This window comes from Lysobacter sp. 22409 (assembly GCF_052045105.1).
Classification (GTDB): domain Bacteria; phylum Pseudomonadota; class Gammaproteobacteria; order Xanthomonadales; family Xanthomonadaceae; genus Lysobacter; species Lysobacter antibioticus_B.
Window position 1 is genome coordinate 44897 of the sequence record NZ_JBQEOE010000016.1, and the last position, 56460, is coordinate 101356.

Here is a 56460-nt window from a genome sequence, read left to right on the forward strand (position 1 = left end):
AGGCGAAAGATCTGTCGTAGTTTCGATTTCGCGGTCGCGGCTCGCGCCGCTCCTACCCCTTAGAGCCGGGCTTCCTGTAGGAGCGACGTGAGTCGCGACCCACGTTGCGCGGGCATGGTTCGTCGCAGTGGCATGGTCGTGGTCGCGGCTTACGCCGATCCTGCAAAGGCCGACGATCCAAAGGGTAGGAGCGACGCGAGTCGCGACCGCGCAGGCGAAAGATCCGTCGTAGTTTCGGTTTCGCGGTCGCGGCTCGCGCCGCTCCTCCCCTTGGGGTCGTCACGCGTGGGAGAACGCGAGCGAAGGGCGCGTGGCCCTTCGCTCGCTGAGGCTCAACGCATCGTGACCAGTCGTGCGATCGCTGCGCGCAGGTCCGGCAGCGGGCCGATCTGGCCGCCGCTGCCGGTCTGCGGGGTGCCGGTGGTCATCAGCAGGTCGCGCATCTGCCGCGGGGTGAGGGTGATGCCGCGTTGCTTGGCGATGCCCGACAACGCGACCACCGCCGCGGCGACGATCGGCGAAGCACTGGAGGTGCCGGAGAAGGTCTTGGTGTAGCGCGCGTTGACGCCGCCGTTGTACAGGCCGCCATAACCGGTGCTGGTGACGCAGCGGCCCCAAGCCTGCACGTTGACGCGGCGGCCGTAGGTCGAGAACGGTTGCTTGGCGCGTTCGGCGACGGTGTCGCTGCACCAGGTGGTCGAGCGCGGGCCGCCGGCACCGACGATGATCGATCCGGAATCGGGGCGGCTGCGTGGGAACGGCGAGCCGAAGCAACCGGTATTGTCGAGATTCATGTTGCCGTTGCCGCCGGCCTGCACCACGTGCACGCCTTTGTTGGTGGCAACGACGATGGCGTCGTACACCGAGGGCGTCCACTCCACCGGCACGTAGTTGCTGCAACCGCTCGGTCCGGCTGCCTGTTGTTCGAGCAGCATGACGTCGCCGGCGCGCAAGGCGTTGGCCGCGGTCAGGATGGCATTGGCCAGGTCGTAGCCGCGTTGGGTGTTCATCGCATTGGTGTAGTGCGCGCTGGCGCCGCTGACCAGGCCGGTGACGCCGATGCCGTTGTTGTCGGCGACCAGTTCGCCCATCACTGCGGTGCCGTGGTTGTTGTCGTTGAACGGGTCGCTCGGGGTGCCGTTGGCGACCAGCGCACCGGCGAGGCGCAGCTTGGACAGGTCTTCGTGGTTGGTGTTCCAGCTGTACTCGATGTCGAGCACGCGCACGCCGGTGCCGTCGCCGCCGGCCACGGTGCGGGCGTACTGGCTGTCGATGCCGTTCTGCGCCGCGGGCAGTTTGTAGTACTGGTAGTCGTGATACGCGGGCGAGGCCGGCAGCGGCATCGGCAGCGCCGCCGGGTAGGCGATCTCGACGATGCTCATCGCGTTGAGTTCGTCGATCACCCGCTGGATGTCCTGGCCCGGCCGCACTTTCAGGCGGAACCATTGGCTGAGGTCGGGCTGTTCGTTCTGCGCCTGCGGTTGTGCGCTCTTCGACAAGGCCGCGAGCGTGGCTTCGTCGGCGCGGAACAAGGGCTCCATGTCCGCGACCGGGCCGGCGCCGCTGGCCAGGCTTTCCAGTGCCGCCAGGCGCCCGTATTTCGCCGAGGTCGGGCGTCCGCCCTGCAGGCGCACCTGGCTGTCGCGGACGAATTTGACTTCGATGTACTCGCGCGAATCGTAGCGGCCGAGTTGGGTCTTGGCCGGCTTGGGCATGACCGACAGGGATGCGGGCGCGTTCGACGGCGGTGCGGCGAGCGGAGCGACCGCGGGCATCGCCGCGATCGCCAGGCACGGCAGCAGCAAACGCAGCAAGGGAGCGGATTTCGTGCGTGCAGGTGAGGACTTGGAGCGCATGAGAAAGAATCCTGAGTGGATGGGAGGAGTCGTCATGCGAAGCGACACGCTGTCCGGGCTTCGCGGCCGGTGCGGAGCGGACCGTCGGGCGATCCGGCGGCGAGGATAGTCAGGCGCTATGTGCCTCGACTTGAGACGGATCACGCTTTCAATGACGCGACGCAGTCGGTTTTTTCCTGTGCGTAAACCGGGATCGAGCACACGGCTTGAGGACGTCGCAATGCGGCCTATGCCCGTCGCGCAGGCCGCGGACGTGTCAGGGTGATGGGTTGGGTTGGGCCCGAGGCGATGTGCGTGGGCGAAACCTTGTGCAGTGCATCGAGACGGCATCGGATGGAGGCGTTCTTGTCTCAGGCGCTGCATCGCGGCCTGGCCGATCGACGCAATGCGAGCGGAGTCCGGTGCGAACAGGACTTCTGGGACGGGTCCGGGCGAGGGCGCTCGCTATAGTGGCGGCACCATTCAGCAGGGATCGTGCCGTGTCCAAGTCCAGCCTCCCGCTCGTCGCTTTGTTGGCCATGTCCACCGCGTCCGCCGGCGCCTTGCACGGCATCCAACCCGACGATATCAACCGTCAGGGCAATGCCTGCACCGATTTCTACGACTACGCCAACGGCGCTTGGCGCAAGCAGAACCCGATCCCGGATTACATGGACCGCTGGAGCCGGCGCTGGCAATCGGGCGAGCTCAACAAGGAGCGCGTGCGCGACATCCTGACCGAGTTGTCGGCGCGCAAGGATTGGCCGAAGGGCAGCGCGGGCCAGTTGGCCGGCGATTTCTATGCGGCCTGCATGGACGAGTCGCGGGTCGATGCGCTCGGCAGCAAGCCGGTGCAGCCGTGGCTCAGAGAGATCGGCGCCATCGACGATGGTGCCGGCGTGCAACGCATGATCGGCAAGCTGCACGACGCCGGCGTGGGCGTGCCGTTCGTGCTGTTCGCCGGCGAGGACCTGCGCGAGCCGTCGCAGACCATCGCCCATGTCTACGCCGGCGGCCTCGGTTTGCCGGATCGCGACTACTACTTCAAGCCCGAGCCGCGTTTCGTCGAGGCGCGCGCCAAGTACCTGGTGCATGTGGCCAAGATGTTCGAGCTGGCCGGCACCCCGGCCGAGCAGGCGCAACGCGACGCACAGACGGTGTTCGACTTCGAGAAGCGCCTGGCCGAGGCCTCGCTGGACAACGTGCAGTTGCGCAACCCGAAGCTGCAGGACAACCCGACTGCGTTCGCGGACCTGTCCAAGCTCGCGCCGAGTTTCGATTGGGGCCGTTACTTCGATGCGGCCGGCGTGCCGCGCAACGCGGTCAACGTGACCCAGCCGAAGTTCCTGCAGCAGGTCGAAAAGGAATTGGCGACGACGCCCTTGCCGCAGTGGAAGACCTATCTGCAGTGGCATCTGCTCAACACCGCCGCCGACTCGCTGTCGCAGCCCTTCGTCGAGGAGAACTTCGCCTTCAACGGCAAGTTCCTGACCGGCGCCACCCAGATGAAGCCGCGCTGGAAGCGTTGCGCCGAGCTCACCGACACCCAGCTCGGCGAAGCGCTGGGGCAGAAGTACGTGGAGAAGTATTTCCCGCCGGAAGCCAAGGCGCGCATGCAGGATATGGTCAAGAACATCCTGGCGGCGATGGACGACACCATCGGCGAGTTGGCCTGGATGGACGACGCGACCAAGAAGAAGGCGCTGGAAAAGCGCTCGACCTTCGTCGCCAAGTTGGGCTATCCGGACAAATTCAAGGACTACCAGGGCGTCGCGGTGAGCCGCGACTCGGCCTGGGACAACCTCGTCGCCGCTTCGCGCTGGAACGTGACCGATAACCGCAGCCAGATCGGCAAGCCGACCGACCGCAGCCGCTGGGGCATGACCCCGCCGACCTCCAACGCCTACTACAACCCCTTGCAGAACGAGATCGTGTTCCCGGCCGGCATCCTGCAGTCGCCCGCGTTCGACGTGAACGCGACCGACGCGGTCAACTACGGCGCCATCGGCGTGGTGATCGGCCACGAGATCAGCCACGGTTTCGACGACCAGGGCGCGCAGTTCGACGCCAAGGGCCGCTTGTCCAATTGGTGGACGCCCGCCGACGGCAAGCAGTTCGCAGCCAAAGGCCAGTGCGTGGTCGACCAGTTCGAGGGCTATTTCATCGAGCCCGGCCAGCATCACAACGGCAAACTGGTGCTGGGCGAATCGATCGGCGACCTGGCCGGCGCCAAGATCGCCTACCGCGCCTATCTGAAGTCGCGCGAAGGCAAGGGCCCGGAGCCGACCCTGGACGGCTTCAGCCCCGAGAAACAGTTCTTCATCGCCTGGGGCCAGTTCCGCGGCGACGAAACCCGCCTGGAAACCCAGCGCACCATGATCCAGGGCGACCCGCACCCGGTCGCCAAGTACCGCGTCAACGGCCCGCTGTCGAACCTGCCGGCGTTCCAGCAGGTGTTCGAGTGCAAGGCGGGCGATGCGATGGTGCGGGCGGAGGCTAAGCGCTGCGAGGTGTGGTGAGGGGGGCGGCTTCATAGTTCGTAGGCCCCTTGTAGGCGCGGCGTGAGCCGCGACCGCGGGACGCGCAGTGGCGGTGACGCCGGCGCTGCGCCTCGAAGCGGCGTACCGTCGCGGGGTAGGAGCGGCGCAAGCCGCGACCGTGCTGTGACGGTCTCGCGACGCTTCGCTCAAGCAAAACCAGGATCAAACGCCAAAAGCTTCCGCCACTAAAGCGGCGGGTTACTTTCTTTTGTCATAAGCAACAAAAGAAAGGTAACCAAAGAAAAATGCTTTTCTTTGAATCAAGGGCCCGCACGAGCGATGCGTGCGCAGGGCTCTACATACGGGACATCCCTGTCCCGATGAAAAACGGCGCGCATCCCTGCGCGCCGCCCTACGGGTCTTCGATTGCCTTCGCTAGTGCCAGGCGACGCACAGCTACGGCAACGCCGCTTCGGGGTAGGAGCGGCGCAAGCCGCGACCGCGGTCGTTCAGCGACCATCGTCCATCGGAATAGGCGTCAATGTCTCAATCGCGGCGCTATTGCTATTGCTATTGCCGTGAAAGCTTGGCGCAGTTCCGAACTTGCGATGCAACCGTAGACCCGGAGGGCGGCGCACAGGACGTGCGCCGTTTTTCGATAGGACAAGGATGTCCTATCGAAAAATCCCGGCGACAGCATCGCACTCGTGGCCTGTGCCCTTGCAAGGAGAGCCCTTTTCTTTGGTTACCTTTCTTTTGGGCTTAGCAAAAGAAAGTAACCCGGCCGCGTTAGCGGACGGAAGCTTTAGTTCTTGCCCCACTGCTCTGCGGTAAGAAACGCAGCAACCACCAGTTACGCGGTCGCGGCTTGCGTCGCTCCTACCCCCGCGAAAGCACGTCGATTCGATGCATAGCACCGGCGTTGCTATCTCTGCGCATCCCGCGGTCGCGACTTGTGACCGAAGGAAACCCAGTAGGACGCCGCTCCTACCCCGCGATAGCTCGCGGCTTCGATCGATCACGTCAGCGATGCGCCCTCTGCGCGTCCCTTGGTCGCGGCTCACGCCGCTCCTACAGGGGCTTCGACCGAGCGCCGCGAAGGCGGGGATCCAGAGGGCTCCAGGGCCATGTTGCTCCGCGTCTGCTTCACTCCTGCATCGGCTGCGTCGGATCAAAAGCGAGCAAATCGCCGGGTTGGCAGTCGAGTACGCTGCAGATCGCTTCCAGGGTGGAGAAGCGGATCGCCTTGGCCTTGCCGGTCTTGAGGATCGACAGGTTGGCCAGGGTGATGTCGACGCGCTCGGACAGTTCGGTCAGGGTCATGCGGCGTTCGTGCAGTTTTTCGTCGAGGCGGATCACGATGGCCATGGCTTACACCGTGCCTTCGAGGTCGCTGCGCATGCGCGCGCCCTGTTCGAATACGTGGGCGAGTACGAACAGCAGCAGCACCGCCAGCCACGGGGCGAACGAGAAGCCGACGTCGATGTCCATCTTCAACGACGGTGCGGCTTTCGAGGCGCCGTAGACGATGGCGCCGATCAGCAAACGCAGGCCTTCGCCGGCCAGCACCCACCAGGCGATGGCCTGCAGGCGGCGGCTGTTGTCGGCGATGAAGGGATCGCCGTCGCGCACGCTGTCCACGATCGCCAGCAACGCGCGCAGCACGCGATGGGTGAGGTAGGCGGCGAGGATGCCGATCAGCACGACGGCGCGCAGGGCGTTGTACAGATGCTCGTAGGCCAGGCCGAGGGCCTCGAATAACAGCTTCGGGTTGACCCAGGTCGCGATCAGCAGCGCGGCGATGGCGAAGGCGTAGAGGGCGTTGAGGACGATCAGGCCGCGGATCAACGGGCGGGCCAGGGTGAGGGCGTTCGGAGGGCGGGTCATGGGACGGCTGCCTCTGTCATATCGGTAAGCGATATATATAATATCGAAAAACGATATGCAAGTGCCCCGGAGCAGGCCTGTCGGGCCTCCCTTCGGTCTGGGGGTACGGCATGGCCGGCTCGCCGGGCCAGGGCCAGGGCCAGGGTCAGGGTCAGGGGCAGGGGCAGGGCCAAGTACTGCGGATAGCTTGTGCAGTCCGGCGCCGGCCTTGCCCCCGCGGCGCCGCCGTTCCGGTTTCAGCCGCTCAATCGTCGTCGGCGTCCTCGCCCCTGGCCAGAACCTTGCGCTGCATCGCGTCGAGATAGGCATCGGCTTCGGCGACGCTGCTGAAGATTTCGTTCATCGGTACCGCCTTGACCAGGTCGAATACTTTCTGGATCTGCGGTTGCGGGTTGACCACCACCACCTTGCCGCCGCGGGCCGACAGGGCTTTGCGCGCACGGAAGATCGAGCGGATGCCGGCGGAGCTGATGTATTCCAGGTCGGCGAGATCGAGTACGAGCGAGGGCACGCTGGCGGCGAGCACCGGCCCCAGTTGGCGGTCGAGTTCGGCATAGCTGGAGGTGTCCAGGCGGCCGGCGAGGTAGACGCGCTGGCTGTGGGCGGTGGCTGGGTCGATCCGGATGGTCAGGTCCATGCGTGGCTCCAGGTTCGAGATGTCGGCATCAGTCGCCGGCAGTGGGTCGTAGCAGCACGATGTGCAGCACGTTGTAGCGGTCCTCGCGTACGTAGGTGGCCTGGTCGGCGAGGGTGCGGATCAGATGCAGGCCGAGGCCGCCGAGCGGGCGCTCGTCGATGTCGGCATCGAGGTCGGGTTCGGCTTGCGACAGCGGGTCGAACGGCGTGCCGTCGTCGCGGAAGCGCAGCTCGATGCGGCCGGGCTCGATCGCGAGTTCGAGGCTGACGTCGTGCTCGACGCCGGGCTCGGTGCCGTAGTCGATGGCATTGCACATGACCTCCTCGGTGATGAGCCGCACGTCGCCGATCAGCGCGCTGTCGACGCGGGCCTGGACCAAGGCTTCGTCCACGGCCGCGAATAATTCCGCAAGCCGGGCGCGATCCTGCGGTACGCGGAACCGCTGTGTCTCGCGCTGGTCCGGCGGGGCGTGGTCATTGCCGGTCCAGTGCAGGGACAGCACGGTGATGTCGTCCGACTGCGGCGCATCGGCGGCGAAACGATGCACCTCGGCGACCAGGGCGCTGCACAAGGTGCTCGCGTCGGTGCCGCCGCGCAGGGCCGCCAACAGGCGCTCGCCGCCGAAGGCGTGTTGATGGGTGTCGAAGGCTTCGGTGATGCCGTCGGTATAGGCCACCAGGGCTTCGCCGTTGCGCAGGCGGCCGCGCCAGATCGGATAGTGTTCGCCGGCCACTACTCCCAACGGCGGTCCCGAGGGTAAGTCGACGAATTCCGCGCTGCCGTCGGCGCGCAACAACACCGGCGGTTCGTGGCCTGCGCTGGCCAAGGCGAGCTCGCCGCTGCGCGCGTCGATCAGGCCGCACAGCACGGTGGCGAACATGCAGGTGTCGTTGCCTTCGAGCAGGCGTTGCGCGGCTTCCTGCAGGGCGATTTCGGGCGAACCGCCGCGGCCGGCGGCGATCTCCAGCACGGTCATGGTGCGGGCCATGAATAAGGCCGCCGGCACGCCCTTGTCGGAGACGTCGCCGATCGCGAACCAGAGCGTGTGGGTGTCGCGCTCGAAGAAACTGTAGAAGTCGCCGCCGACCGCCTTGGCCGGTTCCAGCCGCGCATTCGCCTGCAGGCGCCACTCGTCGGCGCCGAGCACGCGCGCGCCGGGCAGCATCGCCAGTTGGATCTCGCGGGCGATGTCGAGCTCGCTTTCGAGCTTCTGCCGCGCCGTGCTCATGTCCTGGATTTCGACGATCTGGCGCTTGATCGAGCCGCGTGCGTTGTCGAAGGCGCGCGCCATCACCCCGACTTCGTCGCGGCGTTCGGTCTGGTGCAAGGGGTAGTCGAATTCGCCGGCGGCGAAATGGCTGGCCGAACCGGTCAGGTCGCTCAGCGGCGTGGTGATCCGCGCGGCCATCCGGCGCACCAGCAGGGTAATCATCAACGAAACCAGCGTTACGATGACGGCAAGCTGGGCGATGGTGCGCTTGAGCGCGGCCAGCAGCGGTTTGTGCGACATCGACACTTGCAGGCCCCAACCGGTGTCGCCGATGGGTTCCAGCACCGAGAACCGCGTTTCGCGGGTGGTCGGCAGCACATGGGTGAACTCGAACCGGCGTCCCCGCGCTTGCGCCGCGGCCATCTCGGTCAGGTCGGTGCGCTCGGCCGCGGCCATGTAGCGTTCGAGCGTGGTCTTCAGGGCGATGTTCGGGTCGGCATGCAGGGTGATCGTGCCCTTGGGCGCGAACAGCGCCGGACGTTGGCCGTGGATGTGATGCAGCGGTTCGACCAGTTCGGCCCAGCGCGCGATCGGCACGTCCAGGCTGACCATGCCCAGGCGCCGGCCGTCCGGCCCGCGCAGCGGCAGGTTCAAAGTGCTCATCCAGTGGCCGCCGGCGGTTTCGTTGAAGTAGGGCTCGGACCACCAGGGCGCGTCGGCGGCGAGCGTGCGCCGATACCAGGGCTGTCGGTGCGCGTCGTAGCCGATGGCGATGAGGTCGCGATTGGCCACGCCGCGGCGGTCGACGCCGACGTAGTAGGCCATCGGCAAGCCGTCGGGCAGCACACCGGATTCGAGCGCGATCAAGCCGCCGACGGCACTGGCATCGGCGTCCAGCAGGGCTTCCATCGCCTTGATCGTCGCCTCGCGGTCCAGCGCAAGGCTGTTGAACAGACCGATTATGGCCGCACCGGTGATGCGCACCGATTCCATCGAAGCGAGCAGGCGGTCGGCAGTCTGGGCGGCTTCGTAACGGGTCCGCTCCTGCGCACCGGCGATGATCTGCTGGCGCGCGATCAGGAAGGCGACGACGAAGCCGATCAGCAGCAGCACCCCGACCAACACGCCGAACCACAGCATCAGCTTGGTGCGCAGACTGTCGCGCCACGACACCGGCGGATGAGCGTCGCGCGCGATCACGCGCGGTGGGGTCGGAGCGGTAATCGACTCAGTCCGGTCCATCGGCGACTCCCAGAGGACAGGGCGAGCATAGCCCCAGCCGCAGCCGAAAAAGGGGGCGGCGCGCACTGTCCCCGGCGGCCCGCAACGGCCGGCCGGGGCTAGTGCGAGCGGCCGGCAGCGGCAGGTTCGGACCGGTCTCGTCGCCTGTATCGGTCTGGTTTATATCTGTCTCGTTTACCTCGGCGCCGTCTACATCCTCGACGCCGTCAGTCGCACGTCGGCGTTGCGCCAGGCCTGGGCGAACTCGCGCTGGGTGTCGGTGGCCTCGGCGTTCTTGTTCTGCGCGCGCAGGCTTTCGGCCAAGCCGTACAGGGACCAGCCGTTGCCGGGGTTGCGCTGCAGCTCTTCGCGATAGACGCGTTCGGCCTCGGCCGGGCGCCGGGCGTCGAGCAGCACCGCGCCGAGCGTCTGCCGCACCGGCGCGTGCCAGCCCGGGGGCTCATCGTAGGGAATGCGGTCCTCGATCGCCATCGCCTCGCGCAACGCCGCCACGGCCGCGTCGTGCTTGCCGCGCGCCGCGGCAATCTCCGCGGTGACCACGCGTTCGGCGATGCGCGCCGCGTGCGACAGCGGGTAGCGATTCCACACGGTCAGCTTTTCCATCGCCGGATCGGCGGCGAGCGGGCGCAGCGCTTCCAGATGGCGCTGCGCATCGGCCAGGCGGCGTTGCCGCACCGCGGCCATGGCCTGGGTGTAGTGCCAGATCGCGGTGACGTAGGGCAGGTCCGGCGCAGGGTTGGGCGCCTTGGCGATTTCCTCCCAGCGGCCGAAGCGCACGCGTTCGAACCAGGGCGTCATCCAATAGTGCTGCAGCACCGCGAAGCCGTCCTTGCGCATCAGGTCCTGCAGGTTGGTGCGCTCGGCGGTGGTTTTCGCCGCCGCGTGCGCGACCGCGCTGCTGCCTTCCATGCTGGCGGCGAACCACAGGAAGTGGTGGTTGTGCGGCACGTAGCCGAGCGGATACACGCCCTGGGTGTTGCCGCGGCACAGCTCGAGATAGGCGTCGTCGGCTTCGATCGCGCGTTGGTTGGCGATCACCGCGTCGTGCCAGCGCCCGACCCGCGAATAGATGTGCGCGGGCATGTGCACCAGATGGCCGGAGCCGGGGATTAGTTCGCGCAGGCGGTCGGCCGCGGCCGCGCCGCGCTCGGGCGCGGACGAGGCCTCGACGGCATGCACGTACAGATGCAGGGCGCCGGCGTGATCGGGGTTGCGCGCCATCACCGATTCCAGGGTCGACACGACTTCGGCGGTGCCGCCCTTGGGCCGCTGCTTCTCGTCGTAGTAGTCCCAGGGTTGCAGGTCCATCAGCGCTTCGGCGTGGAAGGTCGCGGCGTCGAGGTCGTCGGGGCGTTGTTGCACGAGCTTGCGGGTGGCTTCGGCATAGGCCAGGTCGAGCGGTTTGCGATCGGCCGGCGGGTTTTGCGCATAGCGCGCCGCCAATGCCTGGATGAAGCCGCGTTCGCGTTCGCTGGCCTTCGGTGCCAGCGCCTGTGCGCGCTGCAGCCGGGTCCAGGCGTCGCCGTTTTCCTTCGGGTCCATCGCTGCGTTGACGTGCGGGCCGAGCACCAACGCCGCGCCCCACCAGCACATGGCGCAATCGGGGTCGAGTTCGGTGGCCTTGAGGAAGGAGCGTTCGGCGGCGTCGTGGTTGAAGCCGTAGGTCAGCATCAGGCCCTGGTCGAACCAGCGCTGCACCTCGGGGTGCCGGCTGGTGACCGGGAAGCGGTAGTCGCCCAGGCCGTCGAGCAAATGCGCGCCGACCATGGCCAATTGCGGCGGCGACACCGCCGGCTCCGAGGCCGGCGGGTTGTCGGCGGTCGGCCCGGTGTTACGGCAGGAGGAGACCGTCAGTAAAGCGAGCGCCAGCAAGGCGACGGCGCAGGACAGGACGAGGGGGCGGAACGCGGGCAGCGGCAGGTACATGGGGCCTCCCGGAATACGCGCAGGAGCGCGACAGCCGTGGTGGACTTCGGCCAGGGCGGGCACGGCGGCCAGCGTCGCGGCCCCGGGTGGGGACGGCAATGGCCCCTCGCTGCTTTCCGATCCCCAGACGCAGCGACAGGCCAGTTGGAACCCGGGGATTAAAGCAGGACGCGCATTAAGACCGGGTCAGGGAGAAGGACAATGGAGCGGGCAGGCGACGAACGGCGACGTCGGCCGTCATGCCGCTGCGCCCTGCGCCAGTTCCGCCAAGTGTTGTTCCAGCAACAAGCGGACCTTCGGTGTCGGAACTTGCGGCAGCTGCGCCAAGGGCAGGTCGCGGCCGATCCTGCGCGCAAGGATCAGGCCAACCAGGTAGCCGCCACGTGCGGGCTCCGGGCCCTTATGGCCGGCACTGAAGTAGCGGTTGGAATCGTCAGGGGCGACAGAGTCCAGCACCTTCAACAATCCGGCGGCGAGATCGCGCACGGTCGCGGCGTCGGCCTGGGCGAGCTTGCGGTCGTCGAGCAGCACCTGCAGCAAGCTCGCGTCCGGGTTGAGGCGTTCGCTGACGTAGGTCGCGATGCCTTCGCTCCACAGCGAACCGTACACCGGCGGGTCGTCGTCGACGATCAGGTCGGGCAACACCTGCGCGTGATAGAGGTGGAAGGACTCATGGTCGAGGAACACCGACAGGTTCGCGTCGGCGCCGTGGTAACGGACGATGCCGTCGATGCCGATGAACAAGGGCAGTTTGCCCTGCCATGGCCGCAGATGGCCGTCGAAGCCGAACAGCGACGGCATCAGATAGATCGGCGCGCGCTCGCGGCGGAAGTCGGGGAACTCGACCTGGAAGTGGCGGACGTGGCGTCGGTAGTGACGGCCGAAGCCGGCGCTGAGCTTGCGCACTTGGCCGGCCATGGCGTCGAAATCCGGCAGCCACTTGCCCAGTCGTTCGGGTGTCGGCTTCAGGCCGGCTCCGGCGTAGACCTCGGCGTGTTCGCTGAAAAACGTCGCGGCGAGGGCTTGAGCGCGGTCGCTCGCGTCTCGCGTGTCGTCATAGGCCTGCCAGAACTTCGGCATCAGGTCGATCGGGCCTGGGGCCTCGGCGGCGATGGCTCCGCCAGCAGCGGCGAGCAGGGGCGATAGGGCGGCGAGGCGGAGCAAGTCGCGACGATGCATCTCGGGGTCCTTTGGAGCGTGGCGTGATGAGGCGAATGCCGGCACGGCTGCGTTGCATCGATGGATGGGCAGTCGGAATCGGCGAGTCAAAGAGAACGAAATCGTGCCGGGAACGGACAGTGCGCAAGGTCATGGCGGATGGAGCGTCGCCGCAAGTTCGCTCGCAGGCTTACAAATAAAAACCGGGCGGGGACGGACCGTCTCGCGATCGATGAATTCGCGGGCCCTCGCTCCGGCCCTCTCCCGCGCATGCGGGAGAGAGACTAGCTGCAGCAAAGACTGGATGCGGGCTGTTTGCCGACCTTCCTTTCCTGGCCGTTGAATGTGCTTTCGCAAGGTTCAGGGCTGGGTGAAGCAGAGCCTTCGAGCACCGCTTGAACACTGACCGCCACGTTGAAGCATTCGATGGCCGTTGTATTCGCGTTGCTGCGTTGTGGAGAAAGGGCGGACTACGCGCGCGGCTGATGCGCAGGCGCAGACTCGGTAGGAAAGGGGAATCTCGCTATGCCTTGGTCGGCGCTCGCGCTGTGCCTGGTTCTGACGGTCTGTGCGGCAAACGCCAATGCGCAGCGCGGCCGCTCCTCTTCGCGCGTCGAACCCGGCAAGGCCCACATCGAGACCCTCGAAGCGCAGCGACAACGGCAAGCGTCCGAGCGTGCCCAAGTGGAGCACAGGTTCCAGCAAGATGCAGCGGCGACCGACAAGGAACTCGCCACCGGCACGCTCAGGGGGGCCAGGGAATGGATCAACGGCCTCTCTCCCAACGAGTTGCAGGCGCATCTCAGCGGGCTGCACGGCGCCGGCCTGTCGCTGCGGACCGCATCGCCAGGAGCTGTGGGTCCGATGGAAGCCGCGGCGGCACGCAGGCAGTATCTGGCCGAGGTAGAACGGCGCATCGACGCCCACAACGCCGAATGGGTGTCGAAGCTGCGCCCCACCGACGCGAAGCAGTTGCTGGCCTTCGCCAGGAAGCGGCAGGCGGACGCGAGCTTGGACAAGATGCCTTCTCGCATCGTGGATGCGTGGCGGGATTCCATGCAGGCCGAACGGACGTTGCTGCGAGAGCAGTTCCCTCTGCTCGATGGCGACGCGGCCAGATCCGAGCCCCTGTCGCGTTTATCGGACGTCGAGTTCGCTACTGCTGGCAAACTGAGCGAGCACGAACTCGGCTACCGCCAACAGGCCTTGAGCGACTACATCCGTAACAGCCCGATCCTGTCGAATCTTGCGCTGGACCAGTGGCAGTTCCGTTCGCCGCAGATCGAATCGACCTGGCGGGCGCTCAAAGCATTGGAACAACCGTTGCCCGGCGGCGTGCCCGAGGTCGTCTATTTTCTCGACAGAGTGGTCGCCCACGACGCCATCGCCGCGTTGGATGCCGGCTGGGGCGGGTCGAGGCGCGGTTCGCGCTTGCTCGAACATGCCGACGTCGACCGGTTGCTGTCCGAATTCAAGGGCAAGACCCTGGTCCTGGTCGGCCATATGGAGAACCGACATTTCGTCATGGATCGCGGGCCGGGGCGCGAGCCGCTGGCGCTGGATCTGCCGGGCCTGTTGCAACGCGCCGCCGGGCAAGGCGTGCTGCTGGTGCCCATCGGCTGCAGCTCGGCCAACGAAGGCGCGTACTTCGGCTTCACCCATCCGATCAGCGCCAGCCAGGTGTCCAAGCTGCTGCACGCAATTCCGGATCGGCCGATGGCCGTCGGCGAGCTGTTCGCAGCGTTCGACGGTATCGGAAAACTCGCGCTGGATGCCGGGCATTCGGCCGAGTATCTGGAAGTCACGGTCGCAGCAGTCACCGAGTTGCAGGGGCTGGGCGAGGCCATCAGCGTGATCCGTATTCCTGGTGGTGCCACGCAAACCGATGAAGACTTCGCCGGCTACTTCCAGCAATGGGAGCAGGAAAGCCGGCCGGTTCTGGACAAGGGCGTGGCCGGTGGGTTACGCACCGCAGTGCGTGAAGCGCCCTGGAAGTTCCTGCTATGCGGTTTCGCGCTGTTCGCGGCGCTCAATGGCTGGGAATGGCTGCGGGCGAATCTCGTGCCGCGCAAAGGACTGATCTCGCGGGTCGAATATGTCGGCCGACAGGCCGTCGTGTGGACAGGTGGCGTCGCGATGCTGGTGGGGCTGATCTGCTACGCGGTACTGCTATGGCCGGTTGTGCTGATGTTCGTGCTGCTGCTGGTGGGGGCCTTCGTGTTCTTCGGCCTGCAAGCCTTATTCCAACACTACTTCGGGTTCGATCATGAGAAGTAACTCTGTCGTTTCTTACCTGAAGCGTGTCAGCCCCGAGCGGGTCGATGCGCTCAAGAAGGCCTTCCCCGATGCCCACGCCTTGTTCTCCACCGATCTGGTCCTGGGTGAAGACGATGTCGCACCGACCTCGCGCGCAGCCCGGCTCGCATTGATAGGCGAGGCCGCAGCGCGGCTCCAACCCGATATCGAAGGCCTGATTCAAGCCTTGCGCCATCGCAGCCGTGGCATCGCACGCTTGCGGCTCGCAGGCGGCCTGGTTGCGGCGATCGCCGGCGCGGCCGGTGCGGTGGTGGCGCTTCTGGCCGGACAACTGGGATGGTCGAAAGAGGGCGTCGCCGTCGCAGGCTCCACAATCGCGATGCTCGGCGGCCTGTTGACCGTGTTCGCCGATCATTTCGAGCGCAGCGAGAACGGCGAGAAATATTCGGCAGTGGAGGTGCTGCCCAGGCTGGTCGAAGCGCGCGCGAGCCTGGCCCGCGCCTTGCTCAGCGTGCAGCGCGATTCGGTGTTCCCGCTCGGCGATGCCGAGATCGACGGCACTCTCAAGGCGCTCGATGAATCCGCCATCGAGGTCATGCGGTTGAAGTACCTGGCGCAGGCTTAGCGGTTGGCGCTCCGTGCTTTACGTTCCGCTTACTCGATCTTCACGGTCGCCTGCTCAAGGCTCGGGTCGAATGCGTGCGTCCTAGTCCGTATCGGGAGCATGAGCATGAAGCGATCCTGCATCTTCGTCGCATCGGCATTGTGCTTGTCCGTTTCCGGCGTGGCGGTCGCCGGCATCGTCACTGTCAGCGGGCACGGCCAGAGCTACGACCCCGGCATCGCGCTGGAATACGCCCGCGCCGATGCCGTCGCCAAGTGCACGGCCCAGGCCGGCACGCCGCTGGAAGAGATCTACAACCACATCACCCGGGCCAACCTGTGGCTCGCGGATTCGATCTGGCGCTGCGAGGTGCCGTGATCGATCGAGAGCGAGGGCAGGTTCACTCGCCGAGGCCATTCGCCGGAAGATGTGCGCGCAGGCCTCGGCGATGTGAACCCGACCGTTTGTGACCGGAGTCTTCAGCCGGGGGCCTTCGCGCAGGCAACAGCCTGCGACGACGCATGAAACTCGATCAGCAGCCCCAGGTCGCTTTGGGTCGACGCCAGGAAGGCCTCGCCGAGTAGCCCACGGTAGCTTGCGAGTTCGGTTTCGTATCCGCGCTCGACTCGCCTTTTCGCCAGCCCGATATCGGCCACGGCGATGCTGAGGCCGAGTATCTGGCGACCGCCGCTGTGCAGCGCCTGCGCAGCCACGCCGGGGCCGTCGGGTTGCAGGGCGAGCACTCGCTTCTCGCCCATCGGCACGCAGTAGCCTTGCGCCGCTATCTGCGGAATGCGCACTGGCGTAGCGCCGGCGAGGCCCATCCGCTCGAACTGTCTGCGATCCGCGTCGGCGTCCGAGGAGAGCAGCCATAACCCAGTCACTGCCTGGGCACCGTTCGGGTGCTGCGGTGCGATGCGCTCGTCGGAGACGCGCCCTGGGGTGGCATCCAGCGCGGCGTAATCGATGAAGAACAGGTGGCTGGACAGCGGTTGCGGTTCAAATGCGAACAAGCGCCAGCGCGGCGGCCTGGCCGGGCCGTCGCCATCGGGATCGGTGAGCGAGGCGGTGAAGATCGGCGTCGGCACGAACGCCTGTTGCTGCAGGAATTTATGTGTCTGGTCGAGGATCGACGAGCGCAGGCCGAAGGTCCGCGAGCCCGCGCCACCGCGCAGCGAGGCCTGGTCGGCCTGCATGCCCGGGTCCAACTCGGCATCCGCCCGTAGGATCCCGAACAACTCCAGATAGCTGCGATCGGCCATCCGCACATAGCGATTGGCCACGCCTGCGGCACTGCGCCCCGGCCTGACCTGGAATCCGAGCTTGACCGCCATGACCGCGCTGATCTGATCGATGTCGCGTCCCCACAACAGGGCGTGGTCGATCTCGGTGGTGTTTCCGACCGATTCGGCTGCGGTCGCCACCGATGACGCGATACCCAGGACCAGGGCCGAGCACAGGACGAACGTGCGTGTCGTGCTCTTGCTTTGCTTCAACCTCATTCCCAACCTCCGTACCAACAGTGCGATGGCGGGCAGGATGCGAGCACGGCCGGCGTTGAGGCGAGCACGGGCGGCCGCTGCAGAGCATGGGCGGATGAATGTTTGCTGCGCGCGATCGCTGCCGCTGGCGGCGGAGCAGGGCGCATGCTGCGAGTTCCTTCGCAAATCGTCGTTGCGAACTTGTCCTGAATGCGTCGCTTCTTGCGTCAATCATCCGTGTGGACGCAATGCGGCCTGCCGATATCCGTGGCAGACCCCATTGCGTCCTCAGGATTACCCGATCAACGGTTTAGACCGTGACCGACACCGTCTGCGTCCAAACCGCGCCGACCGGTGCGCTGGCGTTGTTGTAGGTGTACGGCGTGGTGCCGACGGTGACGGCGAACTTCGCCGGGCCGCCCCAGTTGATGCCGACCATGGTCAGGTCGTACTTGCCGGGCGGCAGGATCGAGTTCAGGTTGACGGCGTAGCTCACCGGGTCGTTGTAGCCGGAGGTGATATGGAGGATCTCGGAGGTGCCGGCTCCGGTCGATGCGACGATGTAGAGTTCGTTGTCGCAGGCGCTTACTTTGATCGCGGTTGCCATGTGGATATTCCCTTTCCGGTGTGAGTGATGTTGCGGAGTGAATGAAACGGTGTTCGCTTGTCTGCGGCGGTTGGTCGTCAGGTATTGCGTTCCCCCTGTGCGATTCGGAGGGAGGTGCCATGCATCGTCACCTCCGCGCGAACAAACGCTGCAACCGCAGTATTCGTGAAGGCACTCGTCGAAATGGTTTCAATAACGGCTCACGCAGGTATCAGTTCCATCGCGTTCCTGCGGAAGCAGGGCGCCTTACTGGCCGTCGCTTCCTGCGAGTGCGATCGGCGCGGCGCGAACGATCCGCATGACCGGCACGTCGAAGCAGCGGGCCAGCTCGTGAGCGATGCGGAAACGCACGGCGCGGCCGGATTCGGCCCGTTTTATCGTGGCGATGGACACGCGGATGTTGCGCCGCCAACAGTCGTCGGCGAGGTCCTGTTGGCTCAACAGGCGGCTTTGCCGTAGCCGACGCAGCAGTTCGTTGTCGAGAACGACCTGTCCCCGGTCCAGCAGCGGCTTCGCGTGGTCCGCAGCGGCGGCATCGTCGTTCCCGGACAAGGCAAGCGCGAGGGCCGATGGCGAGTCGAACTCGTTGTCTGCGATGGGGTCGGGCAGGATGAAGTAGTCCATTGAACAATCCTCGCGGGTATGGGGTGTGACCGCGTCCGAGCGGCCTCGCATCGCCGCTCCTTCTCCTCGACACCCGTCCGAACAACGGCGGATCGAGAGGCGGAATGGATTGCGATGCGTCGGCGATCACCTTGACGGCGAGAGCTGCGGCCCGCCTTTCGGAAACCTGCCGGTTCGTATCCTGCTGTTTTGCTGCGCGTTTCTTGTGAGACGGCTGTTGGTCCGCGAATCGGGATTCGCGAGTTGCCGAGGTTCGGCAGGAAACGGGAAGGTCCGCAGGCCGGGAAATCGCGATGAAATTCGCTCGCTCAGCCGATTGACGGGCGATGAGCCGGGTCGATGACCACGCAGCGAGTTGATCGGCCGTTAGCCAAGGTTAGTCAGCGTTAGCGAAGTAGAAAGGATCGGCCGACGCACATGGCGTCGCTGCGCGTCGAGTCGGCGCGGTCGATGAACGATGCAATTGGATGCCATTGCGGCAGCGGTCTGTCCGCCGCGCTAGGTGCGGACGGCGGTCGCGACTGAGGTCCGATCGGTTCGGTCGCGGTGTTCGGTTCAGCGTCGAATGCCCAGTACACCGTCCAGCGCCAGTTCGGCCTTGAACCCGGCCTTGTCGAGCCGCTTGGCCACTTCGCGCGGTACATCGCGGCCGCTGGTGAGTTTGTTCGGGCTGCCGGTGTAATGGAACAGGCGTCCACCGCGGCGCAGCACCCGCGCCAGATGATCGTAGAACGTTTGCGAGTACAGCTCGCCGGCGATGCCGAATCGCGGCGGGTCGTGGAGCAGGGCGTCGACCGAGGCATCGGCGATCCGCGCGATGGCCTGCGAGACGTCGGCATGGGTCACTCGCAGGCGGCCGCCGCTGGCGGCTGCGTCCGGGTCGGGCGACCACGGGTTGAGGGTGCGCAGCCACAGTACGTCTTCGTTCTTCTCGAACGAATGGATCTGGGCAGCGCCGGCTTCGAGGCAGCAGGCGGCGAAATAGCCCAGGCCGCCGCAGGTGTCCAGCACGACCTTGCCGCGCGGTTCGACCAAGGCGACCTTGCGCTGCGCATCGTCGATCGGCGATGCCTTCGAGGTGGGCAGCATCTTGATGCCGTCGATCTCGAAGGTCGGCGCACCCCATTCGGTCGGCACCAGCTTGATCAGCGAGCCGGAGAAGCGCGACACCGGCGCGAAGTCGTCGCCGTCCCAATGGTAGATCGTGCGGTCCTTGAGCTTGGACGGATACCGATAGCGCTGATCGCGCCAGATCCAGGCTTCCGCTTCCAGTCGCGCCTCGCCGGTCGAACGCCCCAGATCCAACGAGCCGGTCCAGGCGCCGATGCCGGCGGCGCGCGCGGCCAGCAGTGTTTCGGCGTCGGGGCGGGTAAGCAGGGGACCGGAGTAGTGCGGCACGGCAGGTGTTTCCTTGGGGCAGTGATCGGCAGGCGCGCAGGCGACGAAGCGGGGATGCGCCCAAGCGTGGGACGGAACGATAGCGCGGCAGGCCGATCGCGGCCAAAAGAACCGCCAGGCCTCGGGTTCGGTCGCGGGGACCGGACCAGGCCGCGATCAGGCCGGATAGGCTGGAAACCCGTGACGCCAGGACTTATGCCGGCGGCCATCACGGCCATCTGTGCCAATCCTGGCTGATGACTGCGCCCCCCAAACCATCGGCCTACGACAGGCCGGCCGGGCTGCGCTAGGCTGCGGCCTTTCCAGCGGGGACCGCATATGAAGCCTTCACGTTTGAGCCTGGGCCTGGCGCTTGCCGCCGCGCTGGCTATTCCTTCCGTCCACGCCGCCGGTTCCACGGCAAGTTCCGCGGCCGGCGCCGCAGGCAAGGGGCAGCCCCGACTCGGCAGCTTCGGCGTCGACATGTCGGCGCGCGACACCAAGGTCAAGCCCGGCGACGATTTCAATCGCTATGTCAGCGGCCACTGGCTCGATACCTATCAGCTGAAGGACTACGAGACCTCGTACGGCTCGTTCAACATGCTGCGCGACCAGTCCGAGGCGCAGGTGCACGCGATCATCGAATCGCTGCAGCAGCGCAAGGATCTGGCGCCGGGCAGCGACGCATCGAAGCTGCGCGACTACTACGCCAGCTACATGGACCGGGCCGCCCGCGACGCCGCCGGCATCCGCCCGCTGCAGCCGGTGCTCGACCGCATCGCCGCGATCGACTCGAAGGACGCGCTGGTCGCCGCCTTCGGCAGCACCGACCTCGACGGCACCACCGCGCCGCTGCGTTTCGGCGTCGACCTGGACCGCAAGGACCCGGACCAGTACCTGGTCGGCCTGCGCGTCGGCGGCCTCGGCCTGCCGGACCGCGACTACTACCTCAACCAGGACGCGCGCTTCGTCGGCATCCGGACGGCGTATCTGGCCCACATCGAGCGCATGCTCGGTTTTGCCGGGGTGAGCGATGCGAAGGCGCGCGCACAGGCGGTGCTGGCGCTGGAGACCGAACTGGCCAAGCCGCAGTGGGAGCGCGCCAAGCTGCGCGACCGCGACAAGACCTATAACGTCGCCACTTTCGCCGAACTGGCCAAGCAATACCCGGGTTACGACTGGGCCGCACAGGTCAAGGCGCAGGGCATGCCGACGCTGGACCGGGTCAACGTGATCACTCCGAGCGCGGTGCAGCCGGTGCTCGACGCGATCGCCGCCACGCCCTTGCCGGTGTGGCGCGATTACCTGAGCTTCCACGCCGTGCGCAACAATGCGCCACTGCTGAGCCGCGAGATCGACGATGCCTCGTTCGCCTTCACCGGCACGGTGTTGAGCGGCCAGAAGGCCCAGCGCGACGATTGGAAACGCGCGGTGGCGACGGTCGCCGGCAGCGACGGCCTCGGCGATGCCATGGGCAAGCTGTATGTCGAGCGCCATTTCTCGCCGCAGGCCAAGGCCGCGATGCAGACCTTGGTGGAGAACCTGCGCAAGGCCCTGCGCAGCAATATCGAGAAGATCGACTGGATGGGCGAGGGCACCAAGGCCGAGGCCTACCGCAAGCTTGCCAGCTTCCGTCCCAAGGTCGGCTATCCGGACAAGTGGCGCGACTACGGCAGCGTCGCCATCGTCCCGGGCGACCTGATGGCCAATGTCATGCAACTGCGCCGCTACGGCCGTAACGACCAGGTCCGCCGCATCGGCACCCGCCCGGACCGAGACGAGTGGTTCATGACGCCGCAGACGGTCAACGCCTATTACAACTCGACCTTCAACGAGATCGTGTTCCCGGCCGGCATCCTGCAGGCGCCGTTCTTCGATCTCAACGCCGACCCGGCGGTGAACTACGGCGGCATCGGCGCGGTGATCGGCCACGAGATGGGCCACGGCTTCGACGATCAGGGCAGCAAGTCCGACTACGCCGGCATCCAGCGCAACTGGTGGACCGATGCCGACCGCGCCGGTTTCGAGCAGCGCACCCAGGCCCTCGGCGCCCAGTACAACGAGTTTTGCCCGTTGCCGGGCCAGTGCGTCAACGGCGCGCTGACCATGGGCGAGAACATCGGCGACGTCGGCGGCATCTCGATGGCCTACACCGCCTATCAGCTCAGCCTCGGCGGCAAGCCGGCGCCGGTCATCGACGGTTTGAGCGGCGACCAGCGTTTCTTCCTGTCGTGGGGCCAGATCTGGAAGGGCAAGTACCGCGACGAAGCGCTGCTCAACCAGATCAAGACCAACCCGCATTCGCCTTCGCAGTACCGCGCCAACGGCCCGCTGCGCAATTTCGATCCGTGGTATCGCGCGTTCGACGTGAAGCCGGGCGACGCGATGTACCTTGCGCCGGACAAGCGCGTGCGGATCTGGTGAGCACGGATTCGATAAGTGCGGATTTGATAAGTACTGATTTGATAAGTACTGATTTGATAAGTACAGATTTGATGAGTGCGGATCTGGTGAGCTGAGCGCCGAGGCGTNACGCCGCACGACCGATACTTGCGAGACAGCGGGGCAGCTTTCGAGTCCGTCCGGGACGAAGAAAGTCTGCCCCGTTGCATTACCGGCGATACCGCCGCCTGGGCCGTACAACCGGCCTGGCGCGCGAAGGGCCGCGGCGGCGACGCTAGAATGCGCGCGATGGCTTATCTGGGACTGTTCCTTACCGCGTTCGTCGCCGCCACCTTGTTGCCTGCGCAATCGGAAACCCTGCTGGCGGGAATGGTCGTGGCCGGCTATACGCCGTGGTTGTTGGTGCTCGTGGCCAGCATCGGCAACGTGCTCGGCTCGACCGTCAACTGGTGGCTCGGGCGCGAAGCGGTGCGTTTCAGCCATCACCGATTTTTTCCGGTCAAGCCGGCGGCGCTGGCGCGCGCCCGCGCCTGGTACGGCCGTTACGGCAAGTGGACGTTGCTGTTGAGCTGGCTGCCGATCGTCGGCGACCCGTTGACGCTCGCCGCCGGGGTGATGCGCGAGCGCCTGCGGGTGTTCCTGCTGATGGTGAGCATCGCCAAGACCGCGCGTTACGCGGTGTTGGCGGTCGTCGCTGTGCGCTATGCCTGAGTGCGTTGACGGCGGCCGGGGGCGTTGGCGCGATGTTGCTTTGCTGCGCGGTCGCTGTTCGTCGACGGGGTGCCGGGTCGTATCCGCAGCCACGCAGCAGCGGTATCTCTGCCTTACAACCAAAAGCCTTCGGTCCGCATCTACTGTCAAGGCCCACTTGGCAGTCTCGGTTCGCTCAAGAGGGCCTTGTACAATGCGCCCAAGAGGTGTGCGCGCGGCCTTCGATCGGCCGGTGCCGCACCTGTTCTGTCCAATGTTCTCGCTGCTTCGCGCGCGGGAGGTTCGGCCAGGACGAGGGCCGCAGCCGCGCTCGTCGCCGAACTTCACCAGCACAGGGATGTACGAATGGCCGGCTCTATCGCGTTGATGCTGTCGAAGACCGGCGGTCCGCCGTTTCACGGCTCGGTCGGCTACGTCAACGATACGATCGGCACGATCCTCGCCCGTCATCGCTGGCGGGTGCGCGCGTTCGAGCCGCCGCGCAGCGACCTGGGCGAAGAGGCCATGCTACCGTTCGCGCTGAGCGCGCGCCTGGCCGCGCTCGATGCTTCGTCGGCGCCGGATGTGGCCCTGTTCGACGGCGCGGGCACCTCGATCCGCGCACCGAGCCGCGGCTGGTCCCGGCGCAACCTGATGCTGTACCACGGCCTGGCCTACGGTACCGGCGTGTGGATGACCTCGCGCGACATCGATCTGCATTGCGCGAACTCGCCTTATCTCGAACGCACCCTGCACGCGACCTTCGCCTTTCCCAACTGGCACCGCCGCAGCTGTCTCAACCCGCACGGCATGCGCGCCCTGACCAGCCTGCAACTGCCGGTGCCCTGCGTCGAAAGCCCGGATGGCCACCCGGGTTTCGGCTACGGCGCCGACATCCCGCCGCAGATCCTGCGCCGGATCGAGGGCGACCTGGTCTGGGGGCACGCGTTGCAGCCGGGCAAGCAGGACTGGTTCGCCACTTTGAGCGTGATGTATTGGCTCAACGAACTGCGCGGCGGCCCGAGCGCGAAGGGCATCAAGTTGCTGGTCTCGGAGTCGTCGCTGACCCTCGACGCCCGCCGGGCGATGGACGCGATGTTGGCCGGGAGCGGCCGCTCCTGCGACGACTACTTCGTGCCGGTGCCGAACCTCAACCAGCGCGCCTTGTTCCGCCTGATGCGGTCCAGCCACTTCGCCCTGGCCTATAACCGGTTTCCCGAACCGTTCGGTTTCTACGTGCTGGAATCGGTCCACAACGGCTGCCCGGTCTATACCAACGGCGTCGGCAACAACCGTTTCCTGCTGCCGCCCGGCAACGGCATCACCGTGCTGGAAACGCCGGCGATGGCGGCGCAGGCCGACGGCCGGCAAGACCCGGCGGCGTATCGCTGCGTCGCCGAACGCATCCTCGGCGACCTCGGCCAGCGCGACGCGATCGCCGGGCAATGCCGGCGCGGGGCCGCGCTGATCGACGAGCGCTGGTCGGTCGCGGCGTTCGAGCGTAGCTTGCTGGCGGCGCTGGACCGTCTGGAGCATCCTTTGCCGCCCGAGCCGGATTTCGAAACGCTGCAGGTGCAACTGAGCCCGCTGGTGCGTAGTCTGGACCCGAGCGGCCGCAGCCTGAACGACTATGCGAGCACCACGCTGCGGCCGGAGACGGTCGCGCTGGCGACGCAGTTGCTGGGGCAGCGCTGCGCCGACCTGGCTTCGGAGGAGATGGAACGGATCGAAGCCGGCCATCGTCTGTTCGCCGGCGGCCTGCTGACTTTGTCGACCGCTCCCGTTCCGCCCTGAGCCGCTTCATCCTTTCCGGCTTCGTCCCCTCATTGATCGTCCCGCCGCTGACATGCCCACTTCCCTGATCGTTGTCGACGACTTCTTCGAGCACGCGAACGGGCTGCGCGACGCGGCCTTGCGCCTGACGTATCCGGATCAGGAGGGCGCGTTCCCGGGGCGCAATTCGCTGGAACGGATCGAGCTGGACGGCCTGGCCCAGTACGTGTCCAGCATCGTCGGCGAACGTCTCAAGGTGATCTCGCCGCTGGGGTCGCACGCGAAATTCCGCATTACCCTGGGCTCTGACCAGGGCCGCGGCAAGGTTCATGTCGACCCCGGTTATTGGTCCGGCGTGCTCTACCTCAGCCGTCCCGAGGACTGCCGCGGGGGCACCGATTTCTTCCGCCATCGCCGCACCAACACCGATCGCCGCCCGATGAACGAGCGCGAGCTGGCCGAGCTGGGGTATGCCTCGATCGACGAGGCCCATCAGGACATCATCGAGCGTGACGGCCTAGACGACAGTTGCTGGGAGACGACGATGACGGTGCCGATGCGCTTCAATCGCCTGATCCTGCTGAGGCCGTGGCTGTGGCATACCGCCGGCGCGGGCTTCGGCGACAGCCTGCAGAACGGCCGCCTGGTCTATCTGATGTTCTTCGAGGCCGCATAAATCGCGCGAAGCCGGGCGCGGTTCGCCGAATTCCCGCCCTGGCTCCGTCGTTGGTTCCGTCGTTGGGGTTCCGTCGTCCCGCTCGAGGCGAGTGCTTTGTCGAGTCGAGCCCTGTCGGGCAGGGCTTCGATCTGAGGCCCGGTCGGGCCTCATGCGCTCCTCGTCTTGCCGGTGCCTGCGGACGGCAGAGCCTTACTTGTCGCCTTCCTTCTTGCTGCCCTTGAGCAGGGCCACGATGGCCATGGCGTGGCCTTGCCCGAGTTCGAAGTCCTGCTTCAGCCAGGCGATGATGTCGCCGGCCTTAATGCCCGGCTTCAGGCCCTTGGCGTCGGCGAAACCCTTGCTTTTGGCGAGGGAGCGAAACTGGGCCGGGGTCTTGCCGGTCTTGGTCTGGATATTGTCGAGATAGGCCTGGAAGGACATCGGTACGGCTCCTGGAGTGGTTGGTTGGGGCGGTCGGTTTTCGCCCTTGTGCCAATTCGACGAACGAGGCGCCGACGAATCGACACGGTGTTTGGTTCCGGCGCGAATTTTTTCGACGGCTCATCGCCTGCCCTGGGTTTCGTGCAGGGAGGCCGGAGCCCGCTTGACCGGCCGCCACCCGGGCCGGTGCTAAAATACCGGCCTTTCCATCACGCACCAGAGCGAGCGACGCGATGACCGCACCAGCTTTTTACCCGATCGGCACGCCCGGACAAGCCTGGGGCGCGGCGGAAGTCGCGCAATGGCGTTCCAGCCAGGTCCGCCATCGCAGCTACCAGGCCGACGTGGTCAGCGCGATCGAGCGTCTGCGCTCGCGTTTCGACGTGGTCGAGTACGGTCGCCTCGATTACGCCCCGGACAGCTATCCCTTGTTCGCGATCAAGAGCCGCGACTGGCAGGACGGCTTGCCCTGCATGCTCGTTACCGGCGGCGTGCACGGCTACGAAACCAGCGGTGTGCACGGCGCGCTGGAATTCGTCGAGCGCCATGCCGCCGACTATGCCGGCCGGATCAATCTGTTGGTCGCGCCCTGCATCAGCCCCTGGGCCTACGAGCGCATCCACCGTTGGAACGCCGATGCGATCGACCCGAACCGCTCGTTCCGCGAAAACAGCCCGGCCGAGGAATCGGCGGCGCTGATGCGCCTGGTCGCGCCGGTGCGCACCGAGGTGCTGATGCACATCGACCTGCACGAAACCACCGACAGCGACGAGTCCGAGTTCCGCCCGGCCTTGGCCGCGCGCGACGGCAAGCCCTACGAGCCCGGCGAAATCCCCGACGGCTTCTATCTGGTCGGCGACAGCGAAGACCCGCAACCCGAGTTCCAGCAGGCGGTGATCGCCGCGGTCGAGAAAGTCACCCATATCGCCCCGGCCGACGCCCAGGGCGAGATCATCGGCTCGACCGTGGTTGCGCACGGAGTGATCAATTACCCGGTCAAGTCGCTCGGCCTGTGCGCCGGCATCACCGATGCCCGCTATCGCACCACCACCGAGGTCTATCCCGACAGCCCGCGCGCCACGCCGGAGCAGTGCAATGCCGCGCAGGCGGCAGCGGTGCGCGCAGCCATCGATTTCGCCTTGGCTCACCAGGCCTGAGCGCCCGGCGCCGGTCTCGGCCGGTGCCGCAAGTTACGAGGGCCGCCCTCCGCGGCGGCCTCAAGTGGGTAGGGCCTGAGCGGCTCTGGGCCGGCCTGTCCCGGCCCTGCATCGATTTCCGCGGGCGTGTCGATTTCCACCCCGCTGGTTCGTCGTCCTGACAGGAGCGGGTTTCAAGCGCCGGAAGTTCCGGCGGCCGCGCTCCATCGATGCGACCACCAGGAGACCTGCATGCGCTTTCTTTCGATGATCCGGATCAACGAGACCACCTGCCAACCGCCTACCGAGCAGTTGATGGCCGACATGGGCAAGTTGATGGAAGAGATGACCCGCGCCGGGGTGCTGATCGGCACCGCCGGTCTCACCCCGAGTTCCGACGGCGTGCGCCTGCGCCTGCGCGGCGGCAAGATCACCGCCACCGACGGTCCGTTCACCGAAAGCAAGGAAGTGATCGGCGGCTATGCCTTGCTGGAGGCGAACTCGAAGGAAGAGGCGATCGCGCACACGCGCCGTTTCCTGGCGGTCCACGGCGATGCTTGGGACATCGAGTGCGAATTGCGCCAGTTGCAACCCGACGGCGAGTGCGGCGGCGAGGCGATTCGAGTCAACTGACTGAGTCGATTGATTCGCCGCGACCGAGTCGCTGCAACCGGAGCAGATGCTGAGCGTGCGCTCAGGGGCCCTGGTCGCCGCTGAGGATCACCCGTACGCCGCGTACTTCATCGGCGGACGCCTCGCGCGGCGCGGCGTCCGCGCGGGTGATACGGATCCGCACACGCAACGGCGCGTCGCGAACCGCATCGGCGGGCAGCGGCAGGGTATAGGTGCCGGCGCCGCGGCCGGGACGGATGGCATGGGGCGAGATCACCCCCAGCCTGCGCCCAGTGTCGCTGCTCACTTCGACCTCATGCCCGCTGGGGAGCGCGCCCAACTCCACTTCGAGGAAGGCGCGCTCGCCGGGTTTCGGCGGATGCGGCAGCGTCAGGCCGGTGTAATCGCGGCCCGCCGCGCATCCGCCCTGTGCGATCAGCAGGGCGAGTGCGAAGACGACGGCGACGAGGCCGCGAGACATGCCCGATCAGCCGCCCGAGGTGATCGAAACGGCTTTGACCGGCACCGGGTCGGCCGGTTGCGGGCCCGAGGGCACCAAACGAATGTTCAAGCGGGTGCTGGCGCCTTCGGCGGTGGAGAACGCCTGCAAGGTCTTGCGCAAGGGCACGGCGAACGTGGCCGAGTGCGACATCGCCATGTTCGGCATGGTCGAGCCGAAGAAGGCGATGGTGCCTGCGTAGTAGGGGCTGTTCGCGTCGACCTGGCCGACGTCGGCCGGCGCGTTGACCAGCACGTCGAACTCGCGCGCGAGCGCCAATCCGTCCGGGCGGTCGAAAGTGACCTCGGCGATCAACGGCGCCGGCAAGGTATCGGCCAGATGGCGTTTTACCAGCGCCGCCGGCAAGGTCACCGAGGCCGCATTCGCTTCGACCGCGCCCTTGATCGAACCGAACCGTTCCGCCGACGCCTGCAACTTCGGCTGCGTTGGCAGTTCGCTGCCGTAGCCCGGGCCGTAGTCGTAGTCGAAAGCGGTCGTGCTGACGTAGTCGCCGGCCTTGCTGGGGCCGACGAAGCCGCCGTCGCCGCCGACGTAGAACAAGAAGGGCTCGTTCAGGAAGGTGTTCGAATCGCTGCCGGTCGGCAGGATCGGCAAGCCGGCCAAGAACTGTTTCTTCGTCCACAGATACCACAGGCGGTCCATGTTCGAGTGGTGCAGATAGAAGATCGGGTCCACCGGCGACAGGAAGTTGGTCATGTTGCCGTAGGGGCCCGGGTCGATCGGGCCGACGCCGCCGATGTAGTTGTGCACCTTGTTGTGCGGGAAGCCTTCGAGGATCGAGAAATGGGTCGAGCCGTCGGGCTGCACCAGATGGGTGGCGGTCTTCGAGCTGGCGAAGCTGTTGCTGATGCTGGGATCGTAGAACAGGGTCGGCGCCAGCCCGGAATCGATGACGTGCGGGGAGACGTCGTAAGTCGTTTTCTCGTCGAGCTTGGGATTGGATCGCGACAAGTAGCGCGCAGCGCAGGTGACCACGAAGGCCTGGTTGCCGGAGATGCCGGTCTTTTGCGCCACGTTGTAACCGGTGACGTCGTTCCAGACCTGGTCGAAGGTCGAATAACCGCGCGACTGCAACTGCGTGCGCTGCGCGGTCGACAGCGAATTCCAGTACTTCTCGAGCGAGGGCTTGATGAAGGAGGTGAACTTCGCCAGGTTGCCGGTATACGGCGAATAGGCGCCGTCGACAGGAGTGAGGACGCCATCGAACATGCCCGAGGGGATTTCCGGATGGCGGGTCCAGTCCCAGAACGGCATGGCGAAATTCGGATCGTTGCTGAGCCTGCGGATGGCGCGTTCGAAATAACCCACATAACCGCGGTGCCAGACATAGAACCACCAATTGCCGTGCGGGCAATCGAGGAAATGGGTGAAGGCGTTACGGAACCAGTTGAGCGGATCTTCGGGAGGCAGCTTGAGCATGGCTTCGATGCCGCGCGCGTAGCTGACCAGCATCTTCTGGCCTTCCGGGGTGGCGACGTCGTAACGACGCCAGCGCGCGGCCTTGTCCGGCCCTTCGGCGCCGGCGGCGAGGGCCGAGCCGAACGGCAACATCGAGCTGCCGAGCGCGGCGGCGGTGGTGGTCAGAAATTCGCGGCGTGTATAGCGCATCCTGCAGTCCTCCTGGTTCGTGGGCGATCCGTAATCGGCTGCATGGTTTGCCGAGCGCTTTGTTCCGCCTTCTCGTATCGCGTCGATGCGGCCCGGCTTGGATGTCGACGGGCATCGAGCATCTTCGCGGCGGGCATCTTCGAAGTCGGCGGCCATCTCTCGGTCGTTGAACGATGCAGAGCGCTGAGATCGCCGATCACGACCGTCGATACAGCGCTTCTTCGGGATGGACGTAGTGAGGGGAGCGGGGCGGCCAGGCCGATGACGAAGTCGGGCCGGCGGTCGCAGTTTCGAGCCGGCGGAGGACACGGGTCGTCGCGAAGCGGCCTTCGCGCAAGCGCAGCCTGCCGCTGAGTGAGCAGGCGCCGGTCGGCCTGTGCCGGCTGGGTCAGGCAATGCGCGTCGCGGCCGACGCTCGGTTCAGGCTTTCGGCCTCGCGACCGCCCGCACAGGTGTAGGATGCAACTCGTAAGCCGTTCCAATCGCGCGTCTCGCCCGACCGATCCTTGATCGCTCGCTTCGCTCCCTTTCACGCGTCATCGCCCTGATCCAGTGGGACGCCCACTTGGGAGCGGCTTTTGCCCGGCTATACCACCCGACAACTTTCCCTGACCGTAGGCGGCGACGCCTGGGGCTTGCGAGTGTTGAGCGATCTGCAGCAGTTCAGCGATCCCGATGGCCACGGCGAACGCCTCGGCATTTCCGCCGCGCAATGGAGCCTGTTCGGGCAGGTCTGGCCGGCCGGGCAATTGCTGGCGCAGGCCATGCACCGTTTCGCCATCCATGGCGAACGCATCCTCGAACTCGGCTGCGGCATCGGCCTGGCCAGCCTGGTGTTGCAGCGGCGCGGGGCGAACATCGTCGCCAGCGACGTGCATCCGCTCACCGAACCCTTCCTGGCCTACAACGCCGCATTGAATCAACTGCCGGCGGTGCATTACCGGCAACTGCGTTGGGACACGCCGCTGCCCACGCTCGGCCGCTTCGACCTGATCATCGCCAGCGACGTGCTGTACGAGCGCGATCAGGCCGAGTTGATCGGCGAGGTCATCGCTCGTCACGCCTTCGACGATGCGCAGGTGCTGATCACCGATCCCGGCCGCGGCAACAGCGCGCGTTTCACCCGCCTGATGCTGGCGCAGGGCTATTCGGTGGAAGAGCGGCGCTGCCCGATGAACGACACGGACCTGCCTCCGCATCGCGGGCGCTTGCTGCATTACAGCCGCGGCGCAGGCGGCGGAAACGGTAACCCGCCGTCGTAAAGGCCCACGCTCGATCGGGCTCGACGCGGCGGTCCATCACGGTTCCGCCGTCTGGGTGCTTCTAGCGATTCACTGCCGGCCCGTTCACACCGACATAGCCGTTCGCGCAGCCGGTCGTGCAGGTCGTCGCCAGCATGTTGTAGACGATGCGGCCGGCGTTGGTCTTGGAGCGGAAGTGGCCGACGCCGTTGCTGGTGTCGCCGCCGCCGGCGTTGTAGGGGCTGCCGTCGCTCCAATCCCAATCGTAGGCATAGGCGGTGCTGCCCACGCCGATGTCGACTTGCGCCTTGACGTTGCTGGCGGGGTTGAACAGCGCGCCGCTGCTGCAACCGGCCGAGTAGCTGGTGGTGAAGCACTGCACCTGGTCGTGCAGACCGGCAGTGATCGTGTAGAACGCGATCCCGCTGTACATCGCCGGCACGGCGCGAAGGCTGTTGCTGCCGCTGCCGGTCCAGCGGTTATAGCCGTAGTAGGCGACGCCGCTGCTCGGGTAAAGGCCGAAGGTGTAGTAGTCGTACGGAAAAACATAGGCCTCGGCATTGCAGGTCGGCGCATACGGCGATTGATAGCCGGTGCTGAGGCAGGTCTGCAGGCCGCGCAGCCCGCCGCCGATATTGACGAAGCGGCGCACGCTGGCCTGATAGCCGTAGTAGCGCAGCATCGCCAGGGACATCGACGAGCCCAGCGAATGGGTGACGATGTCGACCTGGCCGCGGCCGGTGTAGGTCTTGACCTTGTCGATGAAGGTCTTGAGGATCTGGTACTTGGCCGGCTGATGATAGTTGTACTGCGGCGAGCTGCGTTCCTCCGCATCCAGATAGGTCACGCCGAACAGCTCGCAGTCGTTGTAGCCGCGCGCCTTGAGCTCGTCGTACATCGAATGGGCCGGTGTGGCGTAGCCGGTGACCGCCGCCGGCGGCATGTCGAAGCTGAGCGCGCTGTCGCCGTTGCCGGAGACGAATACGACCGGCGTGCGCGTGGCGATGCAATCGCCGCCGCCGAAGCCGCCGCTGCCCACGCCGGGGCTGAAACCGCCCGCGTACTGAGAAGCCGTGCCTTGGCAGGTGTAGCCGTTGTTGCTGCCGCAATCCAGCGCCCGAGCGGTGGAGGGCGCCAGCAAGGCGAGCGCGCCCAGCATCGGCAGCAGGGCCGATAGGGTCAGGCCCGCGGCGCGGGTCGAATCGAAGGCGGAATCGGACGGACCGTGGCAAACCCACTTCAGCGCGGTGCGGAGCATGAGTGCTTCCCTCCCCAGGGTTTCGGCTCGACGGCGACGAACGCCGGATCGGGCCGATGCTGGACCTGTGGGGTGAGCTTGGGTATTGCACCTATGGGCGATGCCGGGCAGCGATGCGAGGCCAGGTTCGCCTTTCGAGCAAAAGAGAAAGGGGCGCAGCGAATCGGCTCGCTGCGCCCCTCCCGGTACGGCCGGCCATCAAAGCCCGGACCGTATCCGTCGCGCCGCCGAAGCGGCGGTATTCATCAGAACTGCAGGCTCCACGAGTCGATCTTGCCCACGTCGGCGCGGGCGTTGTCGTTGACCAGCAGCTTCCAGGTGCCGTTGGCCGCTTCGCTGGAAGCGTTCACGGTATAGGTCTTGATGATGTTGTCGGCGCTGCCGCCGCCGCGGTTGTGCAGGGTGTAGCGGGTGCCGTCCGGCGCCACCAGGTCGACGCGCAGGTCGCCGATGAAGGTGTGCTTGATGTCGACCGCTACTTTCAGCGTGGCCGGCGCATTGCCGGAGACGCCGCTGACGACGATCGGGCTTTCCACGCTGCGCAGGTCGAGGATCGGGTAGTCGCCGGCGTTCTCGAAGAACGTCTTGCCGCTCACCGCGACCTGCTTGCTGACGCTGTGGCTGGCGCCGTCGTTGTCGGTCACCGTCAGGGTGACGGTGTAGGTGCCGTTTTCGAGATAGGTATGTTCGGGATGGGCCTGGGTCGATTGGCTGCCGTCGCCGAAGTCCCACAGATGCGAGGCGATGACGCCGTCGCGGTCGGTCGAGGTATCGGTGAAGCTGACCTTGAGCTCGGCGGCGGCCAGGCTGAAGTCGGCGACCGGCGGGTACAGCACCTTCAGTTCGTCGGCGCCGATGTCGACCGTGCGCACGCCGTCGCCGTTGCCGTCGATGACGCGCTTTTCGCCGTCGATGTCGGTTTCGGGCAGGAAATCGGCGGTGGCGCCGGCGTCGACGGCGGGCGAGCCGGCGGCGATGTGGTAGTTGCCGATGGTGGGGGCGACGAACAACGGGTCCGCGGAAAGGTTGCCGTTGATGCCGGTCTGGTCGGCGACGCCGACGTAGTTGCTGGTGTTGTTGAAGACCAGGTTGTTCTTGAACAGCGGATGGTTCGCCGGGGTGCCGTTGGTGATCTCGAAACCGACCGCGTTGCCGGCCAGGATGTTGTTCTGGTACAGGTGCAGGGTCGAGTTGACCTGGGCGCTGACCTTGATGCCGGTGCGGTTGCCGACGATGGTGTTGTTGGACACCTGCGGGCTGTTGCCGCTCGGCAGGGTCATGGTGATCGCGCGGCATGGGTTGTCGACGATCAGGTTGTTGACGATGTCGGGCGACGAACCGTTGACGAAGGTGATCACGCCGGACAAATGCTGGGTGTCGCAACTGTTGTTGCGGAAGATGTTGCGCTCGATCAGCGCCGAGGAGCCGTTGCCGCCGATGGCCGCACCGTAGCCGCCCGCGGTCTGGGTGTTGGTGTCGAAGATGTTGCCGACGATGCTCGGCGAGGCGGCCAGGATGTCGATGCCCGCGCCGAAGCTGGCGCGGCCGTTCTTGACGGTGAAGCCTTCCAGGCGCGAGGCCGGGCCTTCGCCGCTGTCGAATACCAACACGTTGCCGCTGTTGCCGCCGTCGATGATGGTCGTCGCCGGGCCGCCCTCGCTGATCACGGTGATGGCTTTGCCGTCGTAATTGAGGCGTTCGGGATAGCTGCCCGGCGATACCAGCACGGTGTCGCCGGCGACGGCGGCGTTGATGGCGGCCTGGATGGTCGGGTAGTCCGCCGGGACCCGCAGGGTGGTCTGCGCGGCGGCGGGCAGTGCCAGCGACAGCGCCAGCGATGCGAGGGCGGTCTTTTTCAATTGCGTATGCTTCATACCAACTCCTTGGTGTGATGATCGAGAGGCTTGCGATGACGCGCCGTGCCCCGATTGCGCGAGCGGACGCGCCCCAGGCCGCTGTGCGGCTGCGGACGTTCGTTTCGGCACGATCGAGAGACCCCGGGGCGACAGGACATGGCCGGCGAGCGAACCGCTTCGGTCCGGGGCATGTCCTCGTGCACTGTAAGGCAGGGGTGTCGCAGGGGATGAGCCGATGGGTAGGCGCTCGTGATCGATTCCATCGTCGCTTCCGTGATGGCGGCGCGGTCGCTGTGGCTGCGCGGCCGCAGCTCGCGCCGCTCCTATCTCCGGGGCGTTGCTGACTTGAGGCGATAAAAAAGCCGGGCTCCATGGGAGCCCGGCTTGGTTCGCTTCCAGTGCGTGGCGGTTTACTCCGCGGCGCGGCACTTGGTCAGCTTGAGACCCTGCACGACGGTGCCGACCTGGCCTTCGTTCGTGCACTCGAACACCAGGGTCGAGGATTTCTGGAACGGCTGGATCTCGTTGCCCTCGAACTTGGCCTTCAGCGCTTCCTGCTCGGCGACTTCGAAGGCGGTGTCGAACACCGCGCCGTCCTCGGCGATCGCGCCGAAGTAGGTGCCGCCGGGCTCCGAGCCCATGCGCATCAGCTGACCCGAGAAGGCCAGACGGCGTCCGTCGTACTTCTTCCCCGCGGCCTCGGGGTTCGCGGCGTATTCGGCGGCGATTTCGTTGTAGCTCAGCACGGTGGTCTGTGCATGGGCGGAAAGAGCGCACAGGCCCAGGATGGCCATGGCCGCGAGGGCCGCCGGTCGAACATGCATATCGATCACCTCCGTATGTGGGCGCGTAGGCTCGATAAGAATGTCGATGCTGTCAAGTTTCGTGCGGCAGCGACTCCGGGCACGAGGCGGTCTCGGCGACCGCGTAGTAACGGGTCAGCCGCACGTCCAGGGCCAACGAGTCCGGCCGATAGGGACGGACCTCGCCGCAGTGGCGCACGGAGGCCAGGTCGAAGCGTTCGTACACGCTGCGATGCAGCGGTGCGCCGCGCGCCTCGATCCGCGACTTGGCTTTCCAGGCGATGCGCCACCCCTGCGGGACCCAGTCCGGGTAACGATCGAGCATGCGCTGGATCTCGCAATGTTGCATGCCGGCCGCGGAAGGGAATAGGTGCAGGCGGCTGCGATCGACCAGCAGCGGGTGCGGCAGTTCGGCGGTCTGTTCCAGCATCCACGACAGGGCGATGTCGGACAGCCGCGATTCGTCTTCGTCGTAGCTGCCGCCGATGTCGGAATGGCAGCCGGCGAACCAGACCTGGCGCAGCCACTCCGGCTCGCCGGGCTCGTGCGCGACGTGCTGGCCTTTCACGCCCCATTCGACGCGGGCGAAATCGGCGCGGCGCTCGTCGATGGACAGCGCATGGCGTGCGTAACGGACGCGACGGCCGAGCAGCCGGTCGTAGAAGCCCGAACGCCAGCCGGCGAAATGCCAGCGAAAATCGCCCGGGTTCGGAAAGTCGCGGATCGACCGGTAGTGTTGCTTGAACAACTGATAGACGCCGGCCAAGACCAACCCGCCGAGGTAGGGGACGATGTAACGCCCCAGATCGAAGCCGTACAGGACGGCGCAAGGCAGCAGGATGGTCAGCGCGACCAGCAGAGACACCATGACGAAGCGCAGCAGGCCCTTGGCCCCGAGCGCGGCAACGGTGTCGAACACGCCGATGAAATACGGCACGACGTTCGACTGGCCGTCGATATCGCAGCCGTACTTGAGGCGGAAGCGCCGGGCTTTCTCCTTGCGTTCGGGCTCGTACTTGCCGCGGTCCTTGCCGGCGCCGTGCTCGTAGACCTGCAGTACCGCCTCGCGCGCGACCCGCATCAGGCCGCGTCCGTAACGCGGGATCGGCTTGCCGTCCGCGCCGTGGGTGGGCACGCCGCACAGATTGAGCACGCCGCCGACGCAGCGCGCGGTGTAGGCGCCGCGGCTGAAACCGAACAGATAGATGCGGTCGCCGGGCTCGTAGTGTTTCAAGATCGCCGCATAACATTCGACGATGTTGGTGCTGATGCCGGTGCCCATCGCCGAGCTGAAGAACTTGCGCAGGGTGCGCAGGAAACGCAGGCGGACGTGGCCGGCATCGGCGTCGGTGCCCAGGCCGGCGTCGTAGAAGGCGACTTGCTCGGCCGGGTCGATCGGGCTCTCGGGGCCGTTGCGGGTGGCCCGGTACAGTTTGTAAACGTTGCTCAGACGCTGGTCGGGCCGCAGCCCACCGGCCTGTCCGGTGCCATCGGCGAAGATGAGGATGTTTTTCGATCGGTCCACGGCCGACATTGCGATCTTCCCTGTAGCCCTGTGGCTATGGGTAGGCAACGTGGATCGGGGCGCAGGTCGGCCATGGACCCGCGATCGGGGCCGGCGGCCGCATCGGCAGCGCGCCGGCCCGCATGCGCAGCGGTCACTGCTTGGCGTCGTCCTTGGCCAGCGGTCGCACGTATTGCAACAGACTGGCCAGGACCTTGCCGGGTTCTTCCCACTGGATCATGTGCGAGGAGTGCTCGAACCACACGCCCTGCTTGTACGGCGCCTTGACCTGGGCCAGCCAGTCCGCGGTCGGTTGCGACGGCGTGGTGTAGTCGTGGCGGCCCATGAACATCACCACCGGGATCGGGAATTCGCGGACCTTGCTGAAGTCGACGGTGACGAATTCCGGCAGCACGCGGCCGAGGCTGAACTCGTTGCCGCCGTTGACCGCGGCGCGGTCGCAGTCGTTGTACTCGGGCGACAGCAGTGGGGCGCGGTAGAAGTACAGCGACTCGTCGCGGTAGGCGGTCATGCCGCCGTAGTACTGCGACCACTTGCGTGCGGCAATGATGCGTTCGCGGGTGATCGGCTGGTCGCCGGGGTAGGGTGCGATCGCCTCCATCTCCTTGACCGCTTCGGTGTTGCCGTGGGCTTTGGCCTGCTGCATGCCGTAGTCGAAGCTGATGCGCTCGTTCTCGCGCACGTTGATGGCCTGGCCCACGCCGAGGTAGGCATGGAACAGGTCCGGCCGCTTCAGCGCCGCGGTCATCGCGACGATGGTGCCCCAGCTGTGGCCGGCCAGCACCACCTTGCGCTTGCCGTAGCGCTTGCGCACGTACTCGGCGATTTCGATGGCGTCGTCGGCATAGCGTTCGACCTGCAGGGTGTCGGCATAAGCCTGCGGATCGTGGGAGGCGAAGGTCTTGCCGGCGCCGCGCTGGTCCCAGTTGACCACGGTGAAGAATTCCTCCATCGGACGCTGGAACTGCCACATCGTCGGGATCAGCGGCGAGGCCGGGCCGCCGTGGGCGAACAGCAGGATGGGGTTGGCCTTGTCCTGGCCGCGCACGTTGAGCCACTGGTCGATGCCGCCGATGCGCACGGCATAGGCTTCCTGGACCCCGTTCGGGGCGACGATGCGGCTGAGGTCTTGGACCACGGCGCGGGCGCGCTCGTAGTCCGAGGTGTTCTTGCATTCCTCGGCCATGGCCAGGCCGGGGACGGACAGCAACAGGGCGAACAAAGCAGGCATCGTCTTCATAGGCAGTTTCCGGATCGGTGGTCGACAGGACGGCGCTGCGAGGCTGGATCGGTGCAGGTTCGACCTGACGGTGGCCGGGTCGATCTTCGCTGCGTGTTCTCGTTGCGTGGTGTAAGTGATGCGGCGATGGCGGAAACGGTTGCGGCGACGGCAGCATGGATCGTGGGGGGGCGAAATCTGGGACGTTCACTGGAGGCCAGCTTTATCCACAGGCCGATGGGTCGATGCCTCATCACCGGATCGAAGAGCGGTTCGGGCGCGTACACGCACGCCGACAGGAAGATAGGCACCCCAGGCGGTGCGCGGGGATGCAGCTGCCGACTTTTGCTCTGGAGATGAGGGCTGCACGCAGACAGCGGCCTCACGGGTTCGCCGTGAGGCCGGTCCGGATAATGGGCGATGGAATGATCGGCGCGGAGCTTCGTGGCGATCGCGCCTGTGCAGTTACGAATCGACCGCGAACGCACCGAAGAGCACGCCGTCGCCGTTGGCGGGCAGCGAGCAGACGACCGAAACGAAGCCCCAGTAGCTGACGCTAGATAGCGGCGCCAGTTGGTCGTACTTGGCCAGGCTCGTGGTGAAGCTGTAGGAACTGAGGAAGTCCCCGTTGTAGTTGTAGGCATAGACCGTGCAACTGGTCGACGCGCCGTTTCTATTGCTGCCGTCGACGTAGAAGTTCTGGCCGGGCCCGGTGACGGGATGTCGGGCGATGGGGCAGATGACGTAGCGCGCGGCGGCGTTCAGATTCCTGACGCCGTAGCTCCAGTAGTCGATATCCAGGGCGTCCGCGGCGTTGTAGTTCTTGCAGGCGCTGCCGTGAGTGCTGACATTCTGGGATGTGGCGGCATCGGCATGGCCGGCGACCGCGCTGGCCAGCAGGCCCGCGCTCAACGACAGGCCGAACATGATTGCTTTGGCTTTCATGAGATCACCTCGTGTGGTCGGTTGACGAACTTGCTGTCCCCCTGTCTCCCCTGTTGCCTCCTGCGCGTAAAGGCGGCAGTGTCGGCCCGAGTCAGTGTTTGGATGCCGTGGCGTCGCTCAGTTCCGGCCCCATCAGATAGAGCACCATCCTGGACTGGCCGTTGCGGCTTACGATGGCCTGGCCCGCCATGCGCGGCAATGCGTCGGCGAACTGTTGCGCCCACAGCGGAAGTTGCTTGTGCAGATGGCCAGAGCCGTCGTCGCTGACTTCTATCCGGCACATACTCGATCGGCATTGAACGTCGTGCGCCGCTTCGCGCATCGCATCGGTTCGTTCGATGGCGTTCCATACGCGCGATGTGGTGTGCGACGCCCAGACCGGATCGACATGCTCGAGCTGGAAAGCGGACTGGAGCCGGGCGATGTAGGCGGCGTGGCGCCGAGAGTCCTGCTCGGCCTGCCTTCTCGCGTCGATGGACAGAACGCCGACCGGACTCTGTTCGGTCGATGCCTGCACGTCGGTCGAGAGGCGCTTCAGGCCGGCCACCTGGGCCTGCAACGCAACCACCTGATCCTGCATACGCTCGATCCGCGCTGCGTCGCTGCCTGCGGTTTGCGAACGCGCCTTCGCCTTCGCTGCGCTCTCTTGGAAGGACGTTGCGGATTCAGGGGCGAGAAGCCGGAGCGCCACCAGGCCAACGGCACTGAGTGCGGCGCAAACCGTCCACAGGAGTAATGAACTTTTCATGGAACAGCATGTACCAGAATCGCAAGCTCAACGCATGTCGCTCAAAAAACGACACCGCCCAAGTTGCGCACCGCCTCGCTCCAGATCGTCGCGACCAGTTTGCGCCGCGAGGTCAGGCCGGTCTTATGGTAGACGCGCTGCCACATTGTACGAATGGTGGATATCGAACAACCCAGCAAGGCGGCGATCTGTTTGTCTTCGGCGCCGCAAACCGCGGCCAGCAACACCGATCGCTCCATCGGGCTCAGTTGCGCGTACTTGCCCCGGGCGGCCTCATGGAGCAGGTCGCTTTGAACGAGGAGACCGATGCGTGCGGTAGCCGACCACATCCGATGTTCGAAGAGTCTGCCGGAGACACCTATCCAACGCATGCGTTCGCATGGACAGGACAGACCGATGCGTCGAGACGGGAGGGAGACTTATATTTGTGATAACGGTCTCCGGCCCGGGGGCGATTCGGATGTCAGCGAATCGGTTCAGGGAACATAACTGCATGTGACGCTCACCGCACTTTGAGCGGCGGAGAACTGCATCTCGTTCGGGGTGGCGGTGCGGCTGGTCCAACTGTCGCTGCGATAGTCGTAGATGGCGTCGAGATACACGGCATCGTCCACGCCGAACTTGATCACGGCGTTGGCGCTGAGCGTGACCGTGAAGCTCTTTCGGTCCTGGCCCAGCGTATAGCTTTGATTGATGACGCCTTCGGAATAGATGGTCCACTCCTGGTCGGCTCTGGTGTCGTTGTAGATAAAAAGAGTCTTGTTTCTGGACATCGGACGCTCCCATCGGCAATCGCGGAAAGGCAGGACGCGCTGCAAGGTTCGCCATCGCCCGCAGCCGCGCCTGGTCGGAACAGGCGCTAAAGCGCCTCGTCCGTTGCCTGTTGGAACGTGGGCCAGGCCGGTGCGTGAACCCGCCGGGGAGTTTCCTCGCGGTCCGCTTGCGTCTGCGATGATGCGGCCGCTGCGGTCCGATCAGTAGTCTTTCAGTTCGCCGAGCGGGATGCGCTGGATGTGCGTGCGCGGTTCGACGCCGCTGTCGCGGTAGTCGTCGGCGGCGCTTTCGTAGGTCACCCAGACTTCGTTGTCGATGACGTTGATGCCTTCGGCGTAATGGTCGAGACGGTAGACGCTCTGCGCATCCTTGGCCGCTTCGAGTCGGAAGTTCGCGCCGTTGCCGGTGAACTGCTGAAAGACCAGCTCGCGCGGCGATTCGTCCTGGCCGCCGAAGGAGGTGCTGAAGAGCAGGCCGCGCTCGGTCGCGGTCACGCCCTGGGCGTAGTAGGGCGTCTCGGCCGGGGCGCTGGGGTTGACGAACTCGCCCTTGGCGCCGATATCGAAACGCACCAGGCTGGGTTTGCCGTCGAAATCCTGTTTGGCCTGGTCCGAGCCGAAGCCGTTCGGGTCGACCGCGAACTGGCCGACATAGGCCTTGCCGTCCTTGACGGTCAGGTAGCTGGCGTTGCTGCCCTCCGGCATGCGGTTGATCCACACCGGCTCGACCGAGCCGCCGTTCTGGGCGGCGTCGACGTCTTCGCGCCGATACACGTAGACCGATTCCGTATCGGCCAGGTACACGAACTTGCCGTCGGTCGCCACGCCGCCGCCCTTGTCCGGCGCGATCGCGCACAGGTTCTCGGCGCTGCCGCCGTCGAGCTTGACGTGCTTGACCTCGGGGCCGCCGTCCTTGTTCTGGATCGACAACAGGACGCCGTCGTCCTTGTTGTAGTAGGTCGTCAGGACTTGCCGACGCTGGGCATCGTAGCCCTGGCCCTGCGGGATGAACTCGCCGACGTGGATCAGCTCCGGGCCGTCGGGCAGGGTGGGGCGAGCGGATTCTTGGACGGGAGCCGACGTCTGGGGAATCCAGGCGCTGCCGCTGGTGCCGGAGACGTGCATGGGAAGGCTCCTCTCGCCGACAGGCACTGCCGATGCGGGCACTTTAGGCCGCGCCCGCCGCGGGCACAGCTAGGGTTGCCCCTATCGAAACGTCATCTTCAACGCGGTTTCTTGATACCGGTCGTAAAACAGGCAAGGATTCAGGCCCGATCCGCCGGTTCTGGGGCGGGCACGACTACATGACGACGGGAGAGGCGAACATGGAAACGCAGGAACTGCACCGCGGCCGTTTGATCGATCACATCCAGTTGGTGGTGCGCGACATCGAGGCGAGCCGCAAGTTCTACACCGCGGTCTTCGCCGCCTTGAAAGTGCCGATAGCCGGTAGCGGCGACGATCATTTCTGGGCCGACGAGTTGTTCGTGTCGACCGCCGACAGCCCGGCCGCCCAAGGCAGCCTGACCGGGCGCCATCACCTCGCGTTCCAGGCGCAGGACTGGGCGATGGTCGATGCCTTCCACCGCGCCGCGATGACCAACGGCGGCAAGGACAACGGTTCGCCCGGAGGCCGCGACTATCACCCCGGTTATTACGCCGCGTTCGTGCTTGACCCGGACGGCAACAACATCGAGGCGGTGTATCACGGCGAAGCCGAGCGCAGCGCGCCTTCGGTGAAGATCACCTTCTGAAGCGCACCACCCGGCCCGCAGCGCACACGGCGGGGTTTGCGGCGATGGCGCGGATATCGCGCCATCGCCGCATTCAAGCGAAACCGGTTTCCCGTCCGGAAAACCCGGGCGAGCGCTTGCGATGAATGCGCGTTCGTGCAGTGCGGCGCACGCGGCTCGATGAAGTTTCAAACAGCGAAAATCACGCATCGTGAATACGGGCTAATGTGCTTTGTGCGCAGCGTATGCGCCGTCGATTCGCAGGGGATGAAATCTCGATACGCGACTGACATCGAATACATCTGCAGCGACTCGCTGCCATATGACGATTCGAAATGAAGGAAGTGCAGGAGCAGTCTCACCGCAAGTGAGCAACTGCGCTGCGATCGCACGACAGCGTTGTTGACGAACCCTAGAGTCGGGACATCGCATCACTCAGGGTGGCCGATGCGAACGAGAAAGCACACTGCGCTCGATGCCGGATCTGTCGTTGCGGACAGGGCATGCACGCCACCCCACATTCGACGAGAGCGATACGATGAAGGCGATTTCTAAAGCACGACTGGGGTTGTTGGCCTGCTGTATCGCAGCGGCCATCGGCGGCACGGCGACGGCCGGCGGGCGCGATGCGAACGCCGCTGCCGGGTTGAGCGGCCAGGACCTGGTGTATTCCTACGACGAGATGTTCGACTTCGACACCGCGGCCTATCTGGCCAAGCACGCGCCGCATCTGGTGCGGCACAGCGAGTCGATTTCGCACTGGGCCGGTTACAGCAGCATCAGCCCGAAGGTGTTGATCGCGCTGATGGAGCAGCAGAGCGGCGTGGTGTCGCGTCAGCGCGCCAGCGCCGATGCCATGCGCCGTCCGTTCGGCAAGCTGTCGACGGCGAAGGATTTCAATGGCCAGACCCGCGAGATCGCCACGGCCTTGCGCCAGGCTCTGTACGAGCAAGAAGACGCGTCGCTGGCGCCGCAAGGCCGCGTGCCGCTGGCGCGCAGCAATCCCTTGCAAGCCCTGTACCTGCAGGCTGGCGAGAGCCAGGCCAGTGCCGCGCTGCGCGGCGATGGCGAGTTCCAGCAGGTCTACGGCCGCTTGTTCAACGAGCCGCGCAAGGCAGTGCCGGCGTCGGCGCGTTTCGCCGATACCAGCGACGTCAACGCCCTGGCCGGGCCGGCCAACGGTTTCCTGCAGTTCCCGTACCCGCGCGGCGCGTCCTGGCATGTCGGCGGCGCGCACACCAACACCGGCTCGGGCAATTACCCGATGTCGTCGCTGGACATGTCGCGCGGCGGTGGCTGGGGCAGCAACCAGAGCGGGAACTGGGTGTCGGCCTCGGCCGGCGGCTCGTTCAAGCGCCATTCCTCGTGCTTCGCCGAAGTGGTGCACAGCGGCGGTTGGTCGACGACCTACTACCACATGATGAACCTGCAGTACGGCACCGGCGCGAGCGTCGCCGCCAACAGCCGTATCGGCAACCCGGCCAACACCCGCGCCCAGGCGCTGTGCAACGGCGGTGCCTCCACCGGCCCGCACGAGCATTGGTCGCTGAAGTACAACGGCAGCCACTATCACCTCAACGGGGTATATCTGTCGGGCTTCCAGATCACCGCGCTGGGCAGCAGCTACGACACCAACTGCAGCCGCTTCTATCTGAGCAAGAACGGCTCGCGTTATTGCTCGGGTTATTTCACCAACCCCTGAGCGAAGCCGCGCATCCGGCGAGCTCGTCGCCATCGCGAACGAGCCCGCCGGGTGGATTTTCGCGTCCGCCCGAAGCCGACGCGGCTTCGGGCGGATCCGTTTGCGGCGCCGTGCCCGACGAAGCGCATCGAGGCTTCAGCGTTTTTTAGCCGCTGCCGGTCTGACCGCCATCGCCGGCTTGGCCTTGCCGGCGTAGCCGCGGTTGAGGCATTGCCAGGTGATGCGACCGACTTCCTCGCCTTCGAACAGTTGGCGGATGGCGATGCTGGCGCCCTGCATCTGTTCGGGCTTGGCGCCGCGCACCAGGAAGCGCGCCGGCAGGCGCGCGCCGCGCGGCAGCGGCAGGCCGCACAAAGGCAGGCGCGGCAGGCCCGGCAAGGCGATGGTGGCGCGATCGCCTTTACGCGGTACATCGACCTTCCAGGGCACCCGGGCACCGATGCGTCGGGCGAGGTCGCGCGGCAGTTCCAGGTGCACCGTGACGCCCTTGGGCAAGCGCCGCACGATCTCGAAATCGAAGGCGCGGGCGCGATCGGGCGTGCCGGTGATCAGGAACGGCAACGACAACCAGGCCTGCGGATCCGGCGGCGGGTCGACGACGTTGAAGTTGCGCCAGGTGATGTTGTTGTGGGCGCGGATGTAGTCGCGGAAGGCATCCCAGTCGAAGTTGGGCGGACCGGGCGGCAGCGGCGGCGCGGCGTCGCTCGGATGGTCGAGGCTGGCGACGAAGCAGTAATGGCCGGGCGCGGGGATGTCGGCTTGCGGCCAGGTGATCGCATCGGCGACCACCAGGGTGTCGCCCATCGGCACGTCGACCGGCGCCGAGGTGCCGATCAGGTTCCACAGGTCCGGGGTCAGCAAGGTCGCGACCGGGCTCCAGTACACCGTCGCGCGGACGTCGTCGGCATCGGCGGCACCGCGATTGCGCATGCGCACGTAGAGGAAATTGTCCTGCCCGGTTTCGGCCTCGTGGCCGAGGGTGTTGCTGTTCTCGGTGCCGCTGCCTTCGCCGAAGGCCGCATCGGGGTTGGCCACCGCGGTCGGGCGCAGGATCACGTCGGGGCTGGAGCTGATGGCGCCGGTGGACGGCACCACGCCGCTGTCGCCGACGGCGTCGCGCAGGTAAACATCGGGCACCAGGCCCAGGGTGTCCTCGATGATCGCGCGCAGGTCCGGCATTACGCCGATGGCGCCGGCCACGCCGCCGCCCTGCGGGGTATTGATCGCCGGGTCGGACAGCAGGCTGCGCATCTGCCCCGGCGACAGGCGCGTGCCGGTCGTCGCGGCGTACATGCCCTGGGTGACGAGCGCGGCGCCGGTGACGATCGGCGAGGCCGAACTGGTGCCGTTGAAACCGGCGGTGTAGGTGCGGTTGTCGTCGCCGCCGCCGTTGTCGAGATCGCCGTAGGCGCAGGTGGTGACGTTCTCGCCCCAGGCATAGCAGTCCACGCGCGAGCCGAAGCTGGAGAAACCGGCGCGGTTGTGCGGCAGCGCAGACAACGCCGCGCCGACCACGATCGCGCCGGAATCGCGGAAATCGGCGCTGGCGCGGTTGAATACCTGGAAACCGCCGCCGTCGGTGTAGGCGTCGAGGTCGTTACTGCCGTTGCCGGCGGCTTCGACCACGATCACCCCCAGGGCGCTGGCCAGGCGGATCGCATCGAAATCGGCGTTGTCGACTTCCGTCAGGATGGCGCCGCCGCGTTGCACTTCCAACAACAGCACGTCGCCGACCGCCATGCTCGGCAGTGCGGCGACGATCGCATCGGCCACGTGCAGGTTGGTGTCGGTGCCGGCGTCGTAATGCGAGGTCACCCGCACCGAGCCCACGTCCGGGGCGATGCCGACCACGCCGAGGGTGTTGTCGATGCCGGCGATTTCGCCGAGCACGGCGGTGCCGTGATTGCCCTTGTAGGTGCTCACACCATCGCGGTTGTCGCCGAAGATCAGGCTGGGCGCGTGCCCGACCAGGTCTTCGTGGCCGAGGAACCAACCTTGTTCGAGGTCGACCACGCCGATGCCGCCGCCGGTGCCGTTGGCCTGGGTCCAGGCCCAGCGCGCGTCGATACCGGTCGGAGCGGCATCCAGGTAGTCCTGGCCGGCGCAATACGGGTCGTCGGCGTCGTTGACCGGTTCGGTGACTTCGAGTTCGCGGTAGGCGTCTGCGATTTCGGCGAGCCGGCGCAAGCGTGCGACCAGGGCTTCGGCGTCGTCGGGACGATGGCGCAGATCCAGGCGCCAGTAACCGGTCAGGCTGCGCAACGGCGGAAACGGCGATTGCGCGGCGCGGCGCTCCATTTCGATCAAGCGCTTGGCATCGACGCTGCGGATCACCGGCCGGGTCGATTCGACCGTCGCCTCTTCCAGCAACTTGGACAGCGCCACCAGCTTGTGCTTGCGTGCGAGGCTGCGCAGGTCTTTGTCGGAACCCGGCGCAATGCGATCGGACAAACGCAGGATGACGAAGCCGCTGTAGCGCGGCGTCGGCGAAGCGGTGGGCGGATGTTGCGGTGGACGCGTCGGACCGGCCGCGCAATGCGGCGCGGGCGTGCAGTGTCTGGATTTCATCGGACCTCTCCTGGTGGCGACCGCAGTCCTGCGCGCTGGTTGGCGATGACGCATGCGGACGTCCGTGTTTCTGCGGCCGGTGAAACAGGGCGAGCCGAGCAGTCCAGTGAAGCCGGCCGTTCTCCGCGGCCGCCGAAGAGACGCTGCGCGCGGCTCCTCACCGGAAGCGAACGCCAAGACCCGAAGCGGGCGGCCAAACCGGGCCTGTCCTCGGCCGGCGGAGATCCGCATTCCTCGACGCAACACCGTCGCACTCGCACCTGCGAAGCCTGTGCTCCGGAAAAAGCAAAGGCGGCCGTAGCCGCCTTTGCGCCGTGCCTATGGCGGAACGACCGCCGCCACGCATGCCGTCACGGCGGCAGCTTGGTGCCCTGGTCGGCGATCGCGAGCCACTTGCGGCCGTCGTGGCTGTAGGTGACGCCGGTCAGGGCTTTCTGGCGATAACCGATACGCGGGATCTCGTAGACGGTTTCGTACAGGATGTAGGCCGAGTTGCAGCCGTCGACCACGCGATAGCGTTCGGTCCAACTCCACTTGGCTTCGCGGTTGGTGAAGTGGCCGGCCAATGCGGTCATGATCGCGTCGATGCCGATGCGCACGCCGCCGCTGTCGAACACGGTGATGGCGCGTTCGTCGTGGATGGCGCGGAAGGTTTCGGCGTCGTAGTCGCGGAAGGATTCCATGTCGGTGCGCTGGGCGACGTCGAACTGGCGGGCGCAGATGCGGGTGAGGATGTCGCCGACCCAGCCGGACGCGGCGGGTTGCGGGGCGCTGCTTGCGGCTGCGTTGCTTGCAGGGGCCGCGGCGAACGCCATAGGGGCGGTGGACAGGGCGAGCATGGACACGGCGATCAGCGCCGACGTGCGGGCAGAGCGGGGAGTGCGGTGGGTCATCGTCTTGTCTCGGTGGTTGGGACGATGGCGACCTTAGGTGCGCCAGCGGTTCCAATGGAGGCCCAATCGGTTGACGAGCGATGGAGCCAATTTGCGACCTGGGAGGAAGATGTTGAACGATTCCTTCGAGCCTGCGTTTGCACTCGCGTCCGTCGTGGCATGGATTGCCGGTTGCAGCGTATTTCCTGCACTTTCGCCGTGCTCCGGTTGTTCCGTCTGCGCGCTTTCGACAAGGCGGTCTGACCGGAGTCAGCCTGCTTCCACGTTGAATGAATCGGCGGGCTCGATCGGCGAGGGTATGTTCCTCGGTGCCGTTCGGTCCCGCGCCGAATGCAGCGACGCGGTCCCGAGGTTTCGGCCCCGGGCCATCCGTGCGTGCGTCCGCGCCGCAAGCGTCCGCGAGAGCGAGAGCGATGGCCGCCGGGCCGAATCGGGCGCGGCATTCATTGCAGGGTTCCGCGGATTTCGCTGCGGAGCAGCGTCGTGACTCAGCCAGGGGGCGGGATGAACACGCAAGTCGAGGAGCGTTCGCGGACGTTGGTGGTACTGCTGCACGCCTATATGCACACTGCGGCCAGGCTAGAGTCGGTGCAAGCCCTGGTGCGCGGCGCCTGGCCGGATGCGGAAATCTATTGCCCGGAGCTGCCGGCATCGCGCTTGTCGATGGCGGATCCAAACGAGATCGTCGCAGGCTTGTTGACGGAGATCGATCGCAAATACGCCCAGGCCTACGCTCAGGCCACGCCCTACGGCAATATCGTGCTGGTCGGGCACAGCCTCGGCGCGCTGCTGGCGCGAAAACTTTACGTGGTGGCCTGCGGCGAAGTCGAAGGCGCTCCGTTCGAGGCCGTGTTCAAGCCGGCATCCGCCGACGAAGCGGCACTCGTTCCGGCGCGGCCCTGGGCCGGCTGCGTGTCGCGGATCGTGCTGCTGGCCGGCATGAACCGCGGTTGGCGCGTGTCGCATCACCTCAGCCTCGCCAACGCGCCGGTGTGGAGCCTGGGCAGCTTGTTGTGCCATGTCATCCATGCCTTCAGCCGGCGCTGGCCCTTGGTCTTCACCTTTCGCCGCGGCGCCGAATTCATCACCCAATTGCGCATCCAGTGGTTGCTGATGCGCCGCCGCGCCAGCCGCACCGGTCCATCGATGCAGGGCGATGCGAGTGCGCCGGCCGCGCCCGGCAGCGCCTTGACGATCCAGTTGCTGGGTTCGCGCGACGACATGGTTGCGCCCGAAGACAACGTCGATCTCGTCTCGGGAGGCGATTTCGTTTACCTCGACGTGCCTCATTCCGGGCATGCCGACATCATCGACATGGCCGACCCGATCGTCGGCGCGGGCCGCACCCGCGCCTTCGTGCTGGCCTTGCAAGCCGACAGCGCGCAACTGCGGCGCGAAGCCGTGGTGCCGTCCGACGAGCGTTTCGCCGCGCCCGACGAGAGCATCGAGCGCGTGGTCTTCGTCATGCACGGCATTCGCGACGTCGGCTACTGGACTCACAAGATCGCGCGCCGCATCAAGCAACGCGCCGGCGACCGCCTGGCCACCTGGGCCACCGAGACCTCCAGCTACGGCTATTTCCCGATGCTGCCGTTCCTGTTCCCGTGGTATCGGCGACAGAAAGTGGAATGGCTGATGGACCAGTACACCGAAGCCCTGGCGCGTTATCCGAACGCGAGCTTTTCCTATGTCGGACACAGCAACGGCACCTATCTGCTGGCCCGCGCGCTGGAGCTGTATCCCTGCTGCCGTTTCGATCGCGTCGTGTTCGCCGGCAGCGTGGTGCGCCGCAGTTACGACTGGCGGCGCTTCCTCGACGGCAAGCGGCCGAGGGTCCGGGGCGTGCTCAACTTCGTCGCCACCGGCGACTGGGTGGTGGCGTTCTTCCCGAAATTCTTCCAGTTCTTCAGGCTGCAGGACCTCGGCAGCGCCGGACACGACGGCTTCCTCCTCTCGCAACCGGATGCCGGCGTCAGCCAGGTGACCTACGTCAAAGGCGGGCACGGCGCGGCGATCGTGGAGTCGGTATGGAACGTGATCGCCGGCTTCGTCGTCGACGGACGCGTCGACATGGACGAGATCCAGCCGGTGCCGAGGCGGCAGAATGTGTTGGTCAAGGCGCTGGGGTTATTTCCGCCGTTGGTGTGGCTGGTGTTGATCGCGGCGGCGTATTTTCTTTGGCAGGGCATTGCGGCGGCGATCTGCCTGCTCGGCATGGCGCCGGCGACGCAGGCCTTCGTCACCGGCTTCTCGTTCGCGCTGTATCTGTTGCTGCTGTGGTTGGTGGTGACGCGGGTCTAGTCCCTGCTTCACTACGGACGGCTGCGAACGGGCGTGCTTGCCCAAGCGTGTTTGCCAAAACGTGCTTGCCCAATCGGGCGGCTGTCGCGCGGGAGGACGCGTCCGCGCCGCTCGACGGCCCACCGAGTTACCATGCACGGCGGCCGCAGGCTGGTTTCCTTTCCGCGGCTCCTCAAGGGCTCGCGCATCGTCCACGGGCACCGATCCCGTCCCGCTGGATACCCCGGCGGCACGGCGTCGTGTCGGTGCGGGGATCCCGACCCGGCCGCGCAAGCATCGCTCCGGTTCCCCACGGGTGGCGCTCAGGCGCCGCTGCGCATCGGACGCATCTCTCATCAGCAAAAGGACATTGTCTTGAAGAAACTCAATCGCCTCGTTTCGATCTGCTTGTTGGCCTTCCTCGCTGCCGCCTGCAGCAGCGGTGGACGCAGCACCATGACCGCCGAGGAATACCTGGAGCAGAACGTCTCGGTGTGGAACTCCGCCAGCACGCCCGCGGTCCGCTGGCTCGGCGGCGATCGCGCCGACGAGTTCAGCAAGGTGCTGCAGACGCGCAAGGGCATGAGCCGCTATCAGCCCCAGTTCGCCGGCCTGCGCCGCGAGCTGGCCGCCAACACCACGGTGACGCAGGCGTTTCCGCCGCCGGAGGACGCCGCTGCGCTGCACGCGAGCATGCTCGACTACCTCAAGAGTGTCGACGCAGCGTTCGCCAAGCTGGAAGAAATGGGCAAGCTGCCCGACGGTTACAGCGATCAGCAGTTCGGTTCGCTGGGCACCGACATGGAGCGCCTGATCGGCGATGTGGATAGCAAGGCCATCGCCTGGAATGCGGCGCAGGAGGCCTACGCCAAGCAGCACGGCGTCACTTTGCGCGAAACCGGCGGCTGATCGGTCCGGCCTTGGGTTCGGTGCGCATTTCGATAAAGAAAGGCCCGCCATTCGGCGGGCAGGCGCACTTCGATTAAGAAAGGCCCGCCATTCGGCGGGCCTTTGCGTTCAAGCGCTATGGCAGGGCTTGGAGCACCAATAGCAGCCGTTGGTCTGGGCGAAGTAGCGTTTAGCCGCGACCACCGCCGATTGGCAATGCAGGTAATACCCCAGATCTTGTTTGTTGAACGGCACGAACGGGCAGTCGGAGCGATGCACCTCGTGGTTTCCGTTCGGCTGTGCGTTGCGGTTCACGTAATAGACGTACATGGCGGCCTCTGCGATCCCATGGCATTCCCGAATGCCTGGATACGTCACCTGCATCGCAATGCCTGCGACGATGAGCCCTCGGACCGCCGGGCGCGATGCAGGCCCGGAACCGGAAGCGTACAGCAGTGCGCCGCCATTCTTGCTTCACACCCTTGCGGCAGGCCCCGCCGGAGCCTGCCGCTTATGGCCTGCCTGGTTTACGGTTTGGCGATCGGCGTGGTGGTGTCGGCGCTCAACCGCCATTGACCGCGCACCCGCGCCCAGTTGGCGACATCGATCGCGTGCAGGGTGATGCCGGCCGAGGGAATGGTGAATTCGATGCGGTCGACGACCACGGCGCTGGAGCATTGGCTGATCGTCTGCGCCAGCAGGGTACGCTTGAACACATACTCGTTGGCCATCACCGCGCGATAGAAGGCAGTGATCGCCGGCTTGCCGTTGAGCACCTGGCCGAGGCTGTTGACCTGGACCGCATCTTCGGCGAAACCGGCCATGAAACGATTGAGATCGCGCCGGGCGAAGGCATCGCCAAGCGCTTCGGAGGTGCGTTCGAACTCGCGTTCGCAGTGACGGTGCTGCGCCGCCATCGGGTCCTGCGCCGCCGCGGCGAACGGAGTCAAACCGGACAACGCGAGCGTCATGCCGAGAGCGGCCATCGAAGTACGACTCTTCATGTTCGGTCCTTGCTGGAGTGGTTGGAGACTGAACGTTATCGAAGGCGTTCGCGCGACGATGTACCCGGATCGCGAAAGGAACTGACCGAGTTGCTCAATGCGCGATGCGTCGTTGAGCGTGGTGAGCCGACGGCGAAGAGTTCCTTTGTCTGATGCATTCCTCCTCTGGAGTTCGGGGGCCGACGCGATTCCCTCCGCGAAGAGCTTCCCCTTTGATGAGGGGGCAGGGGGATCGGCTCTCGATCGAAAGAGCCGGCCGCTCGGATGCCAATAGCGAAGCCCCGCGCTGTGCAGCGAGATCGAACGTCCTTGCGCTGTCGGAAGCCACGCTCCATCGCAGATCGCCACCCCGGAATCATGCGTCCGGTCACAATTTTTATGGCCGATCCCTCGCCGATGTGGATGCGAAGGCGACATCGTGGCCGGTCGTCGGACCCCATTGCGTGCTGTGGTGGCGAGAGCGGTGCGGTCGGCTGCTCGCATCTGCCTACCGAGAGGAAAAATCCGATGACCACCGATTCCACGAACGCATCCACCCAAGCGACGCTCGACGCAACGCTGACGATCGCACTCGCCGTAGCCTCGAAGGCCGCTTACGACTACTACCAGGGCCAGCCGTTCCAGTCGCCCGAGGGCTATCAGCAGATCGACGCGTGGACCGGTTGGGACGCCTTCCTGATCAGCGGCTCGGAAGAGAAGTACGGGCTGGTGTTCCAGTCGATCGCCGACCCCGGCACCTTTATCTTCGCGTTCCGCGGGACCGACTCGGACATGGACATCTACGAGGACGTACGTTTCCTCACCACCGAGTTCGTGCCGAGCAGCGGCACGGTCGCGCCGACGCCGCATGTCGCCTCGGGCTTCTACAGCATCTACGACGACAAGGGCGGTTCGATGGCCCAGTCGATGCGGCAGCAACTGTTCGCCTTGTTGGCCAAATACACGCCGAGCGAGCTCTACGTCACCGGTCACAGCCTGGGCGCCGCGCTGAGCCAGTTGTTCTCGCTCGACCTGGCGGTCAGCCAGCCGATGAGCACGACCAACATCAATTTCTCCAGCCCGATGGTCGGCACCCTCGACTGGCAGACCGCCTATAACGCCAGCATCCCGGCGGCGAACAGCATTCGCGTCTACAACTATTGGGACTACGTGCCGACGCTGCCGCCTAGCGACCTGGGTTTCCATGCGGTGGGTTCGGCGTTCCAGACCGCTTTCTACGTCAAAGGCGAGTGGTTTCCGCACGAATTGTCGCGGCACTCGGTGGTCAACCTGACCACGGTGCTGAGCCACGCCTTGCCGGCGAATCCGCAGCAGTGGGTCGGCCAGTTCCCCGATTACATCCAGCCCAAGTGGACGATGCTGAGCAAGCTGCCGCCAGCCGGCGGCGACGTCAGCTGGGTCGACAAAATCGGCGAGCACATGCGCTTCGAGCGCTCGTTGCGCGCGGCCGCCTGAGCCGCCCGCAGCCGGAAGGATGCGGCGGGCCCCGGGGCCCGTTGCATCCACCGGCGGCCTCGATCGCGCCTACGCGTCTTGACCGGGCCTTGTCGGGCGGCGGGTATAGTGAGGCCTCGTTTCCCCGAGGCCCTCGCCATGCAAAACCTGCCCCGTTTCGCCCTGTTGCTGACCGCCATGATGGCCTTGGCCGCCTGCGCCACGCCGGCCGACACCACGCCCGCCGATAGCGCGGCCAGCCTGACCCCGAAGATCGGCATGCCGAACCCGGCCTCGGTGCATTGCAAGGACCTGGGCGGCACGCTTGAGATCCGCACCGGCAAGGACGGCGGGCAATTCGGTGTATGCACCTTGCCCGACGGCAAGGTCTGCGAGGAGTGGGCGCTGTTCCGCGACAAGAAGTGCGTGACGCCGAGCGAGTAAGCCCGGCGGTGCCCATGCCGGTCGACACCGGCATGGGAGCCCGGAGCCGGGCGCACACGGCCAGGCGATCCTGGCCGATCCGGCGGGTGGCGCCCCGGGGCTGGTTGCGGACGGCTACGGATGCCCGGCCGATTGGATCGGATGCGGCGGCGCGCTATCGTAGCGGCGAAGGATCGTCTGCACTGGCCACCAAGGAGAGCGCCCGATGTCACGTACCAACGCAACAAGCCTGCTGAGCATGGCTGTCGTCTTGCTGATGGCGTCGCCCGCGAGCGGGGCGCTGGAGAAGGCGCGCATCGACCAGGCCGTCAAAGCCCAGATGGCCATGTTCTACAGCGACGACATCGTCCAGGAGCGTTTCTCCAGTCGTGCGCAAGCCGCCGACCTGGACGGCGACGGCAAGGAGGAAATCCTGTTCCTGGCCACCGCCCGTTGCGTCGGCGCGAACTTCGACTGCCCCAACGAACTCGTCGTGCTGGTCGCCGGCCCGCCGGCGCCGATCGTCTCCGCCTTGAGCCCCGACGAATTGGCGCTGCGCGATGCGGCGGCGCGCACCGGCTATCGCTTCGGCCATAACGAACAGGTCCCGGGCGAAGTCGAACGCATACGCGTCCTGAATCGCCAGGTCGAAGTGTCGTTCCTGGTCAAAGAGGATTCGCCGATCTGCAAGCGTCTTTATACGACCGGGAACGGCGAGCAGAAGGAGACCATCCATTGCCCCGATCCCGGCCGCTATCGTTGGAGCTACCGTTGGACCGGTGGAAAACTGGTGAAAGCCCAGCCCTGACAGCCGCTGTCCAGAAAGCCAATGAATTCATCCATCGAACGTTTCGCCGAGACCGCGCGCGATTCGTTCGCGATCGCTCGGCCGCAAGCCCAGGGTAGGAGCAGCGCAAGCTGCGACCACGGCCATGCGCGCGGCGGCGAAGCGGCCTGCGACCGGAATCATCACGGTCGCGGCTTGCCCCGCTCCTACCCAGGAGCGCGATGAACCGGCTCGGGTGGATGCTCGCGGCATTGGTGCTGATGCCGATGACGGTGCAGGCGCATGTCGACCGCGTTCTGCATCGACGCTCCGACGGCAGCGTCGCGGGTGTTCCGCAGCGGTTCGGCCCGGTCGCTTTCGACCTGCGATTTCCCGAAAACCAACCGCCGCTCGTCACACTCAGGATCGGTCCGAACGCCATCAGGCTGCCGAACTGCATTGCCGAGCTGATCAAGGCGCGGCGTGTCGAGGATATCGAACTGAGTGGTTCCTGGTATCACGAACAAAGCAACATTCCGTACTACATCTCGGTCGATTTCTATGCGCCGGGCGTCAAGCACGAGCAGATGTCGGGTGACTACGTCAACGTGCTTTTCAGCCTGCACGATGCGCGTGTCCTGTCGATCGGCGAACTGAGGCCCGGATGGCTGTGGTTCGGACCGCGCTATCGCCAATTAGAGCCCGAGCAACTATGTCGCAAGCACGAGCTGCGTTCGGCGCGGTTGCGGTGAGCCTCTGTCGAATGCCTAGGCGAAACTCGATGGGTGTGATTCGACTTGCCCTGAAGCGCCTGGTTCTGGCGGCGGTGCTGGCGGCTTGCACCGGTTGCGATGGCTCGGGTAGTGACCCGGCTCACCGTGAGGGATCGGACAAAAAACCAGCCGTACAGCAGCGCGTGCCGGCCGGCCAAGCCCCGGTCGAGGTCTTCGAGACCGAGCATTACGCGATAGCGACCACGGCGACGCCGGAGCAGACCCGGGCCATCGGCGCAGCGGTCGAAAGCCTGCATCGGGCCTATAGCGGGTTCTTCGCCAAGGAGCTCGCCGCCAATCGTGAGCCGGGCAGGCTGCAACTGCGCCTGTACCGTAACCGCGGCGAGTTCGTCGCCCATAACCGCAGCATGCCTTGGGCCGAGGCCTATTACCGTGCGCCGATCTGCCACGCCTATTACTCGGGCGGCGGGCAGAACCCCTATCACTGGATGGTCCACGAAGCGACCCATCAGTTGAACAACGAAGTCGCCGGCTTCAAGAACCGGCGCTGGATGAACGAAGGGCTGGCGACCTACTTCGGTGCGAGCCGAATCGAGAACGGCGTGCTGCTTCCCGGCACCGTCGATGCGACGGCGTATCCGATCTGGTGGCTGACCCGGATTCCGTTGAGCGGCGATCTCGGCCGCGACATCGCGCAGCGCCGCTGGATACCGCTGCGCGACCTGCTCGCCGACACCGGGCCGGAGATCGGCCGTCATCTCAATCTGTACTACGTCGAGTACTGGAGCCTCAGTCATTTCCTGTTCCACTATGGCGACGGCAAATACGCGCAAGGCTATCGGGCGCTGATCCGCGAAGGCGGTTCGCCGGAGGCGTTCGAACGACGGATCGGGCCGATCGATCGCGTGCAAGAGGAGTGGTACGGCTACTTGCGCGACAGACAAGCCGAGGCCGCGGTGCGGACGCCGGACGAGGCCTGGTTCGTGCCCGCGGGCGGTTAGCGTTCCGAAGCCGTCGCGTTCGGTTGCTACACTCTCGGGCGACGGCTTGAATCGCCGACCTGACACCGCTCGAATCGTCGTTCGCATGCGATTCGCCGGGCGCAACACCCCTGTTCGCATTCATACGGAGCCGCGATGGCCCATCCCCGGATCAATCTCGGTTCGCTGAAAGTGTTCGAGGCCGCCGCGCGCGCGCTCAGCCTGACCCGCGCCGCCGAAGAACTCAACGTCACCCAGGCCGCGGTCAGCCAGCAGGTCCGCCAGCTCGAAGCGCAGTTGGGCGTGGAATTGTTCCGGCGCCTGCCACGCGGGCTCGCCCTTACCGATGAGGGCCTGGGCCTGTTGCCGGTGCTGCAGGAAGCCTTCGACCGCATCGACGATGCGCTCGACCGGGTCGGCGACGGCCTGGCGCGCGAAGTCGTGCATGTCGGCGTGGTCGGCACTTTCGCGAGCGGTTGGCTGTTGCCGCGGTTGGCCGATTTCATGCGTCGTCATGCCGCAGTCGACGTCCGCGTCAGCACCCACAACAACCGCGTCGATCCGGCCGGCGAAGGGCTGGATTACGCGATCCGTTACGGCCGCGGCAACTGGCCGGGCATGGAAAGCCGTTTCCTGATGGCGGCGCCGTTGACCCCCTTGTGCACGCCGAGCCTCGCCGCGCAATTGCGCGGTCCGGCCGATCTGTCGCGTTTTCCGCTGCTGCGTTCCTACTTCGTCGACGATTGGCGGTTGTGGTTCGAGGCGGCGCAGGTCGTGCCGAATGGGTCGGTCAACGGGCCGATCTTCGATTCGTCGGTGACGATGGTGCAATGCGCCTTGCAGGGGCTCGGCATCGCCCTGGCGCCGCCGGCGATGTTCGAGCGCGAGATCGCCGAAGGACGCTTGCTGCAACCGTTCGAGCCGATGCTCGACGCCGGTGGCTATTGGTTGACCCGGCTTGCGCTGAAGCCGGCGAGCGTCGGCGCGACGGCGTTCGCGGCCTGGCTGGAAGGCGAGTGCGGTGGCCAGGCCGGCGATAGCGCCTAGCTACTCCGGTCCGATGGATGCAGGCGTGCATCCCGTTCGTCGTCGCGGGCCAATACCTATTTACGCTTGCGCGCCGTTTTGTCGCCGCCTTTGCCGAGCGCCCGCTGCAACAACCACAGCATCGCCGCCTTGATCACTTCGGGGTCGCCGCCGGCATCGATCTCCAGGGCCGCACGATCGAACGCGGCCGAGAGCAGTTTGGACAGGGCGTCGATGGATACGTCGTCGCCGCCGCCGATTGCCGCGGAGAGGCCCGCATGCAGGGTCTCGGCCGCATTGGACTCGTCGATCGCCGCGGTCTCGGCCAGTCCGAGCACGGCCGGGCCTTCCAGCAACAGCAAACGGGTGCGGCCGGGCACGGCCATGGCCTGCAGATAGGCCTCGCTGCCGGCGATCAACGCCTCGTACGCGCCCAAGCCGGCCGGCGCCGCGGCGACGATGTCGCTGCGGACGGCCTCGGCTTCGCGTTGCAGCA

At 66.1% G+C, this 56460-nt stretch carries 50 protein-coding genes (1 of these 50 running past the window's edge); 21 read left to right on the forward strand and 29 right to left on the reverse strand.

The features are described 5' to 3' along the window. Positions 1–332: 332 nt before the first annotated feature. Positions 333–1856, reverse strand: a complete 1524-nt coding sequence (locus ACTJJK_RS10455; RefSeq protein ID WP_440730150.1) for a S8 family peptidase — start codon at positions 1854–1856, stop codon at positions 333–335. Between the two features lie 479 nt (positions 1857–2335). Between ACTJJK_RS10455 and ACTJJK_RS10460 the strand changes: the two genes are divergently transcribed. Next, complete coding sequence (locus ACTJJK_RS10460) at positions 2336–4354, forward strand: M13 family metallopeptidase (RefSeq protein WP_440730151.1); 2019 nt, start codon at positions 2336–2338, stop codon at positions 4352–4354. A 1107-nt stretch (positions 4355–5461) separates the two neighbouring features. On the opposite strand, the gene ACTJJK_RS10465 is transcribed toward ACTJJK_RS10460, so the two are convergent. From ACTJJK_RS10465 to ACTJJK_RS10490, 6 genes are all read right to left on the reverse strand, one after another. Beyond that, a complete protein-coding gene (locus ACTJJK_RS10465; protein WP_031370053.1) occupies positions 5462–5683 on the reverse strand; it encodes a helix-turn-helix domain-containing protein in 222 nt (73 codons plus the stop codon). 3 nt (positions 5684–5686) lie between these two features. Further along, positions 5687–6202 carry a DUF2975 domain-containing protein gene (locus tag ACTJJK_RS10470; RefSeq protein ID WP_440730152.1) on the reverse strand — a complete coding sequence of 172 codons (516 nt, stop codon included), beginning with the start codon at positions 6200–6202 and terminating at the stop codon, positions 5687–5689. 244 nt (positions 6203–6446) lie between these two features. After that, the gene (locus ACTJJK_RS10475; protein WP_031370051.1) at positions 6447–6839 is read right to left on the reverse strand and encodes an STAS domain-containing protein; all 393 of its coding nucleotides are present in this window, start codon (positions 6837–6839) and stop codon (positions 6447–6449) included. Positions 6840–6867: 28 nt separating this feature from the next. After that, entirely contained in the window at positions 6868–9291 is a 2424-nt protein-coding gene (locus tag ACTJJK_RS10480; RefSeq protein WP_440730153.1) for a SpoIIE family protein phosphatase, read from the reverse strand. A gap of 189 nt (positions 9292–9480) precedes the next feature. After that, positions 9481–11217 (reverse strand): hypothetical protein, encoded by a 1737-nt coding sequence (locus ACTJJK_RS10485; RefSeq protein WP_440730154.1) that lies wholly within the window; start codon positions 11215–11217, stop codon positions 9481–9483. A gap of 237 nt (positions 11218–11454) precedes the next feature. Continuing rightward, positions 11455–12396, reverse strand: coding sequence for a hypothetical protein (locus ACTJJK_RS10490; RefSeq protein ID WP_440730155.1), 942 nt, complete (start codon positions 12394–12396; stop codon positions 11455–11457). Between the two features lie 504 nt (positions 12397–12900). Here ACTJJK_RS10490 and ACTJJK_RS10495 point away from each other — a divergent pair. The 3 genes from ACTJJK_RS10495 (at position 12901) to ACTJJK_RS10505 (ending at position 15613) form a co-directional block, all read left to right on the forward strand. Then, the gene (locus ACTJJK_RS10495; protein WP_440730156.1) at positions 12901–14652 is read left to right on the forward strand and encodes a hypothetical protein; all 1752 of its coding nucleotides are present in this window, start codon (positions 12901–12903) and stop codon (positions 14650–14652) included. Further along, positions 14642–15256 carry a hypothetical protein gene (locus ACTJJK_RS10500; RefSeq protein WP_440730157.1) on the forward strand — a complete coding sequence of 205 codons (615 nt, stop codon included), beginning with the start codon at positions 14642–14644 and terminating at the stop codon, positions 15254–15256. The genes ACTJJK_RS10495 and ACTJJK_RS10500 overlap by 11 nt, the downstream gene beginning before the upstream one ends. 105 nt (positions 15257–15361) lie before the next feature. Further along, positions 15362–15613: a hypothetical protein gene (locus ACTJJK_RS10505; RefSeq protein ID WP_440730158.1), complete on the forward strand. Its 252-nt coding sequence runs from the start codon at positions 15362–15364 to the stop codon at positions 15611–15613. Between the two features lie 101 nt (positions 15614–15714). On the opposite strand, the gene ACTJJK_RS10510 is transcribed toward ACTJJK_RS10505, so the two are convergent. From ACTJJK_RS10510 to ACTJJK_RS10525, 4 genes are all read right to left on the reverse strand, one after another. After that, positions 15715–16737 carry a VOC family protein gene (locus ACTJJK_RS10510; protein WP_440730159.1) on the reverse strand — a complete coding sequence of 341 codons (1023 nt, stop codon included), beginning with the start codon at positions 16735–16737 and terminating at the stop codon, positions 15715–15717. A gap of 289 nt (positions 16738–17026) precedes the next feature. After that, positions 17027–17323 carry a hypothetical protein gene (locus tag ACTJJK_RS10515; protein ID WP_031370041.1) on the reverse strand — a complete coding sequence of 99 codons (297 nt, stop codon included), beginning with the start codon at positions 17321–17323 and terminating at the stop codon, positions 17027–17029. Positions 17324–17569: 246 nt separating this feature from the next. Continuing rightward, positions 17570–17947 (reverse strand): helix-turn-helix domain-containing protein, encoded by a 378-nt coding sequence (locus ACTJJK_RS10520; RefSeq protein ID WP_152565994.1) that lies wholly within the window; start codon positions 17945–17947, stop codon positions 17570–17572. A 555-nt stretch (positions 17948–18502) separates the two neighbouring features. Continuing rightward, positions 18503–19345: a class I SAM-dependent methyltransferase gene (locus ACTJJK_RS10525; RefSeq protein ID WP_440730160.1), complete on the reverse strand. Its 843-nt coding sequence runs from the start codon at positions 19343–19345 to the stop codon at positions 18503–18505. Between the two features lie 318 nt (positions 19346–19663). Here ACTJJK_RS10525 and ACTJJK_RS10530 point away from each other — a divergent pair, with 318 nt between their 5' ends. The 4 genes from ACTJJK_RS10530 to ACTJJK_RS10545 all read left to right on the forward strand — a co-directional run bounded on the left by ACTJJK_RS10530 (position 19664) and on the right by ACTJJK_RS10545 (position 24866). Next, entirely contained in the window at positions 19664–21748 is a 2085-nt protein-coding gene (locus tag ACTJJK_RS10530; RefSeq protein ID WP_031370038.1) for a M13 family metallopeptidase, read from the forward strand. 267 nt (positions 21749–22015) lie between these two features. After that, entirely contained in the window at positions 22016–22438 is a 423-nt protein-coding gene (locus ACTJJK_RS10535; protein ID WP_031370037.1) for a YqaA family protein, read from the forward strand. Positions 22439–22783: 345 nt separating this feature from the next. Then, entirely contained in the window at positions 22784–24211 is a 1428-nt protein-coding gene (locus ACTJJK_RS10540; protein WP_440730161.1) for a hypothetical protein, read from the forward strand. 52 nt (positions 24212–24263) lie between these two features. Continuing rightward, entirely contained in the window at positions 24264–24866 is a 603-nt protein-coding gene (locus tag ACTJJK_RS10545; protein ID WP_031370035.1) for a DUF6445 family protein, read from the forward strand. A gap of 192 nt (positions 24867–25058) precedes the next feature. Here ACTJJK_RS10545 and ACTJJK_RS10550 read toward each other — a convergent pair whose 3' ends face one another. After that, on the reverse strand, positions 25059–25289 hold the full coding sequence (locus tag ACTJJK_RS10550; RefSeq protein ID WP_031370034.1) for a DUF4287 domain-containing protein: 231 nt from the start codon (positions 25287–25289) through the stop codon (positions 25059–25061). A gap of 233 nt (positions 25290–25522) precedes the next feature. Between ACTJJK_RS10550 and ACTJJK_RS10555 the strand changes: the two genes are divergently transcribed. Next, positions 25523–26446 (forward strand): M14 family metallopeptidase, encoded by a 924-nt coding sequence (locus ACTJJK_RS10555; protein WP_440730162.1) that lies wholly within the window; start codon positions 25523–25525, stop codon positions 26444–26446. A gap of 231 nt (positions 26447–26677) precedes the next feature. Next, on the forward strand, positions 26678–27058 hold the full coding sequence (locus ACTJJK_RS10560) for a YciI family protein (protein WP_440730163.1): 381 nt from the start codon (positions 26678–26680) through the stop codon (positions 27056–27058). A gap of 61 nt (positions 27059–27119) precedes the next feature. On the opposite strand, the gene ACTJJK_RS10565 is transcribed toward ACTJJK_RS10560, so the two are convergent. Both ACTJJK_RS10565 and ACTJJK_RS10570 read right to left on the reverse strand, forming a co-directional pair. Then, on the reverse strand, positions 27120–27518 hold the full coding sequence (locus ACTJJK_RS10565) for a hypothetical protein (RefSeq protein ID WP_440730164.1): 399 nt from the start codon (positions 27516–27518) through the stop codon (positions 27120–27122). A 6-nt stretch (positions 27519–27524) separates the two neighbouring features. Further along, entirely contained in the window at positions 27525–29165 is a 1641-nt protein-coding gene (locus tag ACTJJK_RS10570; protein WP_440730165.1) for a tyrosinase family protein, read from the reverse strand. Between the two features lie 578 nt (positions 29166–29743). Here ACTJJK_RS10570 and ACTJJK_RS10575 point away from each other — a divergent pair. Then, on the forward strand, positions 29744–30427 hold the full coding sequence (locus tag ACTJJK_RS10575; RefSeq protein ID WP_031370029.1) for a class I SAM-dependent methyltransferase: 684 nt from the start codon (positions 29744–29746) through the stop codon (positions 30425–30427). 61 nt (positions 30428–30488) lie between these two features. Here ACTJJK_RS10575 and phaZ7 read toward each other — a convergent pair whose 3' ends face one another. From phaZ7 to ACTJJK_RS10625, 10 genes are all read right to left on the reverse strand, one after another. Continuing rightward, positions 30489–31664, reverse strand: coding sequence for an extracellular native short-chain-length polyhydroxyalkanoate depolymerase PhaZ7 (gene phaZ7 / locus ACTJJK_RS10580; protein WP_051884244.1), 1176 nt, complete (start codon positions 31662–31664; stop codon positions 30489–30491). A 245-nt stretch (positions 31665–31909) separates the two neighbouring features. Further along, positions 31910–33538 (reverse strand): proprotein convertase P-domain-containing protein, encoded by a 1629-nt coding sequence (locus ACTJJK_RS10585; RefSeq protein ID WP_440730166.1) that lies wholly within the window; start codon positions 33536–33538, stop codon positions 31910–31912. Between the two features lie 392 nt (positions 33539–33930). Continuing rightward, positions 33931–34344 (reverse strand): hypothetical protein, encoded by a 414-nt coding sequence (locus ACTJJK_RS10590; protein ID WP_440730167.1) that lies wholly within the window; start codon positions 34342–34344, stop codon positions 33931–33933. Positions 34345–34396: 52 nt separating this feature from the next. Then, entirely contained in the window at positions 34397–35848 is a 1452-nt protein-coding gene (locus tag ACTJJK_RS10595) for a DUF2235 domain-containing protein (RefSeq protein WP_440730168.1), read from the reverse strand. A 133-nt stretch (positions 35849–35981) separates the two neighbouring features. Continuing rightward, positions 35982–37088: an alpha/beta fold hydrolase gene (locus ACTJJK_RS10600; protein WP_440730169.1), complete on the reverse strand. Its 1107-nt coding sequence runs from the start codon at positions 37086–37088 to the stop codon at positions 35982–35984. A 444-nt stretch (positions 37089–37532) separates the two neighbouring features. Next, a complete protein-coding gene (locus ACTJJK_RS10605; RefSeq protein ID WP_223620021.1) occupies positions 37533–38012 on the reverse strand; it encodes a hypothetical protein in 480 nt (159 codons plus the stop codon). Positions 38013–38103: 91 nt separating this feature from the next. Next, complete coding sequence (locus tag ACTJJK_RS10610; RefSeq protein WP_440730170.1) at positions 38104–38760, reverse strand: hypothetical protein; 657 nt, start codon at positions 38758–38760, stop codon at positions 38104–38106. Positions 38761–38801: 41 nt separating this feature from the next. Beyond that, positions 38802–39089, reverse strand: coding sequence for a helix-turn-helix domain-containing protein (locus ACTJJK_RS10615; RefSeq protein ID WP_223620023.1), 288 nt, complete (start codon positions 39087–39089; stop codon positions 38802–38804). Positions 39090–39236: 147 nt separating this feature from the next. After that, a complete protein-coding gene (locus tag ACTJJK_RS10620; RefSeq protein ID WP_031370022.1) occupies positions 39237–39533 on the reverse strand; it encodes a hypothetical protein in 297 nt (98 codons plus the stop codon). A gap of 201 nt (positions 39534–39734) precedes the next feature. Next, a complete protein-coding gene (locus ACTJJK_RS10625) occupies positions 39735–40658 on the reverse strand; it encodes a hypothetical protein (RefSeq protein WP_440730171.1) in 924 nt (307 codons plus the stop codon). A 200-nt stretch (positions 40659–40858) separates the two neighbouring features. On the opposite strand from ACTJJK_RS10625, the gene ACTJJK_RS10630 reads away from it, so the two are divergent. Then, on the forward strand, positions 40859–41287 hold the full coding sequence (locus ACTJJK_RS10630) for a VOC family protein (RefSeq protein ID WP_031370020.1): 429 nt from the start codon (positions 40859–40861) through the stop codon (positions 41285–41287). 517 nt (positions 41288–41804) lie between these two features. After that, positions 41805–42968 (forward strand): M23 family metallopeptidase, encoded by a 1164-nt coding sequence (locus tag ACTJJK_RS10635; protein WP_440730172.1) that lies wholly within the window; start codon positions 41805–41807, stop codon positions 42966–42968. 135 nt (positions 42969–43103) lie between these two features. On the opposite strand, the gene ACTJJK_RS10640 is transcribed toward ACTJJK_RS10635, so the two are convergent. Together ACTJJK_RS10640 and ACTJJK_RS10645 are read right to left on the reverse strand one after the other, a co-directional pair. Then, positions 43104–45536: a S8 family peptidase gene (locus ACTJJK_RS10640; RefSeq protein ID WP_440730173.1), complete on the reverse strand. Its 2433-nt coding sequence runs from the start codon at positions 45534–45536 to the stop codon at positions 43104–43106. Between the two features lie 350 nt (positions 45537–45886). Then, complete coding sequence (locus tag ACTJJK_RS10645; protein ID WP_223620027.1) at positions 45887–46429, reverse strand: hypothetical protein; 543 nt, start codon at positions 46427–46429, stop codon at positions 45887–45889. A gap of 504 nt (positions 46430–46933) precedes the next feature. Here ACTJJK_RS10645 and ACTJJK_RS10650 point away from each other — a divergent pair. Beyond that, positions 46934–48730, forward strand: coding sequence for an alpha/beta fold hydrolase (locus tag ACTJJK_RS10650; RefSeq protein ID WP_440730174.1), 1797 nt, complete (start codon positions 46934–46936; stop codon positions 48728–48730). Positions 48731–49084: 354 nt separating this feature from the next. Beyond that, complete coding sequence (locus ACTJJK_RS10655) at positions 49085–49618, forward strand: hypothetical protein (RefSeq protein WP_031370015.1); 534 nt, start codon at positions 49085–49087, stop codon at positions 49616–49618. A 108-nt stretch (positions 49619–49726) separates the two neighbouring features. Here ACTJJK_RS10655 and ACTJJK_RS10660 read toward each other — a convergent pair whose 3' ends face one another. Both ACTJJK_RS10660 and ACTJJK_RS10665 read right to left on the reverse strand, forming a co-directional pair. After that, the gene (locus ACTJJK_RS10660) at positions 49727–49927 is read right to left on the reverse strand and encodes a hypothetical protein (RefSeq protein WP_031370014.1); all 201 of its coding nucleotides are present in this window, start codon (positions 49925–49927) and stop codon (positions 49727–49729) included. A 197-nt stretch (positions 49928–50124) separates the two neighbouring features. Further along, positions 50125–50601, reverse strand: a complete 477-nt coding sequence (locus ACTJJK_RS10665) for a YybH family protein (RefSeq protein ID WP_161786048.1) — start codon at positions 50599–50601, stop codon at positions 50125–50127. 507 nt (positions 50602–51108) lie between these two features. Between ACTJJK_RS10665 and ACTJJK_RS10670 the strand changes: the two genes are divergently transcribed. From ACTJJK_RS10670 to ACTJJK_RS10695, 6 genes are all read left to right on the forward strand, one after another. After that, positions 51109–52056 (forward strand): lipase family protein, encoded by a 948-nt coding sequence (locus tag ACTJJK_RS10670; RefSeq protein WP_223620029.1) that lies wholly within the window; start codon positions 51109–51111, stop codon positions 52054–52056. Positions 52057–52194: 138 nt separating this feature from the next. Beyond that, complete coding sequence (locus ACTJJK_RS10675; protein ID WP_223620030.1) at positions 52195–52479, forward strand: putative hemolysin; 285 nt, start codon at positions 52195–52197, stop codon at positions 52477–52479. A gap of 205 nt (positions 52480–52684) precedes the next feature. After that, positions 52685–53266 (forward strand): hypothetical protein, encoded by a 582-nt coding sequence (locus ACTJJK_RS10680; protein WP_223620031.1) that lies wholly within the window; start codon positions 52685–52687, stop codon positions 53264–53266. A gap of 200 nt (positions 53267–53466) precedes the next feature. After that, positions 53467–53976, forward strand: coding sequence for a hypothetical protein (locus ACTJJK_RS10685; protein ID WP_440730175.1), 510 nt, complete (start codon positions 53467–53469; stop codon positions 53974–53976). 164 nt (positions 53977–54140) lie between these two features. After that, positions 54141–54959, forward strand: coding sequence for a hypothetical protein (locus tag ACTJJK_RS10690; RefSeq protein WP_440730176.1), 819 nt, complete (start codon positions 54141–54143; stop codon positions 54957–54959). Positions 54960–55094: 135 nt separating this feature from the next. Beyond that, positions 55095–55985 (forward strand): LysR family transcriptional regulator, encoded by an 891-nt coding sequence (locus ACTJJK_RS10695; RefSeq protein ID WP_223620033.1) that lies wholly within the window; start codon positions 55095–55097, stop codon positions 55983–55985. 56 nt (positions 55986–56041) lie between these two features. Here ACTJJK_RS10695 and ACTJJK_RS10700 read toward each other — a convergent pair whose 3' ends face one another. Then, a protein-coding gene (locus ACTJJK_RS10700) for a TetR/AcrR family transcriptional regulator (protein WP_440730177.1) crosses the window boundary here: on the reverse strand, positions 56042–56460 show its 3' portion. The gene runs 208 nt beyond the window's last position; only the last 419 of its 627 coding nucleotides appear in the window; the start codon falls outside the window, past its right edge; it ends in the stop codon at positions 56042–56044.

Bases quoted from the DNA above. Each gene is read 5' to 3' on its own strand.
- ACTJJK_RS10600 (WP_440730169.1), bottom strand. From the start codon at position 37,088: ATGAAGACGATGCCTGCTTTGTTCGCCCTGTTGCTGTCCGTCCCCGGC.
- ACTJJK_RS10485 (WP_440730154.1), bottom strand. From the start codon at position 11,217: ATGTACCTGCCGCTGCCCGCGTTCCGCCCCCTCGTCCTGTCCTGCGCC.
- ACTJJK_RS10590 (WP_440730167.1), bottom strand. From the start codon at position 34,344: ATGCATGTTCGACCGGCGGCCCTCGCGGCCATGGCCATCCTGGGCCTG.
- ACTJJK_RS10650 (WP_440730174.1), top strand. From the start codon at position 46,934: ATGAACACGCAAGTCGAGGAGCGTTCGCGGACGTTGGTGGTACTGCTG.
- ACTJJK_RS10520 (WP_152565994.1), bottom strand. From the start codon at position 17,947: ATGGACTACTTCATCCTGCCCGACCCCATCGCAGACAACGAGTTCGAC.
- ACTJJK_RS10490 (WP_440730155.1), bottom strand. From the start codon at position 12,396: ATGCATCGTCGCGACTTGCTCCGCCTCGCCGCCCTATCGCCCCTGCTC.
- ACTJJK_RS10530 (WP_031370038.1), top strand. From the start codon at position 19,664: ATGAAGCCTTCACGTTTGAGCCTGGGCCTGGCGCTTGCCGCCGCGCTG.
- ACTJJK_RS10670 (WP_223620029.1), top strand. From the start codon at position 51,109: ATGACCACCGATTCCACGAACGCATCCACCCAAGCGACGCTCGACGCA.
- ACTJJK_RS10505 (WP_440730158.1), top strand. From the start codon at position 15,362: ATGAAGCGATCCTGCATCTTCGTCGCATCGGCATTGTGCTTGTCCGTT.
- ACTJJK_RS10500 (WP_440730157.1), top strand. From the start codon at position 14,642: ATGAGAAGTAACTCTGTCGTTTCTTACCTGAAGCGTGTCAGCCCCGAG.
- ACTJJK_RS10555 (WP_440730162.1), top strand. From the start codon at position 25,523: ATGACCGCACCAGCTTTTTACCCGATCGGCACGCCCGGACAAGCCTGG.
- ACTJJK_RS10455 (WP_440730150.1), bottom strand. From the start codon at position 1,856: ATGCGCTCCAAGTCCTCACCTGCACGCACGAAATCCGCTCCCTTGCTG.
- ACTJJK_RS10495 (WP_440730156.1), top strand. From the start codon at position 12,901: ATGCCTTGGTCGGCGCTCGCGCTGTGCCTGGTTCTGACGGTCTGTGCG.
- ACTJJK_RS10665 (WP_161786048.1), bottom strand. From the start codon at position 50,601: ATGAAGAGTCGTACTTCGATGGCCGCTCTCGGCATGACGCTCGCGTTG.
- ACTJJK_RS10610 (WP_440730170.1), bottom strand. From the start codon at position 38,760: ATGAAAAGTTCATTACTCCTGTGGACGGTTTGCGCCGCACTCAGTGCC.
- ACTJJK_RS10630 (WP_031370020.1), top strand. From the start codon at position 40,859: ATGGAAACGCAGGAACTGCACCGCGGCCGTTTGATCGATCACATCCAG.
- ACTJJK_RS10685 (WP_440730175.1), top strand. From the start codon at position 53,467: ATGAACCGGCTCGGGTGGATGCTCGCGGCATTGGTGCTGATGCCGATG.
- phaZ7 (WP_051884244.1), bottom strand. From the start codon at position 31,664: ATGCTCCGCACCGCGCTGAAGTGGGTTTGCCACGGTCCGTCCGATTCC.
- ACTJJK_RS10620 (WP_031370022.1), bottom strand. From the start codon at position 39,533: ATGTCCAGAAACAAGACTCTTTTTATCTACAACGACACCAGAGCCGAC.
- ACTJJK_RS10660 (WP_031370014.1), bottom strand. From the start codon at position 49,927: ATGTACGTCTATTACGTGAACCGCAACGCACAGCCGAACGGAAACCAC.
- ACTJJK_RS10625 (WP_440730171.1), bottom strand. From the start codon at position 40,658: ATGCACGTCTCCGGCACCAGCGGCAGCGCCTGGATTCCCCAGACGTCG.
- ACTJJK_RS10585 (WP_440730166.1), bottom strand. From the start codon at position 33,538: ATGAAGCATACGCAATTGAAAAAGACCGCCCTCGCATCGCTGGCGCTG.
- ACTJJK_RS10680 (WP_223620031.1), top strand. From the start codon at position 52,685: ATGTCACGTACCAACGCAACAAGCCTGCTGAGCATGGCTGTCGTCTTG.
- ACTJJK_RS10645 (WP_223620027.1), bottom strand. From the start codon at position 46,429: ATGACCCACCGCACTCCCCGCTCTGCCCGCACGTCGGCGCTGATCGCC.
- ACTJJK_RS10635 (WP_440730172.1), top strand. From the start codon at position 41,805: ATGAAGGCGATTTCTAAAGCACGACTGGGGTTGTTGGCCTGCTGTATC.
- ACTJJK_RS10615 (WP_223620023.1), bottom strand. From the start codon at position 39,089: ATGTGGTCGGCTACCGCACGCATCGGTCTCCTCGTTCAAAGCGACCTG.
- ACTJJK_RS10565 (WP_440730164.1), bottom strand. From the start codon at position 27,518: ATGTCTCGCGGCCTCGTCGCCGTCGTCTTCGCACTCGCCCTGCTGATC.
- ACTJJK_RS10465 (WP_031370053.1), bottom strand. From the start codon at position 5,683: ATGGCCATCGTGATCCGCCTCGACGAAAAACTGCACGAACGCCGCATG.
- ACTJJK_RS10570 (WP_440730165.1), bottom strand. From the start codon at position 29,165: ATGCGCTATACACGCCGCGAATTTCTGACCACCACCGCCGCCGCGCTC.
- ACTJJK_RS10510 (WP_440730159.1), bottom strand. From the start codon at position 16,737: ATGAGGTTGAAGCAAAGCAAGAGCACGACACGCACGTTCGTCCTGTGC.
- ACTJJK_RS10560 (WP_440730163.1), top strand. From the start codon at position 26,678: ATGCGCTTTCTTTCGATGATCCGGATCAACGAGACCACCTGCCAACCG.
- ACTJJK_RS10675 (WP_223620030.1), top strand. From the start codon at position 52,195: ATGCAAAACCTGCCCCGTTTCGCCCTGTTGCTGACCGCCATGATGGCC.
- ACTJJK_RS10535 (WP_031370037.1), top strand. From the start codon at position 22,016: ATGGCTTATCTGGGACTGTTCCTTACCGCGTTCGTCGCCGCCACCTTG.
- ACTJJK_RS10640 (WP_440730173.1), bottom strand. From the start codon at position 45,536: ATGAAATCCAGACACTGCACGCCCGCGCCGCATTGCGCGGCCGGTCCG.
- ACTJJK_RS10470 (WP_440730152.1), bottom strand. From the start codon at position 6,202: ATGACCCGCCCTCCGAACGCCCTCACCCTGGCCCGCCCGTTGATCCGC.
- ACTJJK_RS10540 (WP_440730161.1), top strand. From the start codon at position 22,784: ATGGCCGGCTCTATCGCGTTGATGCTGTCGAAGACCGGCGGTCCGCCG.
- ACTJJK_RS10480 (WP_440730153.1), bottom strand. From the start codon at position 9,291: ATGGACCGGACTGAGTCGATTACCGCTCCGACCCCACCGCGCGTGATC.
- ACTJJK_RS10550 (WP_031370034.1), bottom strand. From the start codon at position 25,289: ATGTCCTTCCAGGCCTATCTCGACAATATCCAGACCAAGACCGGCAAG.
- ACTJJK_RS10515 (WP_031370041.1), bottom strand. From the start codon at position 17,323: ATGGCAACCGCGATCAAAGTAAGCGCCTGCGACAACGAACTCTACATC.
- ACTJJK_RS10695 (WP_223620033.1), top strand. From the start codon at position 55,095: ATGGCCCATCCCCGGATCAATCTCGGTTCGCTGAAAGTGTTCGAGGCC.
- ACTJJK_RS10545 (WP_031370035.1), top strand. From the start codon at position 24,264: ATGCCCACTTCCCTGATCGTTGTCGACGACTTCTTCGAGCACGCGAAC.
- ACTJJK_RS10605 (WP_223620021.1), bottom strand. From the start codon at position 38,012: ATGAAAGCCAAAGCAATCATGTTCGGCCTGTCGTTGAGCGCGGGCCTG.
- ACTJJK_RS10475 (WP_031370051.1), bottom strand. From the start codon at position 6,839: ATGGACCTGACCATCCGGATCGACCCAGCCACCGCCCACAGCCAGCGC.